51 protein-coding genes and 1 tRNA gene (1 of these 52 running past the window's edge) are annotated in these 57671 nt (G+C 63.5%); 21 read left to right on the top strand and 31 right to left on the bottom strand.

What is annotated here, in order from left to right; all coding sequences use genetic code 11:
- Positions 1-3476 (bottom strand): beta strand repeat-containing protein (locus tag ACSYDV_RS18700; protein ID WP_438325371.1); only part of this gene is annotated, 3476 nt, incomplete at its 3' end.
- 617 nt (positions 3477-4093) lie between these two features.
- Here ACSYDV_RS18700 and ACSYDV_RS18705 point away from each other — a divergent pair.
- On the top strand, positions 4094-4582 hold the full coding sequence (locus tag ACSYDV_RS18705; RefSeq protein WP_438325373.1) for a PilZ domain-containing protein: 489 nt from the start codon (positions 4094-4096) through the stop codon (positions 4580-4582).
- Positions 4583-4734: 152 nt separating this feature from the next.
- Here the strand turns inward: ACSYDV_RS18705 and gdhA are convergent, their stop codons facing one another.
- The 4 genes from gdhA to ACSYDV_RS18725 all read right to left on the bottom strand — a co-directional run bounded on the left by gdhA (position 4735) and on the right by ACSYDV_RS18725 (position 10511).
- Complete coding sequence (gdhA, locus tag ACSYDV_RS18710; protein WP_438325375.1) at positions 4735-6084, bottom strand: NADP-specific glutamate dehydrogenase; 1350 nt, start codon at positions 6082-6084, stop codon at positions 4735-4737.
- Positions 6085-6178: 94 nt separating this feature from the next.
- Positions 6179-6883, bottom strand: a complete 705-nt coding sequence (locus ACSYDV_RS18715; protein WP_438325377.1) for an HPP family protein — start codon at positions 6881-6883, stop codon at positions 6179-6181.
- Positions 6884-7058: 175 nt separating this feature from the next.
- On the bottom strand, positions 7059-9500 hold the full coding sequence (locus ACSYDV_RS18720; protein WP_438325379.1) for a TonB-dependent receptor: 2442 nt from the start codon (positions 9498-9500) through the stop codon (positions 7059-7061).
- Between the two features lie 162 nt (positions 9501-9662).
- Positions 9663-10511 (bottom strand): alpha/beta fold hydrolase, encoded by an 849-nt coding sequence (locus tag ACSYDV_RS18725; protein WP_438325381.1) that lies wholly within the window; start codon positions 10509-10511, stop codon positions 9663-9665.
- Positions 10512-10593: 82 nt separating this feature from the next.
- Between ACSYDV_RS18725 and ACSYDV_RS18730 the strand changes: the two genes are divergently transcribed.
- Both ACSYDV_RS18730 and ACSYDV_RS18735 read left to right on the top strand, forming a co-directional pair.
- Positions 10594-11313 carry an SDR family NAD(P)-dependent oxidoreductase gene (locus tag ACSYDV_RS18730; protein WP_438325383.1) on the top strand — a complete coding sequence of 240 codons (720 nt, stop codon included), beginning with the start codon at positions 10594-10596 and terminating at the stop codon, positions 11311-11313.
- Between the two features lie 79 nt (positions 11314-11392).
- Positions 11393-12025, top strand: a complete 633-nt coding sequence (locus ACSYDV_RS18735; protein ID WP_438325385.1) for a TetR/AcrR family transcriptional regulator — start codon at positions 11393-11395, stop codon at positions 12023-12025.
- 10 nt (positions 12026-12035) lie between these two features.
- Here the strand turns inward: ACSYDV_RS18735 and ACSYDV_RS18740 are convergent, their stop codons facing one another.
- Genes ACSYDV_RS18740 through ACSYDV_RS18760 form a run of 5 tightly spaced genes read right to left on the bottom strand, consistent with a single transcriptional unit; the run spans position 12036 to position 17532 of the window.
- The gene (locus tag ACSYDV_RS18740) at positions 12036-13202 is read right to left on the bottom strand and encodes a thiolase C-terminal domain-containing protein (protein ID WP_438325387.1); all 1167 of its coding nucleotides are present in this window, start codon (positions 13200-13202) and stop codon (positions 12036-12038) included.
- Positions 13199-13600: a Zn-ribbon domain-containing OB-fold protein gene (locus tag ACSYDV_RS18745; RefSeq protein WP_438325389.1), complete on the bottom strand. Its 402-nt coding sequence runs from the start codon at positions 13598-13600 to the stop codon at positions 13199-13201. The genes ACSYDV_RS18740 and ACSYDV_RS18745 overlap by 4 nt, the downstream gene beginning before the upstream one ends.
- A 1-nt stretch (position 13601) precedes the next feature.
- Positions 13602-14819: a cytochrome P450 gene (locus ACSYDV_RS18750; protein ID WP_438325390.1), complete on the bottom strand. Its 1218-nt coding sequence runs from the start codon at positions 14817-14819 to the stop codon at positions 13602-13604.
- Positions 14816-16315: a class I adenylate-forming enzyme family protein gene (locus ACSYDV_RS18755; RefSeq protein WP_438325392.1), complete on the bottom strand. Its 1500-nt coding sequence runs from the start codon at positions 16313-16315 to the stop codon at positions 14816-14818. The genes ACSYDV_RS18750 and ACSYDV_RS18755 overlap by 4 nt, the downstream gene beginning before the upstream one ends.
- A gap of 38 nt (positions 16316-16353) precedes the next feature.
- On the bottom strand, positions 16354-17532 hold the full coding sequence (locus ACSYDV_RS18760; RefSeq protein WP_438325394.1) for an aromatic ring-hydroxylating oxygenase subunit alpha: 1179 nt from the start codon (positions 17530-17532) through the stop codon (positions 16354-16356).
- A gap of 145 nt (positions 17533-17677) precedes the next feature.
- On the opposite strand from ACSYDV_RS18760, the gene ACSYDV_RS18765 reads away from it, so the two are divergent.
- Both ACSYDV_RS18765 and ACSYDV_RS18770 read left to right on the top strand, forming a co-directional pair.
- Entirely contained in the window at positions 17678-19294 is a 1617-nt protein-coding gene (locus ACSYDV_RS18765; protein ID WP_438325395.1) for a GMC family oxidoreductase, read from the top strand.
- A 7-nt stretch (positions 19295-19301) separates the two neighbouring features.
- Positions 19302-20312 carry an acyl-CoA dehydrogenase family protein gene (locus ACSYDV_RS18770; protein WP_438325397.1) on the top strand — a complete coding sequence of 337 codons (1011 nt, stop codon included), beginning with the start codon at positions 19302-19304 and terminating at the stop codon, positions 20310-20312.
- A gap of 158 nt (positions 20313-20470) precedes the next feature.
- On the opposite strand, the gene ACSYDV_RS18775 is transcribed toward ACSYDV_RS18770, so the two are convergent.
- On the bottom strand, positions 20471-21679 hold the full coding sequence (locus ACSYDV_RS18775) for an acyl-CoA dehydrogenase family protein (RefSeq protein ID WP_438325399.1): 1209 nt from the start codon (positions 21677-21679) through the stop codon (positions 20471-20473).
- 1 nt (position 21680) lies between these two features.
- A complete protein-coding gene (locus tag ACSYDV_RS18780; protein WP_438325400.1) occupies positions 21681-23093 on the bottom strand; it encodes an aldehyde dehydrogenase family protein in 1413 nt (470 codons plus the stop codon).
- A gap of 119 nt (positions 23094-23212) precedes the next feature.
- On the opposite strand from ACSYDV_RS18780, the gene ACSYDV_RS18785 reads away from it, so the two are divergent.
- A complete protein-coding gene (locus ACSYDV_RS18785) occupies positions 23213-23629 on the top strand; it encodes a GFA family protein (RefSeq protein WP_438325402.1) in 417 nt (138 codons plus the stop codon).
- Between the two features lie 177 nt (positions 23630-23806).
- On the opposite strand, the gene ACSYDV_RS18790 is transcribed toward ACSYDV_RS18785, so the two are convergent.
- The 3 genes from ACSYDV_RS18790 to ACSYDV_RS18800 all read right to left on the bottom strand — a co-directional run bounded on the left by ACSYDV_RS18790 (position 23807) and on the right by ACSYDV_RS18800 (position 27095).
- The gene (locus ACSYDV_RS18790) at positions 23807-25351 is read right to left on the bottom strand and encodes a serine hydrolase (protein ID WP_438325404.1); all 1545 of its coding nucleotides are present in this window, start codon (positions 25349-25351) and stop codon (positions 23807-23809) included.
- A gap of 506 nt (positions 25352-25857) precedes the next feature.
- Positions 25858-25932, bottom strand: a tRNA-Gln gene (locus tag ACSYDV_RS18795).
- A gap of 77 nt (positions 25933-26009) precedes the next feature.
- On the bottom strand, positions 26010-27095 hold the full coding sequence (locus ACSYDV_RS18800; protein ID WP_438325406.1) for a branched-chain amino acid aminotransferase: 1086 nt from the start codon (positions 27093-27095) through the stop codon (positions 26010-26012).
- 78 nt (positions 27096-27173) lie between these two features.
- On the opposite strand from ACSYDV_RS18800, the gene ACSYDV_RS18805 reads away from it, so the two are divergent.
- Positions 27174-27686 (top strand): MarR family winged helix-turn-helix transcriptional regulator, encoded by a 513-nt coding sequence (locus ACSYDV_RS18805; RefSeq protein WP_438325408.1) that lies wholly within the window; start codon positions 27174-27176, stop codon positions 27684-27686.
- Positions 27687-27842: 156 nt separating this feature from the next.
- Here the strand turns inward: ACSYDV_RS18805 and ACSYDV_RS18810 are convergent, their stop codons facing one another.
- Positions 27843-28673 (bottom strand): pyrroline-5-carboxylate reductase family protein, encoded by an 831-nt coding sequence (locus ACSYDV_RS18810; protein ID WP_438325409.1) that lies wholly within the window; start codon positions 28671-28673, stop codon positions 27843-27845.
- 19 nt (positions 28674-28692) lie between these two features.
- Positions 28693-30366, bottom strand: coding sequence for an alkaline phosphatase family protein (locus tag ACSYDV_RS18815; RefSeq protein ID WP_438325990.1), 1674 nt, complete (start codon positions 30364-30366; stop codon positions 28693-28695).
- A 111-nt stretch (positions 30367-30477) separates the two neighbouring features.
- On the opposite strand from ACSYDV_RS18815, the gene ACSYDV_RS18820 reads away from it, so the two are divergent.
- The 5 genes from ACSYDV_RS18820 (at position 30478) to ACSYDV_RS18840 (ending at position 34896) form a co-directional block, all read left to right on the top strand.
- Complete coding sequence (locus tag ACSYDV_RS18820) at positions 30478-32544, top strand: protein-disulfide reductase DsbD family protein (RefSeq protein WP_438325411.1); 2067 nt, start codon at positions 30478-30480, stop codon at positions 32542-32544.
- Entirely contained in the window at positions 32544-33284 is a 741-nt protein-coding gene (locus tag ACSYDV_RS18825) for a TlyA family RNA methyltransferase (RefSeq protein ID WP_438325412.1), read from the top strand. Before ACSYDV_RS18820 ends, ACSYDV_RS18825 begins: the two co-directional genes overlap by 1 nt.
- 61 nt (positions 33285-33345) lie before the next feature.
- Positions 33346-33897, top strand: a complete 552-nt coding sequence (locus tag ACSYDV_RS18830) for a TspO/MBR family protein (protein WP_438325413.1) — start codon at positions 33346-33348, stop codon at positions 33895-33897.
- A 34-nt stretch (positions 33898-33931) separates the two neighbouring features.
- On the top strand, positions 33932-34261 hold the full coding sequence (locus tag ACSYDV_RS18835) for an accessory factor UbiK family protein (protein WP_438325415.1): 330 nt from the start codon (positions 33932-33934) through the stop codon (positions 34259-34261).
- Positions 34262-34401: 140 nt separating this feature from the next.
- Entirely contained in the window at positions 34402-34896 is a 495-nt protein-coding gene (locus ACSYDV_RS18840; protein WP_438325991.1) for a type III secretion system chaperone family protein, read from the top strand.
- Positions 34897-35008: 112 nt separating this feature from the next.
- Here the strand turns inward: ACSYDV_RS18840 and ACSYDV_RS18845 are convergent, their stop codons facing one another.
- The 6 genes from ACSYDV_RS18845 to ACSYDV_RS18870 all read right to left on the bottom strand — a co-directional run bounded on the left by ACSYDV_RS18845 (position 35009) and on the right by ACSYDV_RS18870 (position 42223).
- The gene (locus ACSYDV_RS18845; RefSeq protein ID WP_438325417.1) at positions 35009-35968 is read right to left on the bottom strand and encodes a right-handed parallel beta-helix repeat-containing protein; all 960 of its coding nucleotides are present in this window, start codon (positions 35966-35968) and stop codon (positions 35009-35011) included.
- Positions 35969-36061: 93 nt separating this feature from the next.
- Positions 36062-38683 (bottom strand): methionine synthase, encoded by a 2622-nt coding sequence (gene metH / locus ACSYDV_RS18850; RefSeq protein ID WP_438325419.1) that lies wholly within the window; start codon positions 38681-38683, stop codon positions 36062-36064.
- 22 nt (positions 38684-38705) lie between these two features.
- Positions 38706-39230 (bottom strand): GNAT family N-acetyltransferase, encoded by a 525-nt coding sequence (locus ACSYDV_RS18855; RefSeq protein WP_438325421.1) that lies wholly within the window; start codon positions 39228-39230, stop codon positions 38706-38708.
- A gap of 4 nt (positions 39231-39234) precedes the next feature.
- Positions 39235-40299 carry a homocysteine S-methyltransferase family protein gene (locus ACSYDV_RS18860; protein ID WP_438325423.1) on the bottom strand — a complete coding sequence of 355 codons (1065 nt, stop codon included), beginning with the start codon at positions 40297-40299 and terminating at the stop codon, positions 39235-39237.
- Positions 40296-41234, bottom strand: a complete 939-nt coding sequence (gene metF, locus ACSYDV_RS18865; protein WP_438325425.1) for a methylenetetrahydrofolate reductase — start codon at positions 41232-41234, stop codon at positions 40296-40298. Before metF ends, ACSYDV_RS18860 begins: the two co-directional genes overlap by 4 nt.
- Positions 41231-42223, bottom strand: a complete 993-nt coding sequence (locus ACSYDV_RS18870) for an ArsR/SmtB family transcription factor (protein ID WP_438325427.1) — start codon at positions 42221-42223, stop codon at positions 41231-41233. The genes metF and ACSYDV_RS18870 overlap by 4 nt, the downstream gene beginning before the upstream one ends.
- Positions 42224-42458: 235 nt before the next feature.
- On the opposite strand from ACSYDV_RS18870, the gene ACSYDV_RS18875 reads away from it, so the two are divergent.
- The 4 genes from ACSYDV_RS18875 to ACSYDV_RS18890 all read left to right on the top strand — a co-directional run bounded on the left by ACSYDV_RS18875 (position 42459) and on the right by ACSYDV_RS18890 (position 44284).
- Positions 42459-42788 (top strand): hypothetical protein, encoded by a 330-nt coding sequence (locus tag ACSYDV_RS18875; RefSeq protein ID WP_438325428.1) that lies wholly within the window; start codon positions 42459-42461, stop codon positions 42786-42788.
- A gap of 185 nt (positions 42789-42973) precedes the next feature.
- Positions 42974-43303 (top strand): entericidin EcnAB, encoded by a 330-nt coding sequence (locus ACSYDV_RS18880; RefSeq protein WP_438325430.1) that lies wholly within the window; start codon positions 42974-42976, stop codon positions 43301-43303.
- Positions 43304-43383: 80 nt separating this feature from the next.
- On the top strand, positions 43384-43596 hold the full coding sequence (locus ACSYDV_RS18885) for a hypothetical protein (RefSeq protein WP_438325432.1): 213 nt from the start codon (positions 43384-43386) through the stop codon (positions 43594-43596).
- Positions 43597-43600: 4 nt separating this feature from the next.
- Entirely contained in the window at positions 43601-44284 is a 684-nt protein-coding gene (locus ACSYDV_RS18890; protein ID WP_438325433.1) for a DJ-1/PfpI family protein, read from the top strand.
- On the opposite strand, the gene ACSYDV_RS18895 is transcribed toward ACSYDV_RS18890, so the two are convergent.
- The 5 genes from ACSYDV_RS18895 to ACSYDV_RS18915 all read right to left on the bottom strand — a co-directional run bounded on the left by ACSYDV_RS18895 (position 44281) and on the right by ACSYDV_RS18915 (position 49463).
- Positions 44281-45090, bottom strand: a complete 810-nt coding sequence (locus ACSYDV_RS18895) for a glutaminyl-peptide cyclotransferase (RefSeq protein ID WP_438325435.1) — start codon at positions 45088-45090, stop codon at positions 44281-44283. The two genes, ACSYDV_RS18890 and ACSYDV_RS18895, sit on opposite strands and share 4 nt — an antisense overlap.
- Positions 45091-45218: 128 nt before the next feature.
- Positions 45219-46868: a chaperonin GroEL gene (groL, locus tag ACSYDV_RS18900; RefSeq protein ID WP_438325437.1), complete on the bottom strand. Its 1650-nt coding sequence runs from the start codon at positions 46866-46868 to the stop codon at positions 45219-45221.
- 79 nt (positions 46869-46947) lie between these two features.
- Positions 46948-47235 (bottom strand): co-chaperone GroES, encoded by a 288-nt coding sequence (groES, locus tag ACSYDV_RS18905; RefSeq protein WP_037514464.1) that lies wholly within the window; start codon positions 47233-47235, stop codon positions 46948-46950.
- A gap of 132 nt (positions 47236-47367) precedes the next feature.
- Positions 47368-48765 carry an MATE family efflux transporter gene (locus ACSYDV_RS18910; RefSeq protein WP_438325440.1) on the bottom strand — a complete coding sequence of 466 codons (1398 nt, stop codon included), beginning with the start codon at positions 48763-48765 and terminating at the stop codon, positions 47368-47370.
- Between the two features lie 110 nt (positions 48766-48875).
- Positions 48876-49463, bottom strand: a complete 588-nt coding sequence (locus ACSYDV_RS18915) for a Pycsar system effector family protein (RefSeq protein WP_438325442.1) — start codon at positions 49461-49463, stop codon at positions 48876-48878.
- Between the two features lie 148 nt (positions 49464-49611).
- Between ACSYDV_RS18915 and ACSYDV_RS18920 the strand changes: the two genes are divergently transcribed.
- From ACSYDV_RS18920 to ACSYDV_RS18930, 3 genes are all read left to right on the top strand, one after another.
- A complete protein-coding gene (locus ACSYDV_RS18920; RefSeq protein WP_438325444.1) occupies positions 49612-49848 on the top strand; it encodes an acyl carrier protein in 237 nt (78 codons plus the stop codon).
- 109 nt (positions 49849-49957) lie between these two features.
- Complete coding sequence (gene spt, locus ACSYDV_RS18925) at positions 49958-51160, top strand: serine palmitoyltransferase (protein ID WP_438325445.1); 1203 nt, start codon at positions 49958-49960, stop codon at positions 51158-51160.
- Positions 51161-51273: 113 nt separating this feature from the next.
- Positions 51274-53241, top strand: coding sequence for an ATP-binding protein (locus tag ACSYDV_RS18930; RefSeq protein WP_438325447.1), 1968 nt, complete (start codon positions 51274-51276; stop codon positions 53239-53241).
- Here the strand turns inward: ACSYDV_RS18930 and ACSYDV_RS18935 are convergent.
- The 3 genes from ACSYDV_RS18935 to ACSYDV_RS18945 are packed head-to-tail and all read right to left on the bottom strand — an operon-like array spanning position 53238 to position 55562.
- Positions 53238-54098, bottom strand: coding sequence for a hypothetical protein (locus ACSYDV_RS18935; RefSeq protein WP_438325449.1), 861 nt, complete (start codon positions 54096-54098; stop codon positions 53238-53240). The two genes, ACSYDV_RS18930 and ACSYDV_RS18935, sit on opposite strands and share 4 nt — an antisense overlap.
- Before the next feature lie 11 nt (positions 54099-54109).
- Complete coding sequence (locus ACSYDV_RS18940) at positions 54110-55081, bottom strand: diacylglycerol/lipid kinase family protein (RefSeq protein WP_438325450.1); 972 nt, start codon at positions 55079-55081, stop codon at positions 54110-54112.
- A 7-nt stretch (positions 55082-55088) separates the two neighbouring features.
- Positions 55089-55562, bottom strand: coding sequence for a DUF2141 domain-containing protein (locus ACSYDV_RS18945; protein WP_438325452.1), 474 nt, complete (start codon positions 55560-55562; stop codon positions 55089-55091).
- A 119-nt stretch (positions 55563-55681) separates the two neighbouring features.
- Here ACSYDV_RS18945 and lptF point away from each other — a divergent pair, with 119 nt between their 5' ends.
- On the top strand, positions 55682-56890 hold the full coding sequence (gene lptF, locus ACSYDV_RS18950) for an LPS export ABC transporter permease LptF (RefSeq protein WP_438325454.1): 1209 nt from the start codon (positions 55682-55684) through the stop codon (positions 56888-56890).
- Positions 56890-57671, top strand: partial view of an LPS export ABC transporter permease LptG gene (lptG, locus tag ACSYDV_RS18955; RefSeq protein ID WP_438325456.1) — the 5' portion only. 316 nt of this gene lie beyond the right edge of the window; 782 of the gene's 1098 nt are visible here — the first part of the coding sequence; the start codon lies at positions 56890-56892; its stop codon lies beyond the right edge, outside the window. The genes lptF and lptG overlap by 1 nt, the downstream gene beginning before the upstream one ends.

Below are 57671 nucleotides of genomic sequence, written 5' to 3' on the forward strand. Positions count from 1 at the left end.
GCGCCCTGCGTGTCCGCGGCCCCGTCGGTCGCATTGACGTCATTGCCGCCAACACCCGTCAGCACATTGCCGTTCGCTACCAGCGGACCATCCTCGGTCACGCTGTCCACATCCGGCTTCGCCACCGGAACATCGTCGACGATGCGGACATCAAGGCTGGCAGTGTCGGTCGATCCGTCGCTGTCGGTGACGACCACCGCGAAGCTGTCGGAGACGTCGTCCTCGCCCTGTGCATTGTGCGTCAGCGTGTTGTCCGACAGGACATATTCATAGGTGAAGGTGCCGCCGATCACCGACCCGTCGGCACCGACCACGGGCGTAAAGCCGGTGATGTTGACCGTGCCGAGCGAACTCGTCGCGGTACCCGCCGTGAAGACGCCGTTCGTCACGACCTGCGTGCCGCCGACTGTCACATTGCCGAGCCCGTCGGGAGTCGACACGGTGAAGCTGCCCGGCTGGGTCAGCGCCGCCGCATCGGGCGATGAACCGTCGACCAGATTGGCTTCGTCGACAATTACCTCTCCGCCTTCGACGTCCAGACCCCGGATCGTCACGCCGTCATCGGCGCCGTTGATCGTGATCGTCAGCGTCGCGGGCGACGTGTCGCCGTCGCCGTCGGTGATCGTATAGGTGAAGACCTCGGTCAGCGTTTCGCCGTCCGAAAGCCCCTGTACCGGCTGCGCCTGATTGTTGAGCACATAGGTGTAGCTGCCGTCGCTGTTCAGCGTCAGCGTGCCATAGGTGGTCGAAAAGCTTTCGCCCACCGTGCCGCCGGCGACCGCCGTGACGGTCGCGCCGTCGGCGCCCTGAACATCCTTCACGCCGTCGGTCGCATTGGCATCGCTGCCACCTGCACCGGTCAGCACATTGCCGTCAGCGGTCGGCGGGCTCTCTTCGCTTCCGCTGTCTTCAGTCACGCTGTCGGTATCATTAGCCGCGGTCGGCACATCGTCGATGATGCGGACGTCGAGGCTGGCAGTGTCGGTCGATCCGTCGCTGTCGGTGACGACCACCGCGAAGCTGTCGGTGACATTATCCGTCCCCTGCGCGGGATGCGTCAGCGTGTTGTCCGACAGGACATATTCATAGGTGAAGGTGCCGCCGATCACCGATCCGTCGGCACCGACCACGGGCGTAAAGCCGGTGATGTTGACGACGCCAAGCGGACTCGTCGCGGTACCCGCCGTAAAGACGCCGTTCGTTACGACCTGCGTGCCGCCGACCGTCACATTGCCGAGCCCGTCGGGGGTCGACACGGTGAAGCTGCCCGGCTTGGTCAGCGCCGCCGCATCGGGCGATGAACCGTCGATCAGATTGGCTTCGTCGACAATTACCTCGCCGCCTTCGACGTCCAGACCGTTGATCGTCACGCCGTCATTGGCGCCGTTGATCGTGATCGTCAGCGTCGCCGTGCTGGTATCGCCATCGCCATCGGTGATCGTGTAGGTGAAGACCTCGGTCAGCGTTTCGCCGGCCGACAGGCCCTGCACCGGCTGTGCCTGATTGTTCAGCGCATAAGTATAGCTGCCATCGCTGTTCAGCGTCAGCGTGCCATAGGTGGTCGAAAAGCTTTCGCCCACCGTACCGCCGGTGACCGCCGTGACGGTCGCGCCGTCGGCGCCCTGAACGTCAGCCGACCCGTCCGTGCCGTTGGCGTCGCTTCCGCCGGCCCCCGTCAGCACATTGCCGTCGGCGGTCGGCGGATTTTCTCCATTGCCGCTGTCTTCAGTCACGCTATCGACATCATTCACCGCCGTCGGCGCATCGTCGATGATCCGGATGGTGAGGTCGCCTTGGGCCACGTCACCGTCAAGGTCGGTTACAACCACGTCAAAGCTGACATTGCTGCCGCTGTTGCTCAGCGTATTGTCGTTCAGCGTATAGGTATAATTGATCGCGCCCTGGCCGGTCGCGGGATCATAGGTGTAGCTATTGATCACCAGCGTGCCGGTCGCGTCGGCGAAAATCTCTTGCGGCAGCGCGTCGGGGGTGACCGCTACACCATTGATCGTGACGCTGCCGACGCCGTCGGGCGCAACAAAGGTGAGCGTGTCGGTCGCGGTTTCGGCATCGCCATCGAACGCCGAGCCGGCGGTTTCGCCTTCGCGCGGTGCAAGCCCGGCTTCAGACACGTCGGAGTTCGGCCCTTCGGTGCGAATGAAGGAGATGACGCTGGGGCTGTCGCCGATCGCGATCGTCAGCGTCGCAGTCGATGTATCGCCGTCGCCGTCGGTCAACCGATAGGTAAAGACGTCGTTGACGCCTCCCGGGGTGCCCGCGTCGCGAACATAGCTGTAATTGCCCTGCGCATCGATGGTCAGCGTGCCATATTGGCCCTGGATCACACCGCCCGGTGCAGCAAATTCAGTGCCGGTCGCGCCCGCACGGATTCCGGTCAAAGAGGCGCCGTCGGCGCCCTGCGTATCCGCACCTGCCGCACCGCTGGTGGTGCCGGCACCCGAAATGACATTGCCCGTTTCGGGTGCAAAGCTTCCGGCAGCGACCGCATCGGTATCGACGCGCGCGGTCGGAACGTCGTCGATGATCGAGATGGTCAGATCGGCAGTGGCCGTGTCGCCGTCAGCATCCGTAACGACAACGGCGAATACGTCGGTCACATTGTCGTTCGCATTGCTGTTGTCGGTCAGCGTGTAGCTGTAACCGACATTGCCCGCCCCGATGCTGGTGACGGTCAACTGGCCGATCGGGGTGGTGATGACCTGCCCGACTGCAGTGATCGCAATGCCGTTCAGCGTAATCGAACCTGCGCCGTCGGGGGTGGCGAACAGGATCGAACCCGTCACCGTCTCGCTGTTGGCCGCACTGTCGCTGCCCGCCGGTTCCGCGCCACGCGCCGGAAGCCCGGCTTCGTTGACGTTCGCCGTGGCATTAATCGAGCCTGCGGGTTGATCGGGCGTCACGATGACGACCGTCGGATCTTCTTCCTCCGGAATTGCCGGGATGATTTCGCGGTTCTCGGGCTGCGGAAAGGCGAGTTCTGTGTAGGGCAGCAAATCGCCAAGCGCGTAAGGATCCTGGATAGCGCCTTCAGGGTCGGCAAAATTGCCGCCCGAACTGCGAACGCCGGCTTCAGGATTGAGGTCGCCCAGATCCTCCAGCAACTGCGCGACCGTGCTCGCAGGAACCGTATCGCCATCGACGACGATCGAGGGAATGTTGATCGCGCCGCCAGGAATGATCATCACTTGGCCGTTGGGCAGCGTGATGATCAGGTCGGGGCCGGAAACGGAGATGTCGTCGATGGATACACCGGCAGGGAGGACGATGCGTCCGCTCGCATCGGGAACCAGGACCGCCTGAATCGCCAGCGTGATGGCCGATGCCGTCGCTGTAACGCCCGCCGATGCGGCGAGGAGTTCGCCTCCGCCTACCGCCTGGTTCGCCTGTTCAGTCGACACGCCGTCGCGCTGCGGGCCAGCCATTCCATCACGGGCCGGGTTGTCAAAAGCGTCCATGTCTGTTTCCCTCGCATACGTCGCAACATGCGCCCAAACGGCACAGCAAAAATCGATAACAATTCGGTGCGACCCATTGTCCGACGACTCGGACTATCCCCATCCATTAGAAAAACATGCTTTTCCCGGACTCTGCAAGTACGTTAACACATTTTTACCAGTGCTAAACTTACTCTGAATGCATGCCCTTCGGCCGCTTTAAAGCCGAGAAAATATTCGTAATAATCAAATAGATGGATCAGGGAAAATTGACGGAGGGGTGCCTCGCAAACGACACGAAACTGTCCCGATCCGAACCATAAAATCTTGCGCTTGGTCGCATTTAATCGCCCCAGATAAGGAACACAGAGCGCGAATCTTAATGTCGCGCCGCCGAATCACCATGTGGCCGACGAGTAACAATTGAACTTTTCAGGAAAATAATATTACCTGGGCTAAACATGGTGCTGCCAACATGTCCGCGGAAAGCCGCATCGGGCACGTCATCCCCGCGCTTCGAACCGCCCGCAGACTTCTGCCCGCGCGCCGCCATCCGGACATAGGCTGTTGATCGGGGTCATTGCGCGACAATGCAATATTAAGACTATTGAGCGATGAGGTTCGCAAAGGAGACGGTTGTGAGGTCATTGCTGGCACATATTGCGGACCCGGTCGAAGCGACCGATCGCCGGCGCACGGAGCGGCGCACCCTTCGTCTTGACGTCGCCGCGCAGTCCTCGACAGAGGAATCCGCCGTCATCATCCGCGATCTATCGCGCACCGGCCTTTTGATCGAAACCGACACGAGCTTCACTGTCGGCGAGACTTTCCTGCTCGTCCTTCCCGAACTCGGCGCCACGCCCGCGCGGATTATTCGTGCTGATGGCAAGCGCTTCGGTTGCGAATTCCTGTCTCCCGTTCCGGCGAGCGCAATCAGCGCGGCGCTGCTCAAAGCGCCGCCTGTTGGAGATGTCGGCGAGATTGCCGAACCAGCGATCCAGGGCGAGGATGACGATGTCGATTTCAGACGGCCGACAAGCGCCATCCTGTTCACGGTGCTGACGACCCTGTTCACCGCCGCAGCCATTCTCTTCGTTTTCGCTCTTGTTTCGCTGAACTTTTCTTAATCCGCCCCGTGTCGAGCGGTTACCCAGTTACTGGGCGGCGACCAGCAAGCGCTCCCGCCAATCCGCCATCGGTCTGATATAAAAGATACAGCTTCGATGCCGCATCATGATGCCGGCCGATCCGCAAACGCGCACCAGCCGGCATCACCGGATCAGATCACACCAAGCGAGCGCATCGCCTCTGCAACACGGACGAAGCCCGCGATGTTGGCGCCGAGAACATAGTTGCCGGGGGCGCTATATTCCTCCGCCGTCGCCGCGCAATTGTCATGGATATTGCGCATGATCTGAGCGAGCCGCTCTTCGGTCTGTTCGAACGACCAGCTGTCGCGCGAGGCGTTCTGCTGCATTTCCAGCGCTGAGGTCGCAACGCCGCCGGCGTTGGCCGCCTTGCCGGGCGCGAACATCACGCCCGCATTCTGGAACAGCTCGACCGCTTCGGGCGTCGTGGGCATATTGGCGCCCTCACCCACCACGATCACGCCATTTTTGATCAGCGCACCCGCGTCCTTCAGCGTCAGTTCGTTCTGCGTCGCGCACGGCAGCGCGATGTCGCAAGGCACATCCCAGATCGAACCATTTTCGATATAGTGCGCGCCCGTACCCTTGACCCGCGCATATTCGGCGAGCCTTTCGCGGCGGACTTCCTTGATTTCCTTGAGCAGGTCGAGATCGATCCCGTTCTCGTCGAGGATATATCCGTTGGAGTCCGAGCAGGCCATGACCTTGCCGCCGAACTGCTGCACCTTGTCGATCGCATAGATGGCGACATTGCCAGAACCCGAAACGACGACGCGCTGGCCCTCCATCGTCCGATCCTTCGTCGCGAGCATGCGCTGGACGAAATAGACGAGACCATAGCCGGTCGCCTCGGTTCGCGCGCGCGAACCGCCATAGACAAGGCCCTTGCCGGTGAGGACGCCGGCTTCGTACCGGTTGTTGAGCCGCTTATACTGGCCAAACATATAGCCGATCTCGCGCCCGCCGACGCCGATGTCGCCCGCGGGCACATCGGTATATTCGCCGAGGTGACGCTGAAGCTCGGTCATGAACGCCTGGCAGAAACGCATGATTTCGCCGTCCGAGCGCCCGCGCGGATTGAAGTCCGACCCGCCCTTGCCTCCGCCGATCGGCATCCCGGTCAGCGCATTTTTGAAAATCTGTTCAAAGCCCAGGAATTTGACGATCCCGAGGTTGACCGAGGGGTGGAAGCGGATCCCGCCCTTATACGGCCCCAGCGCCGAGTTGAACTGAACGCGGAAGCCACGGTTGATCTGAACCTGCCCGGCATCGTCGACCCACGGTACGCGAAAGATGATCTGACGTTCGGGCTCGCAAATCCGCTCGATCAGTGCGTGATTGGCGTAATCGGGATGCTTGGCGACAACGCGGCCGAGGCTTTCGAGCACTTCGCGGACGGCCTGGTGAAATTCAGCTTCGCCGGCGTTGCGGCGCAATACTTCATCAAGAACCGGCTGTAATTTTTCATCAATCTTGCTCAAAAATACCTCCTGACAGCATGTTTCGATCAGGCCTGTGGACCAAGGACCCCATGCTTCGCAAGCAAGATGACGTATTTTCCCTATCCGCGCGGAGTTATCCTTTGCGAACGCGTGCGGCGGCGTGCGTCTCGGCGCGTGCGAGCAACAGCGCGAGATCTTCGCGGCTGATATCGAACGTCTCGCCAAGATCTTCGAGCGCGCTGTCGATATCTTCCATCAGCAAGCCGGAGGTGAAGTCGGGCGGCAATACGCGACCTTCGACCGGCGCCGGGCGATGCGGATAGGAATGGCCCGAATAGCGGTGAAACAGCCAGCCGATGGAGGTGAGCAACACCGAATTGACGATCACCGGGATCAGGAACGCCCCCGGCCCGCCGGCCTCGATCAGCGACGAAGCGAGCACCGCGCTGAGCGCCGCCGCGCCGCCGGGCGGATGCAGGCAACGCAGCAACGACATCACCAGGATCGCCGCCGCCACCGCCAGCGTCGCCGCCATCACCGGATCATGGACATATCGCACGACCAGCACGCCGACGACCGCAGAAATGCCATTGCCACCGACGATCGACCAGGGCTGCGCCAGCGGGCTCGCGGGAACCGCAAACAGCAACACCGTCGACGCCCCGATCGGCGCGACGATCCACGGGATCGACGCCGGGAACAGGGCGATACCCGCCGCGCCGACAACCGAAATGCCGATCAGCGCGCCCATGCATGCCATGATCCGGTCGCGCAGGCTGGCACCCGCCAGCAATGGCACAAACAAAAGGCGTGCGGCCGCTTTCGATCGAAACAACATAAACTCTCCGGATGTCGGGGTGCCCCGATGCGACACGCGGAGCGGTTCGGCCAGAGAGGTTTGATTGATGCCTGGCAAGCCCGTTTATCGGCGAAGACGGCGAAACGCCCGCAACCGGCGCGCCCAAATGCGGCGGGCGCCACCGAAGTGCCACCCGCCGCACGCCTGATTCAATTCAGAATTTGAACCCGACCTCGACATAGACTTCGCGCGGATTGTCGACGAAGGCCGACATGTCGGCGAGAATGCCCGGGCCGGTGGTTCCGGTTCCCGCTCCGCCCGCAAAGGGAATATCGTTCGCCGCCGTGACCACCAGCTTGTTGGTGAGGTTGCGCCCGATCAGCCCGATCGCCCAACGGTCATCGGGACCGTTCAACCGCAGCGCCGCGTCGATCTTGGTAAAGGCCTTTTGCACGCCGTCGGGACGCAGCGTGTCGGTGAAATTATATTTCCCGGTGTAGGTGACGTCGCTCGACAACGCGATCGTCCAGCCAGAGTCCGTGATCGGCATGTCATAGCTCGCGCCGATGCGGCCCGCATAGCGCGGCGCCTTGGGCGGGGTGCGGCCGTCGTAATCCTGGCTGGTACCCGAAAGCAGGGTGCAACCCGCCGCGATCGTCTGCCCACCATAGCATTGCCCGATATAATCATGATATTTAGCATCGTTGAATGCCGCCGCACCGCGGAGCGAAAAGCCGCCTGAGCGCCAGTTGAAGTCACCTTCAATGCCCTTGACGCGCAAGGTGCCTGCATTGGCGACGACCTGTCCGATGGTGACCGGATCGAAATTCTGCACCTGAAGGTCCAGATAGTCGTAATAATAAGCGGTGGCATTCAGCGACAGCGCCCCACCCATCAGGATGGCGCGCGCACCGACTTCACCGCCGCGCGCCCGTTCGGCGCCATATTCGCCTGCGGCGACACGCTGTTCTGGCGTCATTCCCGCCGTCAGCGTCTGCGAGATATTGAAACCGCCCGATTTGAAGCCTTCCTTATACGCGGCATAAAAGGTCAAATCGCGTGACGGCTTGTACCGCAATGTCACCTGAGGAGACAAATCAGTCTCGCGATAGCGATCATCCACGCTCAGGCCCGGGGGGAATGCCCCCGCAAATGCAGCGTTCGCCGGCAATGACGCCTGATAGCTGTCGCGCGATTCATAACTCCAGCGCGCACCGCCGGCGAGTTCGATCGTATCGGTCAGATTGACGGTGACTTCGCCAAACGCCGACATCGAACTGCCGGTAAAACCATTGTCGCGCTTGAAAGTCGTGAAGGTCGGATCGCCCGCTGCGGCAGGCAGGGGGAAGATATAGGCATCGGTGTTGAAGATGAACTTGTTGCTCGATGCGAACAGGCCGAACAGCATGTTGACCGGGCCGTCCCATTTCGACTGGAAGCGCAGCTCCTCGGAAGTCTGGCGATAATCGGCGAGCTGCGAGAAGCTGGCAGGATAGGCTTCGCCCGACACATTGCTGAGGTCGGTCTGTTTGAAGCGATAATAGGAGGTGATCGAGGTGACGTCAAACACGTCGCTGGTCAGCGTGGCGGTCAAAATGGCGTAACCCGACTTCAGCCGCGAATACATATGACCATCGCCGGCGTAACGATAATCGGCCTGCGCAACCGTGAGCGGCAATGTGGAGTTATCCGAGCGGCCGTCGATCGCGCAATCGGCATTGGGGCTGGGCGGGATCCCATTGGCGGCGAAGGGCGTGGTGCGTCCGCCGCCGCAAATGCGTTCGATTAGATCGCTTGGCCCCCCATCCTTCAGATCGGTATAACCGGTTTTGACCTGGAAGGTCAGGTTGTCGGTCGCATCCCATTCGACCGTTGCGCGGCCGCTGTAGGTCCGCCCGCCACCGCGATATTTGCTGTTGCTGTGGCGCTCCAGACCGAAGGGATCGAGATAGGTCGCAGCCGCGGTGTTGGTGAAAGCGCCTTCGCTGTCGGAGACGCGGAATGCGAGGCGGGCGCGCAGCCCCTCGGCGATCGGGCCGGAGATATAGCCTTCGCCATATTTTTCCTGCGCCTCGAAACCATAGCCCGCCTTGAACCCGGCCTCGAATATGTCGCGCGGATTGTTGGTGGAAACGGCGACGAGACCGCCGGTCGCATTTTTGCCAAAAAACAGCGCTTGCGGCCCCTTGAGCACTTCGACGCGCTGGACGTCATATTGGCTGAGGCTGATTTCGCGGCCGCGGCTCATCGGCATGCCGTCCACCACGAACGACACCGACTGGTCAAAACCGGCGCTGAGCGCGGTCGAACCGACGCCGCGGAGGAAGATGCTGGCCGACGAACCCGACGCCGCCTTGCCTGCCACCATCGTCGGGACGAGCGACGCCATGTCGCTGAATTCGGTGACCGCATAATTGTCGAGTTGCGCGCCCCCCAGCGCGGTGATCGCCACCGGAGCGTCAATCAACCGTTCGTCGCGGCGGCGCGCGGTAACGATGATTTCGCCCTCCGCCGGAGCATTGGCGGTTTCGTCGGCGACGGGTGCCGTATCGCTGGCCTGTGCCTGCGCCTGAGCGGGGACGGCCAGCCCGGCCGCAACAATGATCGACGCCAGGCAGGTGTGGCGAATGGCACGAAGCGAAGCACTGCGATTCATGACGGTCCTCTCCAGAAAAAAGCGGGCCATCACCTGTGGCCTTGGCTTTAATCTACGACCATTAGATTTAAAGTCAATTGCTAAAAATAACGCCGTAAGGTTTATGTCACGGGAGAATATCTATCTGTTATAAATAGATTTTTTTGCATATTTCGAGTTCGCCTAGTCCAGAACCCGCCGTGCAAAGGCGATAACGCCATCGTTAAAGGCGTCGTTTCGGTCGCCCGCGACCATATGACCTGCTCCCGCCACATCGAGCAGTTCGAGCCGCGGCACTTGCCGGCGAAACGCCGCGACTCCGACGTCGCTCACCACGTCAGACGACAGGCCGCGCACGAGGAGGACGGACAGATCCGGAGACGATTGGAGACTTTGCGCCGCCTCCCGGACGACGTTTTGATGAAATTCGGACCGCGTCTCGAGGATCCGGGGATCCCAATGCCAGCGCAGCCGGCCATCATCCCCCTCGCGCAGGTTCTTCATCAGTCCGCTGCCGGCGGCCGGACGGGCCCTTTCCGGATTATAGGCGGCGACCGCATCCGCCGCCTCGTCCACCGAAGCAAAACCATCCGGATGGCCGCGCATGAAGGAAATGATCCGATCGATGCCCCGCGCATCGGGTTCGGGAACGATATCGACGAGGACCAGACCCGCCGGCTGGAGCCCCTGATCGATCGCAACGATCGACGTCGCCCCGCCGAGTGACGCGCCAACGAGGATGAAAGGCGCCGTCAGTGCCGCTGTAACCACTGCTAGGTCGGCCGCACGGTCCGTCAGTGCATAAGCGCCGGTCGGCGACCAGTCGCTTTCACCATGACCTCGCGCATCGAAGTTGATGACCTGAAAGCCCTCCGCCAGCAGCCGTTCGACCGCCCTACTCCAGCTGTGCCGGGTCTGTCCGCCGCCATGGAGAAAAACGACCGCCGGTGCGTCCGGGTCGCCGCCTCGGTCGGCGACCAACTTGATGCCGTCGCCAGCAACGAAATTCATATGCTGCAAACCGTTCGTCATCGAATCTCCGCTCCAGCTTGCCAAAGCACTCCGCCCGGCCTTATCTAACATCAATAGTTTTATGGCTAATGGGAGAGAGTGCATGATCCAATTCGACTTCAGCGGCAAGACCGTGTTGGTCACCGGTGGCACGCAAGGGATCGGCCTTGGCATCGCAGCCGCCTTTGCTGACAGCGGCGCTAATGTGATCATCAGCGGAACCCGCCCGGTGGCCGGCGACTATTCCGACGACCTGTCGCGCTTTTCCTATATACAGGCGCGGCTCGACCAACCTGCCGACCGTGCGAGGCTGGTCGAGGCGGCCGGGCCAATCGACATCCTCGTCAACAATGCCGGCCAATCGCATGCGGACGAATATTCGATGGAAGGCTATGCCCGGGTGATCGACGTCAATCTGAATGCCGCCGTCGAGCTTTGCTATCTATGTCATCCCGGCCTGCGCGAACGCGGCGGCGCGATCGTCAACGTCGGATCCTGCGCCAGCTTTATCGCAATCGGCTATGCCCCCGCCTATACTGCCAGCAAAACAGGGCTGCTCGGCTTTACCCGCGCGGTCGCCGATCAGTGGGCGCGCGACGGCGTCCGCGTCAACATGGTTGCGCCGGGCTTTATCGAAACGCGCATGACCGCCGGCGTCCGCGAAAATGAACGGAAGAGCGAGGCAATGCTCCGTGCCATTCCCGCGCGGCGTTACGGAACTCCCGCCGAGGTCGCGGCGGCGACATTGTTCCTCGCCGCCCCGCAGGCCTCCTACATCACCGGCCAGAGCATCGTCGTCGATGGCGGGTTGCTGATCCGCTGATGGGCCGAAACCTTTTCCTTTTAGGCTGGCCCTTCGTCCCTGGCGCTGCCATGAGCAGCTAAAGCAACAGGAAACCGCCGTGGCACGACCTTCAAAACCCCTGATCTCGCGCAGCGGCGCGGCGCAGGCTGCGCTCGACGTCATCGACGAGCATGGCCTCGACGAATTGAGTCTGGGCCTCGTCGCCAAGAAACTCGGCGTCCGCCCGCCCTCGCTCTATCACCACTTCAGGGACAAATCGGAACTGCTGCAGGAGGTCGCGCGCATCATGCTGGTGCGGATGCCGGTGATCGCAGCGACGGGTGAATCGTTCGAAGAACAAATGATCGCGCGATGTGTCGCGACGCGCCAGACATTGCTCCAGCATCCCAACGCTGCGCCGCTAATCCTACGCTATTTCCCCCGCCACATGCTGCTCGCTGCCTATAATCGCGCTACGTCGGAAGAGCCCTATCCGACAGCAATCCAGATGACCGTCCTCGATGCGGTCGAGAAATACACCTATGGCGCCGCGCTGTTCGAAGCATCGGCGCGGGCGCGCGGGATCGACCCGATGCCGGCCGTCGATGGCGAGAAATATCCGAGTCTGGCGCAAGCCGTCGCCGACAATCCGTTCGACGACGAACAGCTTTTCGTCGAATCGCTGCGGCTTTTCCTTGCCGGGGTGCGCGAACGGATCAAAAGCGGCACGATCGGCGAGCCGCTCGACTAACGTCGGATCCCTAAGGCAGCGTGTTCGCAAAAATCGCCGAGCTGACCGTCGGCGCGCCGGGACCACCGGCGAGCAGACCGATTTGCGCATCCAGAACCGGATTAGCCGACTCCCCGCGCAATTGCTTCACCGTCTCGATCGCAGTTCCGATGCCGTGGATGAAGCCTTGCGCGAAATTGCCACCGCCCGTGTTGACGGGCAGCTTGCCGGTCGGCGCGATCAGATTGTCGAACCGTATGACATCGGCCACATTTTCATAGGTGCAAAAGCCATGATCGATCAGCGAAGCGACGCCCTGCGCGCTGAAATTCTCATAAAGCTGAACGACATCGATATCAGCCGGTGAAAGACCGGTGTCGGCATAGAGCCGCCGCGCAATGGCGCGAAAACCGGCGGTCGGATAAAGTGCTTCATCGTCATTTTCGAGGAGGTCCCCCCAGCCCTTTTCGGCACCATTGGCGCAGCCAAGCAGATAGACCGGAAGCTTCCTGAGGTCGCGCGCGCGTTCGGCCGACACCATCAAAAACGCCCCTGCCCCGTCATTTTCACGGCTGCAATCGAACAGTCGAAAGGGTTCGGCGATCCAGCGCGAATTTCGCATCGTATCGAGGTCGAGTTCGCGGCCATAGGCGATCGCGTCGGGATTGCGCGATCCATGATAATAGGATGCCCGCACCAGCTCCTCGGCGATTGTGCACGGCACGCCATGATGCTCGTACATCCGGTTGGCGCGGATTGCGCACACCTGCGCCGGCGCCACCAACCCGGCGGCGAGCATATGATCGTTGAGATGATGTGCCATCACGGCCGCCGACAAGCGGCCGCTAGACCCCTCGACCAACGCGCGAAAGACGATCACAGCGCTTGCCTGCCCCGACACGATCGCCGCTGCGGCCAGCCCGAACGCGCCGGCGATACCGCCGCCGCCGCCGCCCCAGACCATGCTCGACCACTTGAGTTCGCGCGTGCCAAGATCGGACATCAGCCGCACGGGTTCATTATGATCGTCACCATAGGAGACGAAGCCATCGACGTCGGCGGGATCGAAGCCCGCATCGGCACAGGCATCGATCACCGCCTGGGTCAGGACGCCGCGTTCGGGAAGCGGCGATGTACCGCGCTTATACTGCCGCACGCCAATGCCTGCGACCGCAGTGCTGCCATAAAGCGGGGTCATGCGGTGCGGCTCCAGATAATCGTGGGGATATCGCGGTTTTCAACGCGGGTGCTGCCCATGCGGCCACGGATAGCCTCTCCGATCACCGGGTCGATCTGGTCGGGATCGTCGAGCCGTCCGAGCAGGCGGATGCCGCAATCATCGACGGTCGCGACGATCGACACGAACGGCAGATCGAGAGCTTCGGTGAAACCAAAGCGATGCCAGGTGCGCGTCCAGGAAAAGATCGTGCCCGTCATTGCGCGTTCGACCCACACAACCTGCGTGCTGCCACAGGGGCCGCAGCGGTCGCTCGCCGGCCACAGCCAGGTGCCGCACGCTTCGCAGCGCGGCAGCGTCATAATGCCCTCGGCAAGGCCGTTCCAATAGGGCGCGTCGGCGCCGTCGATCAATTCCATGTCAGATTATGTCCCATTCGACGGGCAAGGATTCGAGCGCCATCACCGTGCCGATGCGAAAGGCGTGGCGTTCGCCGGGTGTCGCGCGAAAGGCGGGGATGCGCTTCACCCACTCCTCGGTCAGAATGCGCAGTTCGGCGCGCCCGAGAACATGGCCGACGCAAAGATGCGGTCCCGAAGAAAAGGTCAGATGCGCGGCCTTTTTACGGTCGAGGTCGAAAGCGTTGGGCGACGCGAATTTCGCCGGATCGCGGCTGCCGAGGCAAAGAATGTTGAGCAGCATCTCGCCCTCGCGAAACTTCGCTTCGCCGATATCACGATCCTTGACCACCAGCCGCGGCGTGTTGACGACGCCATAAAGGCGCACCGCCTCGTCCGTAAAAGCGGGGATCAGCGACGGATCGGCTGCAAGCCGCGCCTGCACGTCGGGCATTTGCGCGAGCTGCTGAAAGGCGAAGCCGGTGACATTGGTCACCGTGTCCATACCGCCAAGGAAGAGCACGAAGCTCATCGCCAATATTTCGTCGTCGCTCATCGTCCGGTCGCCGACATCGACCTGGATGAAATGCGACATCAGTTTGTCGTCGGGCGCGGCCTTTTTCGCCGCGATCAGTGCCTTGAGTTCACCGAGGATCAGCGCGCTGAGCCGACCCAGTTCGGCCTCATCATTCTGCGCCGCGAAAAAGGCTTCGGCCAGCGCACGGAAATCATGGAGGCGCGACAGGTCCATGCCCATCAATTCCATAAACACGCTGACCGGGAAGATTTTCGACACATCGGCCTGAAAATCGCAAGCGCCCCTGGCGACGATCGCCTCGACCAGTTCGGCCGCCCATTCGCGAATGCGCGGTTCGAGCGCCTTGATCGCGTTCGGCCCGAACATCGGCATCATGGCCTTGCGGTACGGCAGGTTTTCTGGCGGATCGAGGCTCAGCGGAATGAAGAAGGGCGGATTTTCGACGCGCGGAATCTGCATCTCACGAACCGAAAAATGCTCGAAGTCGAGCACGACCTGACTGATCGCGTCGAAACTTTTGACGATCCAATGCCCGCCGTTGAGGCGAGTCCAGAACATGTCGGGCGCATCGGCGAGCGCGGCGGCATAGCTGCCCTGCACGTCCTCGCCGATGCGCGGGTCGGCATAGATATCGAAATCGAACACCAGATGCGGCGCAATATGCGGCGGCACCGGCGAACCGGCAGCAAGGGTAGCGGTCATCGCACGCGCTCCATATTTTCATGGGCGCCGGCATAGGCTTCCCGCACCGCCGGCTTCGACAATTTCCCGGTCGCAAGGCGCGGCAGGGGTTCGGGCGAAAAGGCCACGTAGCGCGGCACCTTATAGTTTGAGAGATTGCCGTTGCAGTGCGCGATCAGCGCCGCGACATCGACCTCGGCCGCGGCGTGATAAACAATGAACGGCGTCTCGCCGAACTTCGGATCGGGCGCCGCGATCGCCAGCGCCTCGACGATGCCGGGGAATTCGCACACCACCCGCTCGACCTCGGCCGCCGAAATGTTGAGCCCGCCCGAGATGATCAGATCCTTCAGCCGATCGACGAAGGTCAGCAGGCCGCGCTCGTCGAGCATCCCGATGTCGCCCGAATGGAGCCAGCCCTCCCTGATGACCTTCGCGGTCTCCTCGGGATTGCGCCAATAGCCCTGCATCATTCCGGGCGAACGCATCAGGATTTCCCCGGGCTCGCCGGGATCGCAATCGCTGCCGTCGGGACGGACGACGCGCAGTTCCATGAAGATGCCGCCCCAGCCGCATTTCTCGGATTCTTCCAGCGCCAGATGCTCCGGCATCATCGTCGCATTGCCGCCGACCTCGGTCTGGCCATATATCTGACGGATTGTGATGCCCTTCGCTTTATAGGCGTCGAGCAACTGGCGACTGACCCGTGCGCCACCTGCGGTCGCGAGGCGGATCGATGACAGGTCGGCGTCGGCAAAACCTTCGCAGCGCGCGATGGCTTCGAAAAAGGTCGGCACCGCGCCGAAGCAATTAATCTTCTCGTCCTGCAACAAGCGCAGCATCGCTTCGGGAACGAAGGCGGGCTCCATGAAGATCGTGCAGCCCTGCGTCGTATAATGGATCAGCTGGACGAAGCCCGCCGAGGTGTTGAGCGGCGCGAGGCTGATGACGCGGGCGCCCGGCGACGAGGCGGTTTCCTCGAGCGCCCAGTTCGCCGCATAGGCGGTCATCGAGCGATTGGTGTAGACGACACCCTTGGGTTTCGCGGTCGAGCCGCTGGTCGCGATAATGACCACCGGCGCGTCGGGATCGGGATCATGCGCGACCTCGGCGAGCGGGCCGTGGCGCAGCGCCTCGACCTCCGCCATCGGGCGCGGTGCAAGGCCGGCGGCGGTCATATTGTCGGCGAACTCGGGCGCGGCGAAGGCAAAGCGCGGCTCGCTCGTTTCGCACAGATCGCGGATTTCGCGCGAGGTGAACCGGAAGTTGACCGGATTGACGATACCGCCCGCGCGGATGATGCCCATGATCAGCGCGCAATAGGCAAGGCTGTTGGTCGCGCAAATCGCGACGCGGTCGCCGGGCTCAAGCCCGTCGGCCTCCAGCATCGCCGCGACCCGGTCCGACCAGTCCTTGTAATCGGCATAGCTCAGCCGGTCGCCGCCCAGCACCACAGCGGGCTGGTCCGGCCGCATCCGCGCCCACCATGCAATCGCGCTCGACAAGGTTTGCGCCATATAATCCCTCTCCATCCGGTCTGTCGCCGGTTTGCCAATTACAGAAGCGCTTCGATCGCCTCATAATAGCGGACAATATTCGTCTCGAGCCCGCAATAGACGGTGTTTTCGGGCACCCCCGCATTCAGCCCCTGCTGGCTGATCTCGGCGGCGCGAAAATCCTCGCCACCGAAGACGCCGATGATCAGCTCATAGGAGCGTGCGAACACCTCCTCTGCCTTCGGCGTCGTCGCCGGCCCCGGGGTCAGCATGAAATATTCGACCACCGTCCGGTCGGCGGCGCGCGGCATCAGTAGCATGATGCTGGTATAATATTGGCTGGTGACGACGACGCAGTTGGGGAAAGCCGTATAGGCGTGGGTCACCAGCTTGTGGACATTCGCCCCCGCATCCTCGTCCAGCATTTCGGGGACATAGCCGATGCGCCCCGACACCTGACGGATATTGGGGCCGAACATGTCGACGATGTTCGGCGCATCCTGGAATTTATCGCCGATCGACGCCGCATGAAGCCGCTGGACATGATAGCCCTCGAGGAAGGGTTCGAGCACGACCTTCCAGTTCGCCTTGAGATCGAAGGTCTTGCGGCCATAGACATGCGCCGCTGGAATGCCGAGCGCGGTAAAATCATCGGCGACCTGCTGCGATAATTGCGACCAGTCGGCGGCGACATCCCGGTTGAGCTGGACATAGACGATCCCGCCCCATTCCCGCGCTTCGAGTTCGACCAGCCCGCGTTGACTCTTGTCGAGGCCTTCGAACGCCTCGCTGCGCGACACGCCGATCAGCTTGCCATCGATACCATAGGTCCACGCATGATAGGGACAGGTCATGCGGCCCTGTTTGTGGACCGCGCAATCCTCGATGATCTTTGATCCCTTGTGCTGGCAGGCGTTGATGAACGCCTTGATCGTGCCGTCGCGGGTGCGCGAGACGAGCATCGGGACGCCATAGCTGTCGTTCGCCACGACGCTGCCTGGTTCGAGCAGCGCCGATACGGTTACGGGGACCGGATAGCGGCGGAAGATCTTTTCCTGCTCGAGCTCGAAACGCTCGCGGCCGGTGAAGATCGCATTGGGACGCGTCGCGCCGAAGGGGACGATGACCGCGTCCTTTTCAGCCGGGATTTTGCGGATGGCCTCGATCTGGCTGGGCGTCAGTTCGGCCAGCGTCGTCACCTTGCGGGCGGGGGGCGCAACTTCTGCAACTTCACGCATATCGCCGAGATCCTCTCCTTGTTGTTGGCCTAACCCTATTCGACCCTTTACCTAATGACAATAGTTTTTTATGAAGAGCGTATCGACGGGCTTCGAGCGACGGAACGGACCGGAAAAAATGCCGGCGGATCAAAGGGAAGAGTATATGCGCTTCGATTATATCATCTGCGGCGCCGGGGCGGCGGGCTGCGTATTGGCCTATCGCCTGTCCGAAAATCCGGCGATCCGCGTCGCTTTGATCGAAGCGGGGCCGCGCGACCGCCATCCGTTCATCTCCATGCCCAAGGGGCTGGCCAAGGTGATGCAGGATCCGAAGCATTTGTGGGTCCATATGAGCGAGCCCGAAGCATCGACCGCGGGGCAGTCCGAAGCCTGGGTGCGCGGCCGCGTGCTCGGCGGATCGTCGGCGGTCAACGGAATGATGTATGTGCGCGGCCAGCCCGCCGACTTCGACGCGATTGCCGAACAGTCGAGCCCCGACTGGAGCTGGGAACATATCGGCGCCGCCTATCGCGCTCTGGAAAATCACGAACTGGGCGCCGACGAAACGCGCGGCGGTGCAGGGCCGCTGAAAGTCTCGATGCCCACCCAGCGGATGCCGGTCAGCGACGCGCAGGTCGCGGCGGGCGAAGCGATGGGCTGGACACGCAAGGCCGACGTCAACGCCCCCGACGATCAGGTCGCGATCGGCTATACCCCGCGCACCATTTTCAAAGGCAAGCGCCAGAGCGCGGCTCAGGCTTTCCTGCGCCCGGCCGAGCAGCGCCCCAATCTGACCATATTCACCGACCGCACCGTCGACCGTATAGTTTTCGACAGCAAGCGCGCGGTCGCGGTCGAAGTCGTTCACAAGGGCGCGCGCGAGCGGATCGACGCCGATCATGAAGTCATCGTCTGCGGCGGCGCGATGGCTAGCCCGGCCATCCTCGAACGATCGGGAATCGGTGACGAAAATCGCCTCACCGCGCTGGGCATCCCGCTGGTTCACCACAATCCGCAGGTCGGCGAAGGACTGATCGAACATCGCGGCATCATCATGCAGTGGAAACTGACGAGGGCGGCGCTGTCACAGAACCGGGTGTTCGGCGGCTGGCGGTTGCTGCTTGCAACCTTGCGCTATTATCTGACCGGCGACGGCCCGATGTCGGCGGCCGCCTATGAGATTGGCGGCTGGTTCAAGACGCGAGCGGGGCTCAACCGCCCCGACGCGCAAATGCTGATCGCGCCCTTCAGCTTCGACATGGAGAAACAGCGCACCGCACTCGAGAAGCAACCGGGGATCAACGCCGTCGTCTATCCCCTCCGCCCGACATCGCGCGGCAGCATCCATATCGCGACGACCGATCCCGATGCCGCCGCAAGCTTCAAGCCCAATTACCGGTCGACCGAAGAGGATCGCGCGGCGATGATCGGCGCGGTGCGCGTGATGCGCGACTATGCCGCCCAGTCCCCGCTCGCCGCGATGATCGCGGGCGAGACGATGCCCGGCCCCGCGTATGAAAGCGATGCCGAGATCATGGACGCCTATGACCGTTTCGGTACCTGCGGCTATCATGCCGTCGGCAGCTGCCGCATGGGCAAGGATGCCGCATCGGTGGTCGATCCGGCGCTCAAAGTGCGGGGGGTCGAGGGCGTGCGGGTGATCGATACCTCGATCATGCCCGCGATCCCGTCAGGCAACACCAACGGCCCGACGATGGCGATGGCGTGGCGCGCCGCCGACATTATTTTGCGCGATGCGCCGCAGGCAAAGGCAGGTTGAGATGAGCATGGCGAGTGAATTGAGGGAAGCGCTGAGCGCGCGGTTCGACGGCATGAAGCCCGGCGACGACGGCTGGCAGGCGCTGGCGGGCGCGGGCGTCCTCGGCCTGCCCTTCGCCGAAGCGCATGGCGGACTGGGCCTGTTACCGCGCGACGGCTTTGCGGTGCTCGAAACGCTGGGCGAGCGGGCGGCCGCCCTGCCCTATCTCGAATGCGTTTTGCTGGCGGGCGTCTTGCTCGACCGCGCCGAGGGCGAGCATGCGGCGACATGGCTGCCGCGCGTGGCGCGCGGCGAAGCACGGCTGGCCTTCGCCTGGCTCGACGACAAGGACGCAGCGCGCGCGGAGGCCGATAGCAATGGCTGGCGCCTGTCGGGCGGAAAGCTGCTCGCGATCGGCGCCGCCGAGGCCGACGCCTTGATCGTCACCGCCGCGACCGCCGACGGCATGGCGGCTTTCCTGCTGCCGCGCGATGCGGTCGCTATGAAGGCCTATCCCACGATCGACGGTCGGCGCGCCGCCGACATTTTGCTCGACGATATACCGCTGCCCGAAACCGCGCGCCTTGCCCTGAACCCCGACGATATTGCCGAGATCCTTGATCTGGGCGCCGCCGCCATCGCTGCTGAGGCCGCCGCCATCATGACGCGGCTCGTCACCGACACCCGCGACTATTGCCGCCAGCGCGAGCAGTTCGGACAGGCGATCTCAAGCTTTCAGGCGGTGCAACACCGGCTGGTCGATATGCATATCGAAGCGCGCCGCGCGGCGGCCGCAGCGGCGCTGGCGACCGATGCGCTCGACCTTGAGCCCGCTGCGCGCGCCAAGGCGATCAGCGCGGCCAAGGTTACAATCGCCGACACCGGGCGCTTCGTCGGCCAGAATGCGGTGCAACTCCATGGCGGCATGGGGATGACCGAGGAACTGCCGGTTTCGGCGCTGTTCAAGCGGCTGACCGTGATCGAAAGCGAATATGGCACGCGCGACGAACATCTGGCGCGGTATATGGGGTTGGACTGACCCGACCCGCCGCGTACCAGAACATCACGCGCAACATATGAACCGTTCGTGTCGAGCGAAGTCGAGACACCCATCGGCGTCAGTCTATTTCGATGGGTGTCTCGACTTCGCTCGACACGAACGGATTTAGGGATAGCGTATATTGCGCGTGCGCCGCCTCAAATCCCCAGTTCGGCCTTCGCCAATATGTTGCGCTGAATCTCGTTCGTCCCGGCATAGATCGTGCTCGCACGTTCGTTGAGATAGTGAAGCGGCGCGATCGCCTGCCACACTTCGCCGCTGCAATAATCGTCGGCGGCGAGGCCGGGGATGGGCCCGCCGGGCATCGCGACGCCGGGCTGGAAGGCGCGGGCGAGCGGCCCTGCGGCCTCCAGCGCCAGTTCGGTCACGCGCTGTTGCAATTCGGTGCCGAGAATCTTCATCATCGACGCATCGGTTCCCGCAGGCGATCCCGCCGACAGGCGCGAGAGAATGTCGCTTTCGAGCCGCGCGAGAATATCGCAGCGGATGCGCGCCTCGGCGATCCGCGCATCGAGCAACGCGCGTCCCGGTCCTGCGGGGTGCCCGGCGACCTGTTCAACCAGTTCGTCCAACGCCACCTCGATCTCGGGCGCATAGGCGCTGCCGCCACGTTCGAATTCGAGCAGATATTTGGCGACGGTCCAGCCCTGGTCGATCTGGCCCAGCACATTGGCGACCGGAACGCGAACATTGTCGAAGAAAATCTCGTTCTGGATATGCTCGCCCGACGCCATGATGATCGGGCGAACCTCGATCCCCGGCGCCGTCATGTCGATGAGCAGGAAAGTAATCCCCTGCTGCTTGCGCTCGCCTTTGCTCGTTCTAACGAGGCAGAACATCCAATTCGCGACATTGGCATGGGTCGTCCAGATTTTGGTGCCGGTGCAGATGAAATCGTCGCCGTCGCGCACCGCCTTCATCTGAAGTGCCGCGAGGTCCGACCCCGCGCCGGGTTCGGAATAGCCCTGACACCAGAAATGCTCGCCCGACAGCATGCGCGGCAGGAAGTAGGCTTTCTGCGCGTCGGTCCCGAACCCGATGATTGCCGGGCCGCACATTTTGATCCCCATCGGCGACACCGGCGGCGCGCCCGCGCGGACGCGTTCGCTCGCAAAGATATGATGCTGAACGACGCTCCAGTCGCAGCCGCCATATTCGACGGGCCAGGCTGGCGCCGCCCAGCCTTGGGCGTGAAGCTTGGCCTGCCACGCCATTTGCGATTCATGGTCGGCATAGACGCTGGTCATCAGCTGGCCCGCGCGGCGAAGCTCCGGGGTCAGTTCGGCGGCGAAGAAGGCGCGAACTTCGTCGCGGAACGCTTCATCGGCGGGACTCAGCTGCGTCATGTCACGCCGCCTTCGGGATGAAGATCGCCTTGGGCCGGGTGAATTCGAGCAGACCGGGCACGCCATTTTCCTGTCCGAAACCCGACTGTTTCGCGCCCGCGAGCGGAGTGAAGGGGGTCGATTGGAGGTTCTGGTTGATCCACACCGTGCCGGTATCGAGCCGGTGCGCGATCGCGGTCGCCTGTTCGATATCGGCCGACCAGACCGCCCCGGCGAGGCCATATTCGCTGTCGTTCGCGCGTGCGATCACATCGTCGACGTCGTCGAATTTCAGCAGCGGCAGGACCGGGCCAAAGGCTTCCTCGACGACGACGCGGCTGTCCTCGGGCGGATTGTCGACAAGGGTCAGCGGAACGAAATAGCCGATATCGGGCACCGGCCCGCCTTCGAGCAAGGTCAGGCCGTTGGCGCGCGCATCGTCGAGGAGCGCAAGGACACGGCGGTATTGGGGTTCGTTCTGGACCGGGCCATAGCGATTGCCCTGCTCCGCGCCGTCACCGACTGGCAGGTCCTTCGCGAGCTGATGGAGCCGGTCGCGTAAGGCATCATAGATATCGGCGTGGATATAGAGGCGCTTGGTCGCGACGCAGACCTGCGCGGTGTTGTGGAACGCGCCCTCGAACAATTGCGCCGCGACGGCGTCGACATCGACGTCGGGCAGAACGATCGCGGCGTCGTTTCCGCCGAGTTCGAGCGTAATCCGCTTCAAATCCTTTGCCGCCGATTCCATCACGCGGCGCCCGGTCGCGGTCGATCCGGTGAAGCTGATCTTGGCGAAGCCCGGATGCGCGGTCATCAACGGGCCGAGCGCGTCGCCGCCGCTGATGATGTTGAAGACGCCCGCCGGAAAGACGTCGCGGATCAGTTCACCGATCCGCAGCGTGCAAAGCGGGGTGAAGGGCGAGGGTTTGAGCACCAGCGTATTGCCCGCCATCAGCGCCGGGCCGATCTTCCACGACGCCAGCAGCACCGGGAAATTCCACGGCACGATCCCGCAGACGACGCCGAGCGGGACATGATGCACCTCGACGCGGCGGGTGTCGCTGTCCTCGGTCACGTCGACGGGGATATCGAGCATCGTCGTCGCCTTCATCCACATCGCGGCGCCGCGGATTTCGGCCTTCGCACCGGGAAGCGGACGCCCCTGCTCCTTGACGAACAGCGCCGCCAGTTCGTCGGCGTGCGCGTCGATGATATCAGCGGCCTTGACGAGGCACGCCTTGCGATCGGCGACCGGGGTGTCGCGCCATGCGGGGAAAGCACGGGTTGCAGCGGCGACCGCGGCGTCGAGATCGGCGGCGGTCGCGTCGGGGGCCTGAGCGAAGACTTCGCCCGTCGCCGGATTGCGCACATCGATCATGGCGGCTGCATGGACTGCACGCCCGTCGATCGTCATCGCAAGATTGTCGCTCATTCGTCTCTCCACCATATTGACAGCCCGCTTGTCACCGGGACTGTTCATCCATACAGACTTTACAAACTAATGACGTTAGATAAAAGCGCAACCTGAAAAAGCGAAACGGGAGATGAGCGATGTCGGAAACCGAAATCGAAGGCGGATGCAATTGCGGATCGGTGCGATACCGGATCAAAAGTGCCCCGCTGGCGGTCGCGGTCTGTCACTGCAGCAACTGCCGCCGTCAGTCGGGCAGCGCCTTTTCGGTCAATATTGTCGTGCGTGCCGATGCGATGGAGCTGACCGGCGACCTCACCACTTATGAGGACCGCGACACCGAAAGCGGCGCCCCGGTGCTGCGCCAGTTCTGCGCGACCTGCGGATCGCCGATCCAGTCGCTGTCCGCCGCATCGCCGAAGATCGCGATCGTCAAGGCCGGCACCGCCGACGATCCCGGCCTCTTTACCCCCGCGGTGCATGTGTGGACCGCATCGGCGCTGCCGTGGGTCGAGATTCCCGCCGGCCTGCCGCAATTCGAGCGAAACACGCCATGAGCGTCGATCGGCCGCTGGCCGGGGTGCGCGTGGTCGATCTGGTCGATCCTGTGCTGTCCGAACGCAGCAGCCCTGACGGGAGAGAATATCCTCTACCCCACCAGCGACGCCGAACTTTTGCGGATTCGGGAATATCGCGCGAGCCATAGGGGATGACGGGCGGCTGTTCGCAAGCGTCTATTTGCGCACAAATCTGTCGCCGCCAAGTTCCAGCGCGGAAATCGCTCCATCCGGGGCGAAGCTGAATCCGACCGGGGTCGGGCCGGTGATGCTCATCTGGCCCGGGCTGTTCCACTGCGCCATGAACATATCGGCCCGATCATGGTCGAGCATTGCGCTCGCCAGCGGGCGCGCGAGCTTGAGCTTGCCGTCGACCAGCGTGATCGCAACCTCGCCCAGCAGATCGCTCGAATAGACACCGGCATAGCGATCGAGCGGCAGCCGGGTGGGCGCCGGGACCGCCGCACTCCGTGCCGCCGCTCCCTTTTCACGCGCGCGCCGGGCCGCCTCGTCGTCCGCCTGTTTCATGATGGCGCTGTGATCGATCGTGGCGCCGCCCAGAAACGCATCCAGCACGCGCAGTTCGACGGCCGCCGCCAGCTTGGTGCGCAAACCATTGGTCAGCACGACCACCCCGAGCTTTCTTTCGGGTATCATGGTGACCATGCTCTGCATCCCGTCGATCGCCCCGCTATGCCGGACGACCTTTTGCCCGCGATATTCCTGCACGCCCCAGCCGAGACCATATTCATTGAACTTGAAGGTCGTGCCCGCTCCTCCGCCCGTGACGATCTGGCCGCTATGCATTTCGGCCAGCGTCGCGGGTGCGATCAGCTCAACCCCCTCGAAACGGCCGCCGCCCAGTTGCAAACGCACCCACTGCGCCATGTCGCGCGCGCTGGAATTGATCACGCCGGCGCCGCCGACATTGTCGATCATGCGATATTCGACAGGTATCACCTGACCGCCGAGCATTGCATGCGGGGTCGCGACATTGGCCAGCCCCTTGAGGGCCGTGATGCTGGTGCTGGTGCGGCGCATGCCCAGCGGTTCGAAGATGCGACCGGCGATGAAGCGGTCAAAGCCGATACCGGTCACAGCGGGGACGATTTCGCCCGCGACGATGAACATCTCGTTCTGATATTGATACTGGTTGCGGAAACCGAGCGTTGCGGTCTGAAAGCGCAGCCGCCGGATGATTTCCTTGCGATCGAACCCCGACCCGTACCAGAGCCCGCCATTGGTGACGACGCCGGTGCGGTGCAACAGCAGGTCGCGCACCGTCACATGGCGGGTGACATAGGGGTCGTGGAGCTCGAACGACGGCATATAGTCGTGGACCGCGCCATCCCAGCCGATCTTCTCTTCGTCGACCAGCATGCCGAGCGCCGCCGCCGCAAAGGCCTTGGTCGCCGATCCGATCGCAAAGACCGTGTCGGCGTCGACCTTGTCCGCTTTGCCCTTCTCGCGAACACCGAAGCCCTTGGAATAGACGACCCGGTCGTCCTTGACGATGGCGATGGACAGGCCCGGCACCTGCCACGCCTGCCGCGCGCCCTCGATATAGGCATCGAGCCCTTCGAGCGCCGCTTCGGTCGCAGGCGATGTCACGGATAGCTCCGCAGGCGTCTCGACGGTGGTCCGGGCCAACGCCGGGCTGGAGAGCAGAGCCAGGCTCGCCGAAGACAGAATGATATGCTTCATTCGCACGTGGAAGATCATGTTTTCGTTCCATTTCCGGCGCGAGCCATCGGCGGCGCCACATGAGGGAGGGAGATGCTATGGCCGCTGTTTTGCGGCCGCCGGAGGATCGGCACGCACCATATCGACCACCTCACGCACCGCAGCGATCACCATATGCGCCCTCTCTCCCGGCTTCGCAGCAAATCGGGGCTACGAAACATAAATTTCTAAATTAGAAATATTTTCAATCGGGGACATAAGTGCTGGGTGTGAAAATTGTCAATGCCAGCCGCAACGCGGCTGTCAGAAGCGATTGGCTACGCCGCGTCGGCTGGTTCAGAAATATCTCGCCCTCGCGCAACGCGTCGAAGGATCATCCTGCGTCCCGGCGACAGGCGCGGCGCAACTCGATTGCGGCCCTTTTTGGAGGGCATATCGCCATGCTCTGATGCACAATCAGGCATGTCCCGGCGATGGGCCAGGATGCTTCGGTCGGAAATATCGGGTGACTGGTCCCGACATGGGCGGGAGGAATCTCGACCGGCTGGCTGGGGCGGCAGGATTCGAACCTGCGCATGGCGGCATCAAAAGCCGCTGCCTTACCGCTTGGCGACGCCCCATCGGGCCGGTGCGAGCGCGCTCTATAACGTGGAGCGCATGAATGGCAAGCTGGCTGAACGCCTTGCCGCGATCAAAATCAGAGCCGCGTGACCCAGCCATGCGGATCGGCGGCGCGGCCGCGCTGGATATTGACCAGCTTGTCCTTGAGCATGCCGGTGACCTGCCCCGGACCGCCAGCGCCGATGGTGAAGCTGGTTTCGCCGCGCGTCACCTTGCCCACCGGCGTCACCACGGCGGCGGTGCCGCAGGCGAAGCTTTCGGTCAGGCGGCCGCTTTCCGCATCGGCCTGCCACTGGTCGATCGCATAGAGTTCCTCGCGCACCGTCAGCCCGGCGTCGAGCGCCAGCGTGATGATCGCGTCGCGGGTGATTCCGGGAAGAATCGTGCCGCTCAGCGGCGGCGTAACGATGCTGCCATCGTCGAAGACGAAGAACATGTTCATGCCGCCCAATTCCTCGATCCAGCGGCGTTCGGCGGCGTCGAGGAACACGACCTGATCGTGCCCCTTGGCGATCGCCTCGCGCTGCGCGACGAGGCTGGAGGCATAGTTGCCGCCGCATTTGGCGGCGCCGGTGCCGCCGGGTGCGGCGCGGGTATAATCCTCCGCCACCCAAAGCGAGATCGCCGGGGCGCCCGACTTGAAATAATTCCCGACCGGCGAGGTGATGACAAGGAACTGATATTCGGCCGCGGGCTTCACGCCGAGGAACACTTCGCTCGCGAACATGAAGGGACGCAGATAGAGCGCGCCGCCGTCAACCGGGGGGAACCAGTGGGCGTCGGCCGCAACGGCTTCCTTCACCGCGGCGATGAACATGTCTTCGGGCAGTTCGGCCATCGCCATGCGACGCGCGCTCTCGTTGAAGCGCGCAGCGTTGGCTTCGGGACGGAACAGCGCCATCGAGCCGTCATCGAGTCGATAAGCCTTGAGCCCTTCGAAGATTTCCTGCGCATAATGGAGCACAGCAGTCGCGGGATCGAGCGACAGCGGCCCGCGCGGCATCACCTGCGCATCGTGCCAGCCCTTGTCGTCGCTATAGCGGATCGACACCATATGATCGGTGAAAACGCGCCCGAACATCGGATCGGCAATCGCCGCCGCGCGTACATCGTCCGTGACCGGATTGGGGTGCGGCAATTTGGCAAAGGCGGGAGATGACATTGCGGAAACCTATGATTTGAGGGTTGATCGATGCGCGCCTCTTGCCAAAAGAGTGCGCCGCGCGCAACGCTAGTCACCATGAACGAGGAAAATTTTCTTTCACAAGTACCCGCTGCGTCCGCACTTTTCTTACGCGAGGACGAAGTTCGCCGGGGGATCGAATTTCTGTTTTTCGCGCATGCCGCGCTGTGGCGGACGATCGACGCGCGGCTCGCCGAGAATGAACTGGGCCGGGCGCATTATCGCGCTCTTTATTTCATAGCGCGCCAACCGGGGCTGACGATCACCGACTTGCTTGCTTTGCTGGGGATCACCAAGCAGTCGCTGGGCCGCGTTGTCAAGGAATTGGAGGCGCGCGACATGCTGACGACGCGCCCGGGCAATCGCGACCGCCGACAGAAGGAACTGCGGCTGACCGACGCCGGGCGAGCGCTGGAAAAGTCGATCTTCACTGTGCTGCGCGACGCGATGAGCCGGGCCTATACCCATGCGGGGCAACAGGCCGTGACCGGATTCTGGCAGGTCAGCGAAGCGCTGGTCCCGGCGCGCGACCGCGCGCGGGTGGCATCGCTGGGGCGTGATCCCGGTTAAGCCATTCCCTTTCCCGTTCGCATCGAGCGAAGTCGAGATGCCCCTCGGTTAGGTGTTTCGACGATGGGTGTCTCGACTTCGCTCGACACGAACGGAGAGGAGAGCGAAATCCAGGAACGATAGCGGCCCCCGCCTTCGCGGGGACGACGCTTTGTCTCAGCCGTCGCCGCGCGCGAGGTCGGCGAGTTCGCGGCCCCGGTCGCGCGCCGCGCGCAGGACGTTGGTGAGCAACGCCGCCAGCTGGCCGTCGCTGTCGAGGACATCGAGACCCGCCTGCGTCGTGCCGCCCTTGCTCGCGACCTGCGCGATCAGCGTGCCGGGCCGTTCACCGCTGTCGACGAGGAGCGCGGTCGCCCCGCCGAAAGTCGCGGTGGCGAGCGCCAGTGCATCTTCCGCCGACAGGCCCAGCCGTTCGCCCGCCGCAGCATAGGATTCGATCAGGCGAAGCACGAAAGCAGGACCGCTGCCGGTGAAGGCGGTGACGAGGTCCATCGTCGAGTCATCGTCGAGCGTCACGGTCTGACCCAGCGGATCGAGCAAGGCGGTAACCGCCGAGGCATCCACATCGCCAAGCGAAGCGACCGCCGACACACCCGCGCCGATTCGCGCCGCGAGGTTGGGCAGGATGCGGACCTGTGCCCGCGCATCGGGGAAGCGCGCTGCGAGATCGGACAGCGACACCCCGGCGAGGATCGACAGGAGATGGACCTCGCCGGTCGCGAGCGGCGCAAGATCTGCGGCGACATCGCCCAATTGCTGCGGCTTCATCCCCAGCATCATCCAGTCGGCCGAGCCGCCCGCAGCCTGCCACTCCGCGAGCGATGCGTACAGCGCGACGCCGTCGCGGGCAGTTGCATAAGGATCAACGACCGCGACCTGCGCCGGATCGAGCCCGTCCGCAAGCCAGCGATCGAGCATCGCACCGGCCATGTTGCCACAGCCGACCAACAGCAGCCGGTCGGAGAAGTCCCGCAAAATCTTCGTCATAAATCTTCTTTTCTTGTCCTTAGCGGCAGCTGCTTTCGGGACCCGAGATCAGGTCGAGACAGCGGCCGTCGATCTTGGTCGCATCGACAGGCAGGCCGATCAGCGACGCCAGAGTCGGCAATATGTCGACCGTCATCACCGCATTGGGCTGTTCGAAGCCGGCGAGCCCCTTGCGCCAGAAGAGCATGGGGACGCGGCGGTCATAATCCCACACCGACCCGTGCGTCGCGACATAGCCGAGACCCGATTCGGGAATCGGTGTGACGCGCGGCTTCAACACGACGATGAAGTCGCCCGACCGCGCCGGATTATAGGAGGCGCGGAGCTTGTCCATCAGGTTCCAGACGTCCGGTGCGCGCTTCGAGACCGGATGCGCTGCCAGCTCCTCGCCGGTCACGACCGCTTCGACCTGACGATGAGCGCGCAGCCGGGTGGTGATCTCCGCCATAGCGGCCTTGCGCTGCGCCGGGGTCAACGCCTTCGACAGATAGAAATCGCCGAACGGGCCGTCGCCGTAGAGCAAGGGTTGCGGCAGGCCGAGTTTTTCGGCGACCGCTTTGCCCAGCGCATCGGGCGCCAGCGCGGGATCAACGCGCTCGGCGGCGGGCCAGGCATTCTGACGGTTGCGTTCGGGCAGGTCGTGTCCGCCATGGTCGGCGGTCAGCGCGACGGCATAATCGATCCCGGTCGCGTCCATCCGCGCGAAGAAATCGCCGAGTTCGCGGTCGAGCCCCGCCATTTGCAGGCACATTTCGGCGCCCTCGGTGCCGACGCCATGGCCGACATAGTCGGTCGCCGACAGACCGAGGATCAGCAGGTCGGTCGCGTCGCCTTCGCCGAGCTTGCGTGCCTGACGCAGCGCCGCGCCGGCGGCGAGTACTGCGCCGTCGGCCTCGGGCGAAGCCATGAAGCGGCGGAAATCGCCGCCCTCGCGTGCGAGGCGGCCGGTGCCTACCGTGCCGCCCTTGTCGATCGCAATGGCGATATCCTGTGCGGCGCAATTGGCGGGCAATGTCAGCCCGGTGCGCGGCTGCGCGATCGCCGCAGCAATCGCGGTTCCCGCCTGCGTTGCGGTTGGTGACAGGGTGGTGTCGCGGTAGCTGGTGAGACCGCCCGGGAACAGCCACATCAATTCGTCGGCCTGATGTCCGCCCATCATGATCGCCGCACGGTCTTTGCCCGCGACCGAGACGACCTGCGCCTTCGGATCGCGCGCCTTCATCAGGTCGCCGAGCGTCGGGACGAGAAGATGCTTCGCCGACGGCGCATATTTGCCGCTGCTCGATGTCGTTCCTTCGACGCTTTCATCTTCGGCGCAATAAAGCCGTTTGTCGGCACGCGGCGTCGACAGGTCGAAATAATTGTTCGCGATGATCCCGGTGCGCGCCGGGTGGCTTCCGGTCAGGATCGTCGAATGGCCGGGGCAGGTTTCGGTGGCGCCATGCGCCTGATAGCCGGACGGAAAGACGACGCCCGAAGCAAGCCGGGCGAGACCGCCGGTGAAATGGCCGCGATATTGGGCGAACAGATCGGCAGAGAATTGATCGACCGCGATCATGATCAAGAGCTTGGGCGGCGGGGTCGCGGCGGTCACTTTCGCGGCGGGCGCGGTCTGGACCGGAGCGGGAGCATCCTGCGCGAGGCTGGCCCCGGCGCCGGCAACGCAAAGAGCGGCAGCAAGGGCGGTGGTCAGGCTTTTGATCTTCACAAGCTGTCTCCGTTTCTGGGTCCGTCAGCGCGGGCTGTCCTCTCGACGAAACCCGCCTATATGGCAAGCCTCGAACGATGGATATGGCGGGACGGCATGGCGCGCGTGAAGAACGGATTTGTGGCAAGCGGATGGCGCGCGATACTGGCGATGCTGGCGCTCGCCTTTGTCGCGACAAGCCCCGCGACGGCCGCCCCCACGCATATTCAGGCGAAGCTTGTCGCCGAATCCGCGGCCCCCGCCCCCGGCGATGCAACAACCCTCGCCCTGACCATGACCCCCGAAAAGCCTTGGCATGGCTATTGGGCGAATGGCGGCGACGCGGGGTTCGGCATGGCGGTCGAATGGAATGCGCCCGAGGGCGTGACCGTCGGCGCCTTTCACTATCCCGTCCCCGATGCCTTGATCCTGTTTGGCATGATGAACCATGTCTATGAGCATCCCTATGCGCTGCTCGCCGACGTCCGCATCGACAAGAGCATCGCGCCGGGCACCGACCTGACGCTGTCGGGGGTCGCCAACTGGCTCGCCTGCACCGACAAGGTATGCGTCCCCGAAAAGGCGGTGATCTCGGTCGTGCTGAAAGCCGGAGACGGCGCGATTTCGGCGACGTCACGCACGCAGTTCGACGGCTGGCGCGCGCTGTTGCCGCAGCCGCTCGACCGGGCGGGCACGTGGGAACGCCGCGGCGACGCGCTGCGCTTCGCGATCCCCCTGCCCGTCGCAGCGACACTCGACGACCCACACCTGTTCCTCGAAACGCGCGAAGTCGCCGACTATGCCGCTGCGCAGACGTTCAGCCGCAACGGCGACCAGATCATCGTCGAAACCAAGGCCAAGGGCGAAGCTGCGGGCACGGTCGCGGCGCTGCTGAAGCTGGGCGATGGACGCGGGCTGACGGTGCGGTTCGAGCCCGGGACGGTTCCACCCGCAGGCGAAGCCATTGCGACGCGCGCGAGCGGGGTCGACATGGGGCTGTTCTGGACCGCGCTCGGCGGCGCGATCCTCGGCGGCTTGATCCTGAACCTGATGCCGTGCGTCTTTCCGATTCTGAGCCTGAAGGCGCTCAGCCTTGCGCGATCGGGCGGCGATGCGCGGGGCGCGAAGGTCGAGGCACTGGCCTATACGGCGGGCGCGGTCGTTACCGCGTTGCTGCTCGGCGGCATATTGCTGGCGCTGCGCGCGGTGGGCGAACAAGTGGGCTGGGCTTTCCAGCTCCAGCATCCGGTAAGCGTGCTGGTCCTGTTGATCCTCGCCATCGCGATCACACTCAACCTGCTCGGCACCTACGAATTGCCAAGCTTCGGCAAAGGTCAGGCTCTGACCGCCAAGAGCGGCGCCGCGGGCGGTTTCTGGACCGGCGCGCTTGCCGCCTTTGTCGCGACGCCGTGCAGCGGGCCTTTGCTGGGCGCGGCGCTGGGCGCGACGCTGGTCCTGCCGGTATGGGCGGCTCTGCCGATTTTCGGCGGGCTGGGACTGGGGCTTGCCCTGCCCTTCCTTGCGGTCGGTTTTGTGCCGGCATTGCGCAACCGGCTTCCCAAGCCGGGGCCGTGGATGGCGACGTTCCGCAAGTGGATGGCGCTGCCGATGGGGTTGACGGCGCTGGCGCTCGGGTGGCTGCTGTGGCGCCAGATCGGGAGCGGCGCCGGGCTCGTCTATCCGTTGATCGCGGTGAGCATGGCCGTCGTCCTGCTGTGGCATTTCGGAGCGATCCAGCGCGGCGACCGCCGAAAATGGCTTCTCGGCGCCGCCGCTCTTCTGCTTGTCGGCAGCCTTGCCGCCGCAGCCGCCGAACTCGCACAAACCGAGCATAAGGTAGCGGCCTCCGGGTCCGCCTTCTCCCCCGAAGCTCTTGTCAAGGCGCGCGCCACCGGCAAGCCGGTGTTCGTCTATTTCACCGCCGACTGGTGCCTGTCGTGCAAGGCAAACGAGGCGGGGGCGATCAACCGCGAGGCGGTGCAAAAGGCGTTCGACAAGGCGGGCGTGATCACGCTCGTCGGCGACTGGACCAATGGCGACCCGGCGATCACCCGCACTCTGGCCGACTTGGGGCGCAACAGCGTGCCGCTCTATCTCTGGTACGCGCCCGGCGCCGCGCGGCCCGAACTTTTGCCGCAGATACTGACGCCGGGAATGCTGGCCGACAAGGCGGCGGGACGCTGATGGCCAAGCAACGCGCCGATCAGTTGCTCGTCGACCGCGGGCTTGCCGAAAGCCGGACCCGCGCGCAGGCGCTGATCCTCGCCGGCCTCGCCTTCATCGGCGACCGCAAGATCGACAAGGCGGGGCAGCAGGTGCCCGACGATGCCGAGATCAGCGTCAAGGGCCGCGACCATCCGTGGGTGTCGCGCGGCGGGATCAAGCTCGACCATGCCCTCACCCATCTCGGCTGGGACGTCGCGGGCGCCGTCGCGATCGATGTCGGGTCATCGACCGGCGGCTTTACCGACGTGCTGCTGAGCCGGGGCGTGGTGCGCGTCTATGCCGTCGATTCGGGAACCAACCAGCTCGCGTGGAAATTGCGGCAGGATGAGCGCGTCATCGTCCACGAACAGACGAGCGCGCGGATTTTGACGCCGACGCATATCCCCGAGCCCGTTGACCTGATCGTCTGCGACGCGAGCTTTATCGCGCTGTCGAAAGTGCTGCCGGTGCCGATGGGCTTTGCCCGCGATGGCGCCCGCATCGTCGCGCTGATCAAGCCGCAGTTCGAGGCTGAGCGGCACGAAGTGGGCAAAAAAGGTGTCGTGCGCGACGCCGAAGTCCATGCCCGAGTGTGTGCCGAAACGCGCGACTGGCTGGAAGGCGCGGGGTGGTCGGTGCTCGATCTGGTCGAAAGTCCGATCACCGGTCCGGAAGGAAATATTGAATTTCTGATCGCAGCGGTGAAGCGAGCCGCTTGACGCTGGCCGCGCGAGCCGCAACACGTGTCGCCCTCGGTATCGACAGTTGGGGGTCGTATCTATGAGTGAAATCGCTACGTCGGGTCAGTTGCGCATGTCCTATCTGCGCTGGGCGCTGGTGACGGTGCCCGCGATCGTCATGGTCGGCAGTCTGTCGGGACTGTTGTCGAACAGCGGCTATTCCAATCGCTGGTTCGCCGCGCTCGACCTGCCGGCGATCACGCCGCCGGGCTGGGTGTTCGGCACCGTTTGGCCGATCCTCTATGTCTGCCTGGGGTTGTCGCTGGCGATGATCCTTCATGCGCGGGGCGCGCAGGGGCGCGGCTTTGCGCTGCTGCTCTTCTTCGTCCAGCTCATCGCCAATTTCGCTTGGTCGCCGCTGTTTTTTGGCGCGCATCAGGTTACGACGGCACTTTACCTGATCATCTTCATCCTGATGCTGACCGTCGCCGCGACTTTCGCTTTCGCCTCGATCCGCAAGGCGGCGGCGTGGCTGCTCGTTCCCTATATCGCGTGGCTGTGCTTTGCCGCGGTCTTGAATTTCCAGATCGACCAGCGGAATCCCGACGCCGAAACCCTTGTCCCCTCCGCCGCGAGCACCCAAATAGGCTAGTGGCAAGGGAACACTCCCGACGAAGGAATATGAAATGCAGAGCGAGAACCGCTTTTTCGACGATCTGGCCAAGATGGTGAACGGCGTCGCCGGAACCGTGGCAGGCGCCGGCCGCGAAGCCGAATCCGCGATGCGCGAGCGCGCCAAGGAATGGATCGGCCGCATGGATTTCGTCAGCCGCGAGGAATTCGAGGCGGTGAAGAAAATGGCCGCGACGGCGCGCGCCGAAGCCGAAGCGTTGAAAGCGCGGCTCGACAAGCTGGAAGGCGTGGCGAAGCCAGCTGCGGCTTCGAAGCCTGCCACTGCTCCGAAGGCCGCGGCGCCCAAGGCGGCCGCGAAGCCCAAGACCGCGCCGAAGAAATGAACGTTCGGCCCCGGGTTAGCCGGGGCCGCCATCGGCGTAGCGCAAATCTGTCAACGGCCCTGCTGGCGCGGGGAGGACGAGTGACTCGCAGACTCGCCACTTCGGGCGAGAGCCGCTAAGGGCGCCTTATGAGCGACGATATGTACGACGATGACGACGGCCAGGACGCGGCGCCGATGGAAATGCTGGCGTCCTATTTCGCCGCGCATGACTGGCCGCACGAAATGGTCGGCGAGGACGAGATTGTCGCGACCGCGCAGGGCAGCTGGACGACCTATGAACTGCGCGCGGTCTGGCGCGCCGACGATGGCGTCATCCAGTTGCTCGCCTTTCCCGACATTCGCGTCGTCGAGGACAAGCGCACCGTCGCGCACGAAGCGCTGGCGCTGATCAACGAACAATTGTGGCTCGGCCATTTCGAACTCTGGTCGAACAGCGGGACCATTTTGTTCCGCCACGGCATGCTGCTGGGCGGCGACGCCTCGCTGCCGCTCGATCTTGCCGAAACGCTGATCGAAAGCGCGATCGACGAATGCGAGCGCTTTTACCCGGTGTTCCAATTCGTGCTGTGGGGCGGGAAATCGCCCGCGGAAGCGCTCGCCGCGTCGCTGATCGACACGCGCGGCGAAGCTTAGACCTTATCCGATTCAGATGCCGTTCGCATCGAGCGAAGTCGAGATGCCCACCGTTGGCACATGTCGTCGGCGTGTCTCGACTTCGCTCGACACGAACGGGTTGTGAACCGTCCTATCTTTTCTCGAAGCGCGTCAGCCCCGGTCCCAGTTCATTCGTCCCGATCGCCAGTGGCTCGCCGCTCCAGTCGGCGACGAATGCCGACTTGCGCCCGATGTCGCCCGGCAGGCTTGCGCGATTGCCCGAAATCGCCAGTCCGCGCGACGGATTGTCGCGGCCTTCGGGTGCAACGGTGATGAACGCCGAGTAATTTTCCTTGTCGCGGCCCTGGACGAACAGATTATTCGCAATCTGTCCGGTCGCACCCGATGACAGGTCGATCATATAGTTGGTCGCGCTTCCCTGACTGTCGTCGAAGCTGTTGTCCCTGACATCGACCTGTTTCGCGCGGGTTTTCAGATAATGGCCGCCACTGCCCTTTTCGAAGCGGGTGCGGGTGACGACGACGCGCCCGTAAAAGCCGGTATACACGCTGTGCGCGCAGCTGAGCCCACGGTCGCAGCGTCCAAGGCGCGAGAAAGTCGAACGGTCGATGGTCAGCGTCGCGGCCGGATCGTCGGCGGTCAATATGCCTTCCTCACTGTTGCGAAACAGGCTGTTGGCGATATCGAGATTGCTTTTTTCGAGCCGGATACCCGCGCCATTGCCGTCGGGCACGCGCATATTCTGGAATACGAGACCATCGACGCGCGCACCGGCTCCGCGCAGCACGAGCGCCGCTTTCCCCTCGCAGGTCACACCGTCGAAAATGGCGCGGCCGGGCTCGGCGGCGACAAAGGCGATCCGCCCCGCCGTCTGTACGGCGCAGTCGCGATGATAGCCGGAAGCGATGCGGATCGTCCCGGCGCCCTCCCCGATCGCGTCGACGGCGTCCTGGAGCCGCCCGAAGCCGCGGCCCGATTCGGCGACGACATAAGACGCCGCATCCGACTGTGCGGGCGCGGATATGGGCGCGAGAAGCAGCGGGAGAGCGAGCAACGGCAGCAGCGGCCGACCAAAAAGAGACTTTGCCATGCGACGCGTATAGCCGCCTTCCGCCATCGCGTCGCGGGCGAAGCGGATGAACCGCCGACCCGTCCCTTTATCGGACAACCGCAGCGCGGCAGGTTAATCGAGGTTCGGGCGCAGCCAGCGCGTCGCGGTTTCGATATCGACCCCGCGGCGTGTCGCATAGTCGGCCAGCTGATCCGGCCCGACGCGCGCGACGCCGAAATAGCTCGCATCGGGGTGCCCGAAATAGAAACCCGACACCGCTGCGGTCGGCAGCATGGCGAAGCTCTCGGTCAGGATCGCGCCCGAATTATTCCCCGCGTCGAGCAGGTCGAACAGGATCGGTTTCAGGCTGTGATCGGGACAGGCGGGATAGCCCGGTGCCGGGCGGATACCCCGATACTCTTCCTTGACGATCGCCTCGGGCGTCAGTTGCTCGCCCGGCGCATAGCCCCACAGATCGGTGCGGACATGGGCGTGGAGCCGCTCGGCAAAGGCTTCGGCAAAACGGTCGGCGAGCGCCTTCAGCAGGATGTCGTTATAATCGTCATGCGCCGCCTTGAAGCGCGCCAGATGCGGCTCGATGCCATGGATCGCGACCGAAAAGCCGCCGATCCAGTCGCCGTCGGGGCTGACGAAATCGGCGAGGCACATATTGGGACGTCCTTCGCGCTTCGCGATCTGCTGGCGCAGGAAGGGGATGCGGACATGCTCTTCCGTCTCTTCGAGATGGATGATCACATCGTCGCCGTCGCGGCGGCATGGCCATAGCGCAGCGACCCCGCGCGCGGTCAGCCAGCCTTCGGCGATGATCGTCTCCAGCATCGCGCGCGCGTCGGCGTAAAGGCTCGACGCGCTCTCGCCGACAACCTCGTCGGTCAGGATCGCGGGATAATTGCCCGCGAGTTCCCATGCGCGGAAAAAGGGCGTCCAGTCGATCCATTCGACCAGTTCGGCGAGATCCCAATTGTCAAAGGCGTGCACGCCCGGCTTTTCGGGCGGAAAGGGCCGGATATGCTCGTCGATGGCAAAGCCGTTGGCGCGCGCGTCGTTGAGGGGGATCAGCGCGCTCTGCCCCTTGTTCGCGCGCACGTCGCGGACATGCTCATAATCATCCTTGAAGCCCTTTACATAGGCATCGCGCCCGGTGTCGCTGACCAGCGCGGTCGCGACGCCGACCGCGCGGCTGGCGTCGAGGACGTGGAGCACCGGCCCCTTGTAAGCGGGGTCGATACGCAATGCGGTATGGACTTTCGACGTCGTCGCGCCGCCGATGAGCAGCGGCATCGTCATGCCCGCGCGCTGCATTTCCTCGGCAACGGTCACCATCTCGTCGAGCGAGGGGGTGATCAGGCCCGAAAGGCCGATCATGTCGGCGTCATTCTCGTTCGCAGCCTCGAGAATCTTCGACCAGGGCACCATCACGCCAAGGTCGACGATTTCGAAGCCGTTGCACTGGAGGACGACCCCGACGATATTTTTGCCGATATCGTGGACGTCGCCCTTCACGGTCGCCATCACGACCTTGCCCTTGCCCTTCGCGCCCGGCTCTTTCGCCGCCTCGATGAAAGGCAGCAGGTGCGCGACCGCCTTTTTCATCACGCGCGCCGATTTCACCACCTGCGGCAGGAACATCTTGCCCGACCCGAACAGATCGCCGACGACGTTCATCCCATCCATCAGCGGCCCTTCGATCACCTCGATCGGGCGCGGCATAGCCAAGCGCATTTCCTCGGTGTCGGCGACGACATGCGCGTCGATGCCCTTGACCAGCGCATGCTCGAGCCGCTTTTCAACCGCCCAGCCCCGCCACTCCTCGGCCGCCTTTTCCTGCGCCGGGTTGCTGCCCTTATAGCGTTCGGCGAGCGCGATCAGCCGTTCGGTCGGGCTTTCGGCCTCACCCTCGACCTTGCGGTTGAGGACGACATCTTCGACCGCCTGACGCAGCTCGGGATCGATCGTGTCGTACACATCGAGTTGGCCGGCGTTGACGATCGCCATGTCGAGCCCGGCGGGGATCGCATAGTAGAGGAAGACGCTGTGCATCGCACGGCGCACCGTCTCGTTGCCGCGAAAACCGAACGACAGGTTCGACAGGCCGCCCGAAAAATGCACGTGCGGACAGCGGGCGCGAATGACCTTCACCGCCTCGATGAAATCGATGGCGTAATTGTCATGTTCCTCGAGCCCGGTCGCGATCGCAAAGACATTGGGATCGAAGATGATGTCTTCGGGCGGAAAGCCAATGCCGGTCAGCAACTTGTACGCGCGCTCGCAGATTTCGATCTTGCGCTCCATCGTATCGGCCTGCCCGACCTCATCGAACGCCATCACGACGACCGCGGCGCCATAGGCCATGCATTTGCGGGCATGGGCGAGGAAAGGCTCTTCGCCTTCCTTCATGCTGATCGAGTTGACGATCGGCTTGCCCGGGACGCATTTCAGACCCGCTTCGATGACATCCCATTTCGAACTGTCGATCATCACCGGCACGCGCGCGATGTCGGGTTCGGCCGCGATGAGCTTCAGAAAGGTCGTCATCGCATATTCGGCGTCGAGCAGGCCTTCGTCCATATTGACGTCGATGACCTGCGCGCCATTTTCGACCTGCTGGCGCGCGACCTCGACCGCCGCGGCATAATCGTCGGCCATGATCAGCTTTTTAAACGCAGCCGATCCGGTGACATTGGTGCGCTCGCCGATATTGACGAAAGTGGCGGAGCTATTCGAGGCGGTCATCAAAAAATCCTGAAACGAAATATTAGGCAGCGAGCGGGCGGGCGAGAACGAGATCGTCGTAAAGCTTGCCGCCGACATTGAACTGGCGCGTACCGAGGTCGGCGAACCCCTGTTTGCGGTAGAAGGCGAGCGCGCGCTCGTTGCGGGCATAGACACCGAGGAGAAGGCGGCGATAGCCGTGCGCGGCGTCCAGCGCCTGTTTCATCAGCGCCGCGCCGAGCCCCGTTCCGTGGAAGCGCGACAGCGAATAGATGCGCTTCAACTCGATATCGCCATCATCAGCGGCGGCAAGGTCGGGGTTTCCGACGAGGGCAAAACCGATCGGCGCGCCGCCGGGCTGCGCCTCGGCCAGCCACGCCCGCGCACCATTGGCCAGATGGGTGCGATAAGCCGCCTCATTATGCTGCGCGGCGCAATGACCGACGATGGCCTCGCCCTCGAGAATTCCGGCGAAGGTTTCGAGAAAGGTCGCGGCGCCGATCAGCGCGAGCGACGACGCGTCATCCGCTCCGGCTTCGCGGATCGTCCATGTCGGAATGTCGGCCATTGCCTCAGGCCGCCATGGTAAAGGGTTCGAGCCCCGCGAGCCGCGTGCGAACGGGAACATCGGGGATGTGGCGCGGCGCGAGGCCTTCGACGGCCTTCGCCATCGCGGCGATATGCGCGGGCGTCGATCCGCAGCAACCGCCCAGAATATTGACCTGACCATGTTCGGCCCATTCGCGGACGAGGCCCGCGGTGGTGTCGGGCATTTCGTCATACTCGCCGAGCTCGTTGGGCAGGCCGGCGTTGGGATAGACCATCACCAGCGTGTCGGCGAGGTCGGAGAGGACGCGAACATGCGGACGTAGCTGCGCCGCGCCGAACGAGCAGTTGAGCCCGATGGTCAGCGGGCGCGCGTGGCGTACCGCATACCAGAAAGCCTCGACCGTATGCCCCGACAGGTTGCGGCCCGACAAATCGGTAAGCGTCATCGAGATCATCAGCGGCAGTTCGCGCCCGACCTTCGCCTCGGCCTCGAGCACCGCGGCGATCCCGGCCTTGGCGTTCAGCGTGTCGAAGATCGTCTCGATCAGAATGAAGTCGGCGCCGCCCTCGGCCAGCGCGACGACCTGATCGAGATAGACGGTCTTGAGCTCGTCGAAGTCGATCTCGCGGTAACCCGGGTTGTTGACGTCGGGCGACAGCGACAGCGTCTTGTTCGTCGGCCCGACCGCACCCGCTATAAAGCGGCGGCGGCCGTCGATCGCTTCATATTTGTCGGCGGCTTCGCGGCCGAGACGCGCGCTTTCATGGTTGATGTCCGCGACCAGATGCTCGGCGCCGTAATCGGCCTGACTGATCCGGTTGGCGCTGAAGGTGTTGGTCGAGACGATGTCCGACCCCGCCGCCAGATAGGCCTCGCCGATCGCGCTGACGACGTCGGGACGCGTCAGCGCGAGGATGTCGTTATTGCCCTTCTGGTCGTGTGTCAGGCCGAGATTGCCGGCATAGTCGCCCTCGATCAGCTTCCTCAGCTGAATCTGGGTGCCCCAGCCGCCGTCGGTGAGCAGAATGCGGCTCTTTGCCGCCGCCAGAAGGGCTTCGCGCGCGCCCGTCGTCACATGAGAGGTCATGCTGCTTTCTCCGCTGCGGGCTGAACCGGCCGCATCCCCAGCAAGTGACAGATGGCATAGCTGAGTTCGGCGCGATTGAGGGTGTAGAAATGGAAATCGCGGACCCCGCCCGCATAAAGGCGGCGGCACATTTCGGCGGCGATCGTCGCCGAAACAAGCTGACGCGCGGCGGGGTGATCGTCGAGCCCCTCGAACAGCGACGCCATCCAGCCGGGTATCGCAGTCCCGCACATCTCGGCCATGCGGCGCGTCTGCGATACGTTCGAAACGGGCAGGATGCCGGGGATGATCGGCGCGTCGATCCCGGCGGCAGCGGCGGCGTCGCGGAAGCGCAAGAAGCTTTCGGGCGCGAAGAAAAATTGCGTGATCGCACGGTTCGCGCCCGCGTCCATCTTGCGCTTCAGATTGTCGAGGTCGGATTGTACGCAATCGGAATCGGGGTGCTTTTCGGGATAGGCCGCGACCGAAATGTCGAACGCCGCTATCCTCCTGAGTCCCGCAACAAGTTCGATTGCATTGGCATAGCCATCCGGATGCGGCTGATAGGGCGCACCGCCGGGCATGTCGCCGCGCAACGCCACGATATGGCGCACCCCGGCATCCCAATAGGCGCGCGCGACGTCGTCAATCTCGCCGCGCGATGCCTCGACGCAGGTCAGATGCGCGGCGGGCGGCACGCTGCTTTCGGCGGCGATGCGCGCGACGGTCGCATGAGTGCGCTCGCGCGTCGATCCGCCCGCGCCATAGGTGACCGAGACGAAGCGCGGTGCCAGCGGCTCAAGCGTGCGGAACGTATCCCACAGCTGCGCCTCCATCTTTTCCGTCTTGGGCGGGAAAAATTCGAAGCTGGCGCCAATGTCGCCGGCCAGATCGGCGAAGAGCGGCGACGCAGCGGCGCGGCGCGCCTCGGCCAGCGAGTTTAAATTCATGGTCATGCCGCAAGCCTTTTGCGTTGTCCGTCGCCTTCGCGGGCGGCCGGGGGTTGATCTTCATCGCTGCGCCGGCGGCCGAGCCATAGCTTCACGGCCAGCTTTCCGCCTTCGAGCGCCTGGGTGGTTTCAAGCAGCAGCCCCGCCGAGGCGAACCAGCCGCGAATTTGCGCATCCGAAAAACCCAGACGGGCATGCGCGGCAAGCGCGCGCAAATCCTCATCCTCATGCGGTGCGAAATCGACGACGAGCAAATGGCCGCCGCCGCGCAGCACCCGGCTCGCCTCCGCAATCACCCGGTCGGGTTCGTGCGCGAAATGCAGTGCCTGATGGATGATGATGCTGTCGATGCTGGCGTCGTCCATCGGCAGGTTCAGGAAATCGCCTTGGATCAGGTCGATCGGCACCGTCTGATCGCCGAGCTTCGAACGCGCGATGCGCAGCATTTCGGGGCTGCGGTCGAGCGCGGTGACGCAGCGCGCGGTCGGCGCGAAAATTTCCGCCATCCGGCCCGTGCCCGTACCGATGTCGAGCAGATGGCCGAGCCGGCGGTTGTGCATCATCGCCAGCATCGCGGCCTCGACTTCGCTTTCCGCGACATGGCGCGAGCGGATCGCATCCCATTCGGCGGCATGTTCGGCAAAATAGCGTTCGGCCGACGCCGCGCGCTCGATACGAATGGCAGCAAGCCGGCGCGCGTCATGTGCGATCACCCGCTCCTCACGCGGCGAGAAGGACCAGCCCTCTGCCCGCGCGACAATATCGCCGACCGGTCCGCCCTGTGCGACGCGCAGAAAGACCCAGCTTCCCTCGCGGCGGCGTTCGACGATGGCGGCATCGACAAGAATGCGGACATGACGCGACACGCGCGGCTGACTTTGGCCGAGGACAACCGCCAACTCGCCGATCGCCAGCTCCATCTCGCGCAGCAAGGCGACGATCCGCAATCGCGTGGGGTCCGCCAGGGCGCGAAAAATGTCGAGCAGCTCGGTCATGACGGTACATATAAAGGTTTCTTTATATCCGGTCAACCGATGCCGGGCCGCCTATTCCGCCATTTGCGAGGACATCATACGCCATATTGCGACGAACCGTGACAGCCACAGGAAAAAAGGACATTGCGCCGATTCTGGCGAAATTGTAGCTCTGAGGGCGATTGGCACCTCGCCGGATCGAAGTTCGTATCCGAAATGCCGGTCGATCAGTTCAATCCGAGAGGGGTATACCCAAATGAAGAAATCGATCACTCTGTCGCTCGTCCTTGCTGCTTCGCTGGGCCTTGCTGCCTGCGCCGAAAAGAAGGCTGACGACGCTGCAGCGACCACCGAAGACGCCGCTGCGTCGGTCGAAGGTGCGGCTGACGGCGCGATGCAGGCTGCCGAAGGCGCTGCCGATGCGGCTGCAACCGCCGGCGCCGCTGCTGCCGATGCCGGCGCTGCTGCTGCTGCCGATGGCGCTGACGCCGCCGCAACGGCTGCCGACAAGGCAACCGAAGCTGCTGGCGCTGCCAAGGAAGCTGCCGACGCCGCCAAGGGCGCGATGGAAGAAGCAAAGAAGTAAGCTTCTTCAGTCGGTTCGGCTGAAAGACAAAGGGGGTCGTCGGCGTTTGCCGGCGGCCCCTTTTCCTTGCGCGCAAACCCGGACGAAGATGGCTGCGGTGCGCGGTTGCCAAGCCTTCCGTCCGGGGCTACTCCTTTGCACAGCGTGGCCGGCGTCGGTCACCGGGGTTCTCGAAAGGAATTTTCATGCGCAAATTCATTATCGCCTCGATGGCCGCCGCGGCCTTCAGCCTCACCGCCTGCTCGGAAAAGGCTCAGGACGAAACCGCAGAAGCTGGCGCCGCCGTCGCCGATGATGCCGCCGCTGTCGGCGATGCCGCTGCTGCTGGCGCGGCCGAAGCCGCCGACGCGACCGCCGACGCCGCCAAGGATGCGGGCGCCGCGGTCGAAGGCGCCGCCAAGGATGCCGGTAATGCCGTCGAAGGCACTGTGAAAGCCGCCGGCGACGCCGCAGCCAACGCAGGCGACAAGATCGCCGAAGAAACCAAGAAGGCCGAAGCGAACGACAAGAAGTAAGTCGTGTCCATGCCCTTGGCATAGTTAGAGAGGGGCTCCATTCGCCATGAATGGGGCCCTTTTTCGTGGGAGACAGAAGGATGTTCAGCCCCAGGTTCGCTTCCGCCCTCACCGCGGCCGCGACGCTCGCACTGATCGCCGGATGCAGCCGGACCGACAATGAACCCGGGCCCGGCGGTGTAACCGTCAGCGAAGCGAAAGCGCTCGACGATGCCGCCGCGATGCTGGAAAGCCGCGACGGCGCGCCCACATCCGAGGCCGGCCCCGCCAGCAACCCAAAAACGGGACAATAGCTTCATGCAGGATGCAAAATCGACGCGGATCACCTTTCTGCTCTTTCCCGGCATCACCCAACTCGACTTCACCGCCCCGGCGCAGGCGCTGAGCCGGATGCCCGGCGCCAAGCTTGCGGGCGCGGCAGCGAGCCTCGATCCGATCGCGACCGACAGCGGCTTTTCTATTCTGCCGACGCATGATTTCTCATCCTGTCCACCCGCCGACATCCTTTGCATCCCCGGGGGACATGGCGTTCCCGACGCGCTGGGCGACCCCGCGACGATCGATTTCATCACGCGGCAAGCCGCGGGCGCGCAGTGGGTAACCAGCGTGTGCACCGGCGCCTTTCTGCTCGGGCGCGCCGGGCTGCTCGACGGCAAGCGCGCCACGACGCATTGGGGCTATACCCATTTGCTGCCGCTGGTCGGGGCCAAGCCGGACAAGGCCCGCGTCGTCGAGGATGGCAAGATCGTCACCTGCGGCGGCGTCACATCGGGCCTCGACTTCGCGCTGACCTTGATAGCCCGGTTGAAGGGGGACATGGTCGCGCAGGCGATCCAGCTTGCGATCGAATATAATCCCGCCCCCCCCTTCGCCAGCGGCCATCCCGACCGCGCGCCGGCCGAGGTCACACTAGGACTGAGAACCCATGTCTATGACGCCTCGGCGGCGCGGATGGCGGCGGCGCTCGAGGCCGCGACCTAGCCGCAGTCGGCCAGCGCAATCTCGTAGAGGTTCGGCCAATATTTTCCGGTGACGAACAGGCGTTTCTTTTTGGCGTCCCAGGCGATGCCGTTGAGCACCGCATCCTGACCGGTCGCACCCGCCGTTTCCCTCAGCCCTGACAGGTTCACGATACCGCGGACCGCGCCGCTGTCAGGATCGATGCGCACGATAAAGTCGGTCATCCAGACATTGGCCCAGATTTCCCCGTCGATCGCCTCCAGCTCGTTGAGCATCGGCAGCGGCCGGCCCGAAAGGCTGACCTTTACGCGCCTTTGCTCCTTCATGGTCGCGGGATCGAAAAAGCGCAGCTCCGGGGTGCCGTCGCTAAGGACAAGCTGGTCGCCGTGCAGCGTGACCCCCCACCCCTCGCCGTCATAGCGAAAGCTGCCAACCGGCTTCAGATCCTTGATCCGCCAGCGATGGCCAACGCCGCCCTGCCAGGTGACGCCGATAATCTGGTCGCGCCAGCGGACGATCCCCTCGCCGAACTGGTCGGCGGGCAGCTGCGCTTCGGCCAGCGCCTTGCCGGTTTCGAGATCAAGCCGCGCGACCCGCGAGCGGCCATATTGGCCGGTGCCTTCATAGAGATGCCCGTTGTCCCAGAAGAGACCCTGGGTGAAACTGCCCCGGTCGTGCGGATAGGTTTCGACGATGCGATAGCCGCAGCGTTCGACTGCCGGAGGGGCGGTCGGCTCGGTCGCGGCGGACGGGGCCGCGACGGCAAAGGCCAGAGCAAGAAACAATGTCATCGCCGCCTTGCTATGCGGAGCAAGGTGAACTGGCAATGTCTCTCCTTCGACTACCCGGACCCGGTTCGGGGTGACGAAAGATAAAGAGCATAAGAAAAGGGCCGGAGGATTGCTCCCCCGGCCCCTTCTGTGTCAGCCGAAGCTGGGTGACCTGATGGCCGGACTTAGAAGTCCATGCCGCCCATGCCGCCCATGCCGCCGCCGCCCATGCCGCCGCCCATTGCGGGCTTGTCATCGGGGCTGTCGGAAATGCCGGCTTCGGTGGTGATCAAGAGACCAGCAACCGATGCAGCGTCCTGAAGCGCAGTGCGAACGACCTTGGTCGGATCGATCACGCCTGCCTTGACGAGGTCTTCATAGACGTCGGTCGAGGCGTTGAAGCCGAAGTTGGCGTCGTTCTGGTCGAACAGCTTGCCGGCAACCACGGCGCCATCGAAGCCCGCGTTTTCAGCGATCTGGCGAACCGGAGCCTGCAGCGCGCGACGGATGATGTCGACGCCACGGGTCTGGTCTTCGTTCACGCCGGTCATGCCGTCGAGAGCCTTCGTCGCGTACAGAAGCGCGGTACCGCCGCCGGGGACGATGCCTTCTTCGACCGCAGCGCGGGTAGCGTGGAGAGCGTCATCGACGCGATCCTTGCGTTCCTTCACTTCGACTTCCGAAGCGCCGCCGACCTTGATCACAGCAACACCGCCGGCGAGCTTCGCCAAACGTTCCTGCAGCTTTTCCTTGTCATAGTCGCTGGTCGTCGTTTCGATCTGCGCACGGATCTGTTCGACGCGGCCCTTGATCGTGTCGGCATTGCCGGCACCATCGACGATCGTCGTGTTATCCTTGTCGATCGTGACGCGCTTGGCCTGGCCCAGCATGTTCAGCGTGACGGTTTCGAGCTTGATGCCCAGGTCTTCGCTGATCATTTCACCCTGCGTCAGGATAGCGATATCCTGCAGCATCGCCTTGCGACGATCGCCGAAGCCCGGTGCCTTGACGGCAGCGACCTTCAGGCCGCCACGCAGACGGTTGACCACCAGCGTTGCAAGCGCTTCGCCTTCGATGTCTTCGGCGATGATCAGGAGCGGACGGCCCGACTGGACAACCGCTTCGAGGATCGGAAGCATCGACTGGAGGTTCGACAGCTTCTTTTCGAAGATCAGGATGTACGGATCCGACAGCTCGACGAGCATCTTTTCCGGGTTGGTGATGAAATAGGGGCTCAGGTAACCGCGGTCGAACTGCATGCCTTCGACGACGTCGAGTTCGAAATCGAGGCCCTTGGCTTCCTCGACGGTGATCACGCCTTCCTTGCCGACCTTTTCCATGGCTTCGGCGATCTTGTCGCCGACTTCCTTGTCGCCATTGGCCGAAATGATGCCGACCTGTGCGATTTCAGCGGTGCCCGAAACCGGCTTCGACTGCGCCTTGATCGTTTCGACGACCTTGGTGACCGCGAGGTCGATGCCGCGCTTCAGGTCCATCGGGTTCATGCCGGCGGCAACCGACTTCATGCCTTCGCGGACGATCGCCTGAGCGAGAACGGTCGCGGTGGTCGTGCCGTCGCCGGCCGCGTCATTCGCCTTGCTGGCGACTTCGCGCAGCATCTGGGCACCCATGTTTTCGAACTTGTCCTTGAGTTCGATTTCCTTGGCGACGGTGACGCCGTCCTTGGTGATACGGGGTGCGCCGAAGCTCTTGTCGATGACGACGTTGCGGCCCTTGGGACCGAGGGTGACCTTCACCGCGTCGGCGAGGATGTCGACACCGCGCAGAATGCGCTCACGCGCGTCGCGGCCGAATTTTACGTCTTTAGCAGCCATGTGCTGTTTCCTTTCGAATGCGCAGAAAACTGCGCAACTTCATTTAAGAAATCGCGCCCGGAAGGGACGCGGGGACGATTCAGGCGATGACGCCCAGAATGTCCGATTCCTTCATGATCAACAGCTCTTCGCCGTCGACCTTGACTTCGGTGCCCGACCATTTGCCGAACAGGATGCGATCGCCGGCCTTGACGTCGAGCGGGGTCACCTTGCCGTCATCGGCGCGGGTGCCGGTGCCGACCGAGACGACTTCGCCTTCCTGCGGCTTTTCCTTGGCGGTGTCGGGGATGATGATGCCGCCAGCCGTCTTTTCTTCGGCTTCGATACGGCGGACGAGCACGCGGTCGTGCAACGGACGAAATTGCATGGATATCTCTCCAAATGGCGCAATAGATATGCTTTAGCACTCACGGATGGTGAGTGCTAACAGTCGGCCATATGGGTAGGAGTCAGATAGGCGTCAACCACCGCACTACAAGAATCTTGTGAAGTTTTTCGGTCAGGCCGGAAGCAGCCCCAGCCGCGCCCGCATCCGCCAGCGCATAAGCAACAAAGCCGCGACGACGATCAGCCCGACGGCAAGGCCGATCCACACGCCGACGCCCGCAAGCGGGGTCCAGAAACCCAGATAGATGGCGGTGCCATAGCCCGCGATCCAGTAACCGCAGATCGCGATGATCATCGGGATGCGCGTGTCCTGCAATCCGCGCAGCACGCCTGCTGCCACCGCCTGCGCGCCGTCGAAGAGCTGGAAGGCCGCCGCAACGACGAGGAACTGCATGGCAAAGCCGACAAGAGCCGCATTGCGCGCGGCATCGACATCGACATAGATCGACAGCACGAGCGAGGGAAACAGCCACATGATCAGCGCGGTCAGTCCCATGAAGCCGATGCCCAGCGCCAGCGACGCATGGCCCGCATGCGTGATGCCGCGATGGTCGCGCGCGCCATAGGCGAGCCCGACCCGGATCGTCGCGGCCTGCGCGATCCCGAACGGGATCTGGAACGCGAGCGCGGCGACCTGGAGCGCGATGGTGTGTCCGGCCAGCTCGGTCTCGCCGATGCGGCCCATCAGGAAGGCGGCGCCGGTGAACAGCCCTGCCTCCGCCAAAATCGTCAGGCCGATCGGGGCCCCGATGCGGAGCATCTCGAAAAAGCGCGACCATTCGGAACGCCACCAATTGCCGAACAGATGATAGCGGCGGAGCCGCCGGTCGGACTGGATGACGATGACATAGGCGATCAGCATCATGAAACTGGTGATCGCGCTCGACAGCGCCGAACCGTGCAGGCCGAGCGCGGGCATGCCGAGATGGCCGAACACCAAAGTCCAGTTACCCAGCGCATTGACGCCCAGTGCCATGAAAGTGATCGCAGTCGCGATCGTCGGCCGCCCGAGCGCCGACACGAAGATGCGCAGCACGCTGGCCGCGATCATCGGGAACATGCCCCACATCAGAATGAGCAGGAAACTCGCCGCATGCTCGGTGGTTTCGGGAGCCTGTCCGGTCGCCCGCATGATCGGTCCACCCGCCGCGCAGACCCCCATGAAGATGAGCGCGACCAATGCGCTGAGCCACAGCGCCATCCGCACGGTACGCCTTACTTCGCGCACGGCATGCTTGCGGCGCCCGACTTCGGCGGCGATCAGCGGTGCCGACGCCCCGACGAGCCCGGCGCCGGTCCACACCAGCAAGCCGAAGATCGCAACGCCAAGCGACGCCGCCGCCAGCGCGGCGTCACCCAAGCGCGCAACAAAGATGACGTCGATCGCATGAACGAGCATCTGCAACAGATTTGCGGCCGCCAGGGGCACCGCGAGCGCCAGCGTCGCGCGGAACTCTCCGTGCAGATTCTGCGGACGATCTTCGGTCAAGGGGGTGGCCTGATGCAACATAGCCGGCCCGGATAGGCGCGGCGTGACGGCACTTCAATCCTGTTGCAAGCGTTTCCCCGCATTTTGGCCGCGCAGGGGTGGCATAATGGCAACAGCTGCGATGGTCGCCGTCAGCGCGTCCAGAGCTGAACCATCTCATACGCAAAACCCAGGAAGGTCAGCGTCAGCCCGACGACGAACAGGCGATAGGCATAGGCCAGATAGCGATATTTGCGCCGCGCGAGGACCATCCCGTTCTGATAGGTGTCGCGCAGCATCGTCTCGTAAAGATCCTCTTCGTTGCGCAGCCGCGCCTTGACCGCATCGATGAACTCATCCTCGTCCATCTGCGAAAAGCGGCCGAAGAAGAGGATATTGCTGTGATCCTTGCCATCCTTGTAAACCACCGGCGGCGCCTTGCCGACGCGCGGCAGCACCGCGGAGACCGCCAGCAGCGCCGACAGGAAGGAAAAGGTCGCAAGGATCGTGAGCGGCATCGCGAGCGCGCCGGCCCCGGCCCGCGCCTGCCCCACCGCCAGTGTAAAGACGACGAAGGTCGCCCCCATCAGGATCGACGCTTTCTGGTCGGCCATTTGCGACAGCTGCATCGTCAATTGCTGGTTGGTGCGCACCAGATGGACGGCATTGGGCGGAAAGGAGATCGCCGGTCGTGCCGCCGCCCCTGCCGCCACCGCCGCGTCGTCGCGTTTCGCGTCCATAAGCCCGTTCCCCCTGCTTCAACCGCTGCGATGACACGTCCGGCCGATTGCGGCAAGATGCTGCCCTGTTCCCGCCGCAATCGCTTGCCAATCGGACGATGGCGCGGCATGCCCGCGCGCAACATTATATCTTTATGGGATACACCCTATGAGCACCGCCCTCACCGACCAGATTAACGGCCTGATCGCCCCTTTCAACAAGAAGGGTGTCGAACTGACCGATGCAACGACCTTTGCCGGCGACCTCGAATGGGACAGCCTTACGGTGATGGATTTCGTCGCCGAAGTCGAAGACACGTTCGACATCATCATCAGCATGAACATGCAGGCAGAAATCGAGACCGTCGGCCAGTTGATCGCCGCCGTTGAAAAGCTGCAGGGCTGACACCTCTTTCCCCGTTCGTGTCGAGCGCAGTCGAGACACCCATCGGGACAGCGCAAGATCGAGGGGCATCTCGACTTCGCTCGATGCGAACGGCTTTTGGACATTTGACATGACCGATCTCTTCTCGAAATTCGACCCGTTGATCCAGCAGCGCGAAACGCTGCTCGCGACCGGCGTCACCGACCCCTATAATCTGGTGATGGAAAAGGTCGTATCGCCGACCGTCGCCATCTGTAACGGGCGCGAGACGATCCTGCTCGGCACCTATAATTATATGGGGATGACCTTTGACGAGGACGTCATCGCGGCGGGCAAGGATGCGCTCGACAAATTCGGCGCCGGCACCACGGGCAGCCGCGTTCTCAACGGCACCTATCAGGGCCATAAGGAATGCGAAGAGGCGCTGAAGGAATTTTACGCCATGGATCATGCCATGGTGTTTTCGACCGGTTATCAGGCGAACCTCGGCATCATCAGCACGATCGCCGGCAAGGGCGACTATGTCATCCTCGACATCGACAGCCATGCGTCGATCTATGACGGCTGCGCGATGGGCAACGCTGAAATCGTCGCCTTCCGTCATAATGACGTCGAGGCGCTCGAAAAAAGGCTGAAGCGCCTGCCCCCCGAAGCGGGCAAGCTGGTTGTGCTCGAAGGCGTCTATTCGATGCTCGGCGACGTCGCCCCGCTGAAGGAAATGATCCGCGTTTCGAAGGAAGCCGGCGCGATGGTGCTGGTCGACGAGGCCCACTCGATGGGCTTCATCGGCGAACATGGCCGCGGCGTCGCCGAGGCGCAGGGCGTGCTGGACGACGTCGATTTCGTCATCGGGACATTCAGCAAGAGCGTCGGCACCGTCGGCGGTTTCTGCGTGTCGAACCATCCGAAGTTCGAAATCCTGCGGCTCGTCTGCCGTCCCTATGTCTTCACCGCTTCGCTGCCCCCCAGCGTCGTCGCGACCGCAGCGACGAGCATCCGCAAGCTGATGCACGGATCGAACAAGCGCGCGCATCTGTGGGAAAATTCGAAGCTGCTGCACAAGGGGCTGCGCGATCTTGGCTTCCAGCTTGGGACCGAAGAGCCGCAGTCGGCGATCATCGCGGTGATCATGCCCGACCTCGAACAGGGCGCGATGATGTGGGAAGCGCTGCTGGAGGAAGGTTTGTACGTCAACCTCGCCCGCCCGCCCGCGACCCCTGCGGGCATGACCCTGCTTCGCTGTTCGCTGTGCGCCGAACATTCGAGCGAACAGGTCGGCGAGATACTTGGCCGCTTCGAACGCGCGGGCAAGCGCGTCGGGATTATCGGCTGAGCCGACGTCACCAGCCGACCAGCGGATTCCTTTTCGCGCCGAATTGCATATTGGCGCCGCCACCGACCGCTTCGTCGCTTTGCGCCGGGGCGCTAGTCCGATAAGACGGGCGCGTGTTCGAGAGGGATGACGATATCGAAACCGAAAACCGGCAGGAGCGTGTCCGCTTCTGGCTGACGATCGGTGTCGCCACCATTTTGACGGGGGTCGTCGTGGCGCTCGTCCTGCTGCTTTCCCGCGCCAACGACAATTACGACCGCTCGCTCGGCTGGCAAAGGCAGAGCCTCGAGGTGATTTCCCAAACGCGCTCGCTCGACGCCGCGCTCGCGCGCGCCGAAGCCGCGCTCGGGCGCTTTGCGGTCGGCCTGCAAAAGGAGGATGGCCGCGTCTTCGAACAGCAATGGGGCCGGTCGCGGCAATATCTGACCTTGTTGGAACGCAATGTCCGGGACAATCCGAAACAATTGGAACTGGTCACCGAGCTGACGCGCGAAATGGATCGCCGCGGCGCACAGCTGGGCGACGCCGCGCTCAGCGCCAATTATCATCAGACCGTCGCCGCCATTTCCAAATATCATGCGGCCGGGCACGATGAAGGCCTGATGCGCATCGACAAGCTGCTGACCCAGATCAGCAACAATGAACGCATGCTGCTGCGCGAACGCAACCGCATCGCGACCGCCGACCGGACCGACCTTAATCAATATCTTTTGCTCTTTTCGCTGCTCGGCGCCGCCGCCGCGGTCTTTGCGATCGGCGCGACCTTTTCCTTCGTCCGGTCGGAGTCCGAACGCCGGCTCGCGCGGCGCGAACAGATCGCCGAGAGCGACCGCGCCATGCAGCTCGAAGCGGCGGTGGACGCCCGCACGGTCGAGCTTGCCGAAGCCAATAGTGCGCTGCGCAGCGAGATGACCGAGCGCGAAGCCGCGCAGGCCCAGTTGCGTCAGGCGCAAAAGATGGAGGCGGTCGGCCAGTTGACCGGCGGCATCGCACATGACTTCAACAATATGCTGGCGGTCGTTGTCGGCGGCATCGAGCTGGCGCAGCGTTTTCTGCCCGGCACGCCCGAAAAGGCCGAACGGCATTTGAGCAATGCGCTCGACGGCGCCAATCGCGCCGCCGACCTGACCCGCCGCCTGCTGACCTTTGCGCGCTCCGAACCGGCACGCCCCGAAATGACGGCCGTCGACGACTGTATCACCGGTTTTGCCGAGCTGATCGAGCGCACGATCGGCGATCGCATCGCGCTGACGCTCGACCTCGGCGCGCCCGGCCTCGCCTGCTGGCTCGACCGGCGACAGTTCGAAAATGCGCTGCTCAATCTCGCGGTCAATGCGCGCGATGCGATGGAAGGCCATGGGGCGCTGACCATCCGCACATTGGTCGACGAAACGGACGACAGGGCGGCGCTGGCGGTTCAGGTGATCGATACCGGTTGCGGTATGTCGGCCGAGGTACTCGAACGTGTGTTCGATCCCTTTTACACGACCAAGCCCGCGGGTCAGGGAACGGGTCTGGGCATGAGCCAGGTCTTCGCCTTTTGCCGTCAGTCGGACGGCGAGGTGCAGATTGCCTCGACCGAAGGCGAAGGGACCAGCGTCACCATGCTGCTTCCCGCCGCGCAGCCCGAACAGGCGAGCGCGAACCAAGAGGATCCCGACGAGCAGGCCGCGCATCATGCCCACCCGGTCCATCGGTTGAACATATTGGTCGTCGAGGATGATCAACGCGTCCTTGCAGCGACCGTCGATGCGGTGATCGAATTGGGTCATCAGGCCGTCGCGTGCGGCAATCCGGTCGAAGCCGAACAGCTGGTCCGCGACCATGGCGGCTTTGACCTGATATTGAGCGACGTGCTGATGCCCGAACTGACCGGCCCCGAAATGGTCGCCCAGCTGAAAGAGACATGGCCGGACCTGTCGGTGCTGTTCGTCACGGGATATGCTGGCGACGCGAGCGAGGTTGCCAGTTTTGGCGACCATGATGTGCTGCGCAAGCCCTTCACCCTCGCCGCACTCGATCAGGCCATTCGTCGCAATGGCGAACCGCGATCGGCAGAAACCGCTCAAACAGGGATTTAGCGGATTGCCCCGCTGCGCATCAGGTGCGGCACCAGGGTCAGCGCCGCGACCAGCGGCCAACGGCGCTGCCACGGCTTGATCTCGATCCGCGTCCCTGCGTGGCGATTGATTTTCCACGCCAGATAATCGATCCCGCCGGCATAGGTCAGGCTGGCCTTCGCAAGCCGGGCGATACTGAGGAACTTGCCCTCGATCCGCCGCCGTGCCCAGCCGCCATTTGGCGCATCGACGGGAATGGCCGCCATAGCAGGCTCGCTGAAGCGCGCGTAACGATCGGCGTCCGCATCGACGACCGACTGCGCACGCCCCGTCCGTTCGGCGCGCAATTCGACCGAGTAAGTCAGGGAAAAGGCACGCCGCCACCAATCGAGCGGCGCTTCGCCATCCACCCGGCCGGCCGCCGCGAGCAAGGCCGGCGCAGCGCGCGCAACAGCGGCGATGGCGCGATCGCGCGCCGTGTCGTCCACAGCCCAGACAAGCCGCGAGGGCTGCGCAAACCGCGCCCACACCGAAACATTGCGCGTTTCGGGGCCATTGAGCCGGTAAAAATCGCCCTCGCTGAGCACCGCATATTTGGCGATCAGGCCATGTTGCTGGAAGGGAAAGACATTGGGGGGGATCAGCCGGTTGGCCACCGCCATCCAATGCTTGGGATAGGCGTCGCCATAGTCCGAGACGATCAGGTAGAAATCGAGCATTAGCCCGTCGAGTTCACGCTCGCGCAGGCAACTGCCGTAAAAAAGCACGGCACGCGCGCTGCCGGGATATTCGGCGGCAATCGCCTGCGCCATCGCGGCAACGCGCCGGTCGACCGGCGTCGCCAGTTCGTCGCGAACCAGATCGATGAGGTCGGTCATGCGAAAAACCTTCAGGCGGCGAGGCGCAGGAAGGGAACCGGCTGGGTCGAGGTGAGAATGATCGGCATGCCGTTCTTCGCCTGGAAAATCTCGCCGTCGAGGATGACGTTCGACCGCTCGCCCTCGATGCGGATTTCGTCGCCCTGCTGGAAATGGACGCCGTCGAGCTGGTTCTGCCCCAGCGTTCCGCGCCAGGTCGCGCTGAGCATGCGAAACACCGCGCCGACGTTGCTGTCGGTCGCGAGCAATTTCATATGGCCGTTCGTGCCGCCACCATCGCTGGTGCGGATACTGAGCAGCAATTTTTCCAGCGTCGTGACGATCAGCAGCGAAAATTTGCCCTTGAGGACGCCCTGACGGATCAGCGACACGGTCATCGGTTCGGGCTTGGGCGGCAGGCGCCCGCCGCCAATGCCAAAGATGATCGCAAACAGGCCGAGCACGGCGGCCAGAAAATGCGACAGCCCGTTGGGCAGGCCCAGCGGATAGATGCGGTTGCGGCAATAGAGCATGACGTCGGCAAGATAAGCCCCGCCAAGGAACATGCCGAGCACCGGCCGCGTCCCGCCGCTGTCGAGCGCGATCAGCTGGCGCTGGATCACATGATCTTCCAACCCGCCCGAATCGACGAGTTCGACGACGCGCTTCAATGCCTTGATCGGGTCGCCGACCGCGCCGAGATCGAGCGCGATCAAATTGGTCTTGCCGTTGGGCAGCACCGCTACCGGCGGCGGCGAGCCACCGAAATGGCCGCCCGAGTATAATTCGGTCAATGCCGCCTGAACGGTGCCGTCGCCGCCGTTGATCGCGATGATGCGCGGACTGACCATGGCGATGGTGCGGATAGCCTCGCCGATCTGGTCGACGTCCTCCACCTCATAATGAAAAATATCGGGGTGCGCGGCGCAATATTCGCGCACCTGCGGCAGCAGGGCGCGATTTCCCGTGGAATGGGGATTGGAAAGAAGTGCGACGCTTGCCATCCCTGCCTTACATATATTTCATGGTGATGGAGATCGTCTTCGGCGCATTGCCGACCACAAAGGCGGTCTTCTTGTAACTCGGCTTGCCGAGATTGAAGATATTGATGCTGGGGTTGTTCGACATCCCGCCGCCATCCGACGACAAATCGGTCTTGCCATTGCCGTTGACGTCATGGCGCACGGCAATGCCATAGGTCCCGGCTGCGGGCAGCGGCATGCAGATGGTCATCGAACCGCCGCGCACGGGCGCTTCGATCCGGCTGATCCACCGGCCTTTAGCCAGCCATTCCGACGGCGTTGCGCGATAGCTTTGCACGCGCACCTTGCCCGTTCCGGCCTTGAGACCGTTGATCTGAACCAAAGTCGACGGTCCGCTCTGGCATTTCGACAGATCATTCGACAAGACCTGCCCTTCCGCACTGGCCGGTCCTGCGACCGCCAGCAGAAGAACACAAAGTGACGTCGACACAAATTTCGACATGACGCACTAGCTCCCAGTGGCTATAGCCATATCAGCCACGCTGACATGGGTCCCTGTCGCCCTGAAAAGGCATATCGGAACCATTTGCGGCCAAATCATGGTGATGGGGCGACCAAAGATTGATTAAGCTACCTGCCATCGACCGCTACATCGCGCGGCTCATCTTTTTTCCCATGATCGGCACCCTCGTTCTGTCGGCGATGCTGCTCGTGCTCGAAAAAATGCTGCGGCTGTTCGACTTCGTTGCGACCGAGGGCGGTCCGGTCAGCGTCGTGTGGCGGATGCTCGCCAATCTGATCCCCGAATATCTGTCGCTGGGCATTCCGATCGGGCTGATGCTGGGGATACTCCTCGCCTTTCGCAAGCTCGCGACGTCGAGCGAACTCGACGTGCTGAAGGGCGTGGGCATGAGCTTCGGCCGGCTGCTGCGCATGCCCTTCGCCTATGCGATCGCGCTCGCGGCGCTTAATCTCGCGATCGTCGGCTTCATCCAGCCCTATGCGCGCTATGCCTATGAAGGGTTGCAGTTCGAACTGCGATCGGGCGCGCTCGGCGCGTCGATCAAGGTCGGCGAATTCACCAAATTGGGCGACCGCATGACGCTGCGGATCGAGGAAAGCTATAATGAGGGGCGCAGCCTGCGCGGCATTTTCGTGCGCGGCGACAATAAGGATGGCCAGCGCGTGTCGGCCACCGCAGCGCGGGGGCAGTTTCTGGCGACCGACGACCCCAACACGATCATCCTGCGCCTGTCGCAAGGCGTGCTGATTCACGAATCGCCGAAATTCGCAGTGCCGCGCGTTCTGACCTTCGACAACCACGACCTGCCGATCCCGCTGCCCAAGATCGAGGCGTTCCGCACGCGCGGCGGCGCCGATCGCGAAATGACGATTCCCGAGCTCTTCGTCGGCGGCAAGGACAAGAGCGAATCGCTCGACACACGACTGGCATTGCGCGCGAATTTTCACTTTCGCATCGTCGAGGTGATGTCGATGTTCCTGATCCCGCTGATCGCGATCGCACTCGCCATCCCGCCCAAGCGATCGACATCGTCGCTGGGGGTATTTCTGTCGATCGTGCTGCTGGTCACCCAGCACAAGATCAACCAATATGCCGAGGATCTGGGCGCGCGCGGGACGATCGATCCGCTGATCGCGCTGTGGGTTCCCTTCCTGTTGTTCGCCGCGCTCGCGATCTGGATGTATTATACCGTCGCGCATGTCCCCGGCGGACAGCCGATCGGCGCGCTTGAGCGCGTCGCGACCAAAGCCGGTCAGAAAATCCGCGGTCTCGCCAGGATTTTCCAGCGCAAGCAGCGGACCGCCTGATGCATCAACTTCATTTTTTCCCGTCGCGCACGATGGCGCTCTATGTCGGACGCCTTTTCCTCGTCCGCAGCTTTGCGATCCTGTTCGCGCTGGTGCTGATCCTGCAGACGCTCGATCTGCTCGGCGAGAGCGGCAAGATTCTCGCGGTCGCGGGCAACAGCGACAGCGATGTCTGGCGCTATGTCGGGTTGCGGCTGCCCCAGATTATCGAGACCTTCCTGCCCTTTTCGGTGCTGCTGGGCACAATCCTGACGCTGATCACGCTGAACCAGAACAGCGAAGTGATCGCGATGAAAGCGTCGGGCATGTCGGCGCATCAGGTCCTCGCGCCGCTGTTCCTTGCCGCGCTGCTCGTCGCCGGGATCAGCTTCGCCTTCAACGAACGCATCGTCACGCGATCGACCGCCGCCCTCGGCGCCTGGCAAAAGGTCGAATATGCGCAGGTGCCCAAGGATAATGGCGTTCGCGCCAATATCTGGGTGCGCGCCGGCGACGACTTGATCAACGCCGGCACCGTCGAAACCGGCGGAAACACCGTGCGGCTGAACAATGTCACCATTTACGAACGCACCGGCGGCGTCCTGTCGTCAGTCCTGTCGGCCGCCACCGCGCGTGCGGTCGACGGCGGCTGGGAACTGACCGACGCCAAGCGTTTCCACCGCCGGTCGGGCACGCTCGAACCGCTGGGCACGATCGTCGCGGCAAAGGGCGTGCGCCCCGACCAGTTCACACTGGCGCAGGTCGACGGCGACGAACTGCCTTTCCTCCAGCTCAAGGCGGC

Origin of the sequence: Sphingopyxis selenitireducens, assembly GCF_051550705.1 — a bacterium.
Taxonomy (GTDB): Bacteria; Pseudomonadota; Alphaproteobacteria; order Sphingomonadales; family Sphingomonadaceae; genus Sphingopyxis.

Coding starts and splice junctions, on each gene's coding strand:
- ACSYDV_RS18745 (WP_438325389.1), bottom strand. CDS start 13,600: ATGGAATTGATCGACGGCGCCGACGCGCCCTATTGGAACGGCCTTGCC.
- ACSYDV_RS18885 (WP_438325432.1), top strand. CDS start 43,384: ATGTTCAGCCCCAGGTTCGCTTCCGCCCTCACCGCGGCCGCGACGCTC.
- ACSYDV_RS18835 (WP_438325415.1), top strand. CDS start 33,932: ATGCAGAGCGAGAACCGCTTTTTCGACGATCTGGCCAAGATGGTGAAC.
- ACSYDV_RS18870 (WP_438325427.1), bottom strand. CDS start 42,223: ATGACCGAGCTGCTCGACATTTTTCGCGCCCTGGCGGACCCCACGCGA.
- ACSYDV_RS18860 (WP_438325423.1), bottom strand. CDS start 40,299: ATGACCTCTCATGTGACGACGGGCGCGCGCGAAGCCCTTCTGGCGGCG.
- groES (WP_037514464.1), bottom strand. CDS start 47,235: ATGCAATTTCGTCCGTTGCACGACCGCGTGCTCGTCCGCCGTATCGAA.
- ACSYDV_RS18715 (WP_438325377.1), bottom strand. CDS start 6,883: ATGTTGTTTCGATCGAAAGCGGCCGCACGCCTTTTGTTTGTGCCATTG.
- ACSYDV_RS18940 (WP_438325450.1), bottom strand. CDS start 55,081: ATGGCAAGCGTCGCACTTCTTTCCAATCCCCATTCCACGGGAAATCGC.
- ACSYDV_RS18750 (WP_438325390.1), bottom strand. CDS start 14,819: ATGACCGCTACCCTTGCTGCCGGTTCGCCGGTGCCGCCGCATATTGCG.
- ACSYDV_RS18725 (WP_438325381.1), bottom strand. CDS start 10,511: ATGACGAACGGTTTGCAGCATATGAATTTCGTTGCTGGCGACGGCATC.
- spt (WP_438325445.1), top strand. CDS start 49,958: ATGACCGATCTCTTCTCGAAATTCGACCCGTTGATCCAGCAGCGCGAA.
- ACSYDV_RS18830 (WP_438325413.1), top strand. CDS start 33,346: ATGAGTGAAATCGCTACGTCGGGTCAGTTGCGCATGTCCTATCTGCGC.
- ACSYDV_RS18720 (WP_438325379.1), bottom strand. CDS start 9,500: ATGAATCGCAGTGCTTCGCTTCGTGCCATTCGCCACACCTGCCTGGCG.
- ACSYDV_RS18945 (WP_438325452.1), bottom strand. CDS start 55,562: ATGTCGAAATTTGTGTCGACGTCACTTTGTGTTCTTCTGCTGGCGGTC.
- ACSYDV_RS18825 (WP_438325412.1), top strand. CDS start 32,544: ATGGCCAAGCAACGCGCCGATCAGTTGCTCGTCGACCGCGGGCTTGCC.
- ACSYDV_RS18840 (WP_438325991.1), top strand. CDS start 34,402: ATGTACGACGATGACGACGGCCAGGACGCGGCGCCGATGGAAATGCTG.
- ACSYDV_RS18845 (WP_438325417.1), bottom strand. CDS start 35,968: ATGGCAAAGTCTCTTTTTGGTCGGCCGCTGCTGCCGTTGCTCGCTCTC.
- ACSYDV_RS18785 (WP_438325402.1), top strand. CDS start 23,213: ATGTCGGAAACCGAAATCGAAGGCGGATGCAATTGCGGATCGGTGCGA.
- ACSYDV_RS18740 (WP_438325387.1), bottom strand. CDS start 13,202: ATGACCCCGCTTTATGGCAGCACTGCGGTCGCAGGCATTGGCGTGCGG.
- ACSYDV_RS18770 (WP_438325397.1), top strand. CDS start 19,302: ATGGCGAGTGAATTGAGGGAAGCGCTGAGCGCGCGGTTCGACGGCATG.
- metH (WP_438325419.1), bottom strand. CDS start 38,683: ATGACCGCCTCGAATAGCTCCGCCACTTTCGTCAATATCGGCGAGCGC.
- ACSYDV_RS18800 (WP_438325406.1), bottom strand. CDS start 27,095: ATGTCATCTCCCGCCTTTGCCAAATTGCCGCACCCCAATCCGGTCACG.
- ACSYDV_RS18915 (WP_438325442.1), bottom strand. CDS start 49,463: ATGGACGCGAAACGCGACGACGCGGCGGTGGCGGCAGGGGCGGCGGCA.
- ACSYDV_RS18880 (WP_438325430.1), top strand. CDS start 42,974: ATGCGCAAATTCATTATCGCCTCGATGGCCGCCGCGGCCTTCAGCCTC.
- ACSYDV_RS18935 (WP_438325449.1), bottom strand. CDS start 54,098: ATGACCGACCTCATCGATCTGGTTCGCGACGAACTGGCGACGCCGGTC.
- ACSYDV_RS18765 (WP_438325395.1), top strand. CDS start 17,678: ATGCGCTTCGATTATATCATCTGCGGCGCCGGGGCGGCGGGCTGCGTA.
- ACSYDV_RS18790 (WP_438325404.1), bottom strand. CDS start 25,351: ATGATCTTCCACGTGCGAATGAAGCATATCATTCTGTCTTCGGCGAGC.
- groL (WP_438325437.1), bottom strand. CDS start 46,868: ATGGCTGCTAAAGACGTAAAATTCGGCCGCGACGCGCGTGAGCGCATT.
- ACSYDV_RS18780 (WP_438325400.1), bottom strand. CDS start 23,093: ATGAGCGACAATCTTGCGATGACGATCGACGGGCGTGCAGTCCATGCA.
- ACSYDV_RS18805 (WP_438325408.1), top strand. CDS start 27,174: ATGAACGAGGAAAATTTTCTTTCACAAGTACCCGCTGCGTCCGCACTT.
- metF (WP_438325425.1), bottom strand. CDS start 41,234: ATGACCATGAATTTAAACTCGCTGGCCGAGGCGCGCCGCGCCGCTGCG.
- ACSYDV_RS18760 (WP_438325394.1), bottom strand. CDS start 17,532: ATGCGTGAAGTTGCAGAAGTTGCGCCCCCCGCCCGCAAGGTGACGACG.
- ACSYDV_RS18890 (WP_438325433.1), top strand. CDS start 43,601: ATGCAGGATGCAAAATCGACGCGGATCACCTTTCTGCTCTTTCCCGGC.
- ACSYDV_RS18855 (WP_438325421.1), bottom strand. CDS start 39,230: ATGGCCGACATTCCGACATGGACGATCCGCGAAGCCGGAGCGGATGAC.
- ACSYDV_RS18875 (WP_438325428.1), top strand. CDS start 42,459: ATGAAGAAATCGATCACTCTGTCGCTCGTCCTTGCTGCTTCGCTGGGC.
- ACSYDV_RS18810 (WP_438325409.1), bottom strand. CDS start 28,673: ATGACGAAGATTTTGCGGGACTTCTCCGACCGGCTGCTGTTGGTCGGC.
- ACSYDV_RS18730 (WP_438325383.1), top strand. CDS start 10,594: ATGATCCAATTCGACTTCAGCGGCAAGACCGTGTTGGTCACCGGTGGC.
- ACSYDV_RS18755 (WP_438325392.1), bottom strand. CDS start 16,315: ATGGCGCAAACCTTGTCGAGCGCGATTGCATGGTGGGCGCGGATGCGG.
- ACSYDV_RS18775 (WP_438325399.1), bottom strand. CDS start 21,679: ATGACGCAGCTGAGTCCCGCCGATGAAGCGTTCCGCGACGAAGTTCGC.
- ACSYDV_RS18910 (WP_438325440.1), bottom strand. CDS start 48,765: ATGTTGCATCAGGCCACCCCCTTGACCGAAGATCGTCCGCAGAATCTG.
- ACSYDV_RS18920 (WP_438325444.1), top strand. CDS start 49,612: ATGAGCACCGCCCTCACCGACCAGATTAACGGCCTGATCGCCCCTTTC.
- ACSYDV_RS18820 (WP_438325411.1), top strand. CDS start 30,478: ATGGCGCGCGTGAAGAACGGATTTGTGGCAAGCGGATGGCGCGCGATA.